The following is a 56,312-nucleotide window of genomic DNA, read 5'->3' as shown; positions in this document are numbered from 1 at the left end:
GTTTTTCGCCTTGCTGCATTCGCTGCAGGCAAATCGCCGCGGAACGACGGGAAATATCTTCCCGCGCCGCATTGCAGCGGCTTTCTTTGCCGCCGCGATGATTCTATATATCGGCCGCGCAAGGCGGGCGAAGGCGCCGTTTTGGCGGAGGAACACGAGTAAAAAGGCAAGATTGATGACAGCCACACGGACGGAAACCGATACATTTGGCCCTATTGAAGTTCAGGCCGATCGCTACTGGGGCGCGCAGGCGCAGCGCTCGCTCGGCAACTTCAAGATCGGCTGGGAGAAGCAGCCCGCCTCTGTCGTTCGCGCGCTCGGCATCGTCAAGCAGGCCGCTGCCCGTGCCAACATGGCGCTTGCCGGCCTCGACCCGAAGATCGGTGAAGCCATCATCGCCGCCGCACAGGAAGTCATCGACGGCAAGCTGACTGAGCATTTCCCGCTCGTCGTCTGGCAGACCGGCTCCGGCACCCAATCCAACATGAACGCCAATGAGGTGATTTCCAACCGCGCAATCGAGATGCTCGGCGGCGAAATGGGCAGCAAGAAGCCGGTTCATCCCAACGACCACGTCAATATGAGCCAGTCTTCGAACGATACCTATCCGACGGCGATGCACATCGCCTGCGTCGAGCAGATCGTTCACCACCTGCTGCCGAGCCTGAAGCACCTGCACAAGGCGCTGGAAGCCAAGGTCAAGCAGTTCGAAAAGATCATCAAGATCGGCCGCACCCACACGCAGGATGCAACGCCGCTGACGCTCGGCCAGGAATTCTCCGGTTACGCCGCGCAGGTCGCCTCCGCCATCGCCAACATCGAAACCACCCTGCCTGCGCTTTCCAAGCTCGCCCAGGGCGGCACGGCCGTCGGCACGGGCCTCAATGCCCCCATCGGTTTTGCCGAAAAGGTGGCCGAGGAAATTTCGAAGATCACCGGCCTTTCCTTCGTCACCGCGCCTAACAAGTTCGAAGCGCTCGCCTCGCATGATTCCATGGTCTTCTCGCATGGCGCGATCAACGCGGCAGCAGCGGCACTCTTCAAGATCGCCAACGACATCCGCTTCCTCGGCTCCGGCCCCCGCGCCGGTCTCGGCGAACTCTCGCTGCCGGAAAACGAGCCCGGCTCGTCCATCATGCCGGGTAAGGTGAACCCCACCCAGTCGGAAGCACTGACGCAGGTTTGCGCCCACATCTTCGGCAACAATGCAGCGCTCTCCTTCGCCGGTTCGCAGGGCCACTTCGAGCTCAACGTCTATAACCCGATGATGGCCTATAACTTCCTGCAGTCCGTCCAGCTTCTGGGCGACGCGGCCGTCTCCTTCACCGACAATTGCGTCGTCGGCATCGAGGCCCGCGAAGACAACATCAAGAAGGGCGTCGAAAACTCGCTCATGCTGGTGACGGCACTGAACGGCAAGCTCGGCTACGACATCTGCGCCAAGATCGCCAAGACCGCCCACAAGAACGGCACGACCCTGCGCGAGGAAGCCGTTGGTGGCGGATACCTCACCAACGAAGAATTCGACCAGTATGTGCGTCCGGAGAACATGATCGGGCCGAAGTAAGCCGGTCGGGATTTGTCACTGGAGTTAAAACGGGCCTTCGGGCCCGTTTTTGTTTGCTTGATTGACACGCCGCAGAGAGACAGCGACATCGCTGACCCGAACCGGAATATCTTGTTGCAACCATATTGTCCTGTTGGTTTTATATAGGCCTCATAAACTGCTCTACCGGGAGAATACCGGATCCAAGTGCCTGATGGAGGAAGACATCATGATCTGCCGCCGCAGCCTTCTTTTTGCCGGGGCATTCCTCGCCACATCAGTGAAAATCCCAAATCTGCTTGCTAAAGACAATCCGCGCCGTCTTGCTCTTTGGCCCGGCAGCCCGCCCGGTGGTGGCGGTCCAGACGGCCCTACGGATATCAGCAAAAAAGGCGCCGTCACCAACATCACCATACCAGGCCTTGAGATATTTGCCCCCGAAAGGCCTAATGGGTCCGCAATGATCATCGCTGGAGGCGGTGGATATAAACGCATCGAGGAGGGCAAGGAATCCAATCCCGCCGCCCGCTGGCTCGCGGCCAGAGGCATTCATACCTTTGTCCTCAGCTACCGCCTGCCGATTGAAGGTTGGGCTGCCGGGCCGCTCGCACCGCTTCAGGATGTGCAACGCGCGTTTCGTCTGGTGCGTGCACACGCCTCGGACTGGCAGATCGATCCGCACAGGGTCGGCGCGCTCGGTTTTTCAGCGGGCGGCCACCTCATGGGGCTTGCCGCCGCCCGCTCGGCTTTTACGTCTTATGATCGTATCGACGACATTGACGGGCAATCAGCCCGCCCGGATATCGCAGCGCTGATCTACCCAGTCATCACGCTTGCCGCTCCCTATGACGATACCTCGACCCGCAGATCGCTTGTCGGCAGACACCCGACAGATAAGGCCACACGCGAATGGTCGGTGGAAAGCCATGTGCGCAAGGATTGCCCGCCAATTTTCCTGGCACAGGCGGATGACGACCGGATCTCCAATCCAGCCAACAGCCGGCTCATGCGAGACGCCTGTGAAAGGGCTGGCGTGGATGTCGAATTTCATCCGATCGCGTCGGGCGGTCACGGCTTTGGCATGGGCAAGGCCGGCACCCCATCGGAAGAGTGGCCAAACTGGTACGAGGTGTGGTTGCGGAAGCATAATTTTCTCGCGTGAGGCCGTTAGCGAACGATAGCAACGTGCATCTTCGGACGGTCGCCCTTCTTCCGTCATCCTCGGGCTTGACCCGAGGATCCGTAACCGCCGAACGATGGATCCTCGGGTCAAGCCCGAGGATGACAGAGCAATACGCATCGGCGAATGCTCAACCGAAAGTGCGCATACCGCAAACAAAAAAGGGCCGCTTTCGCGGCCCTCTTCACAATCCTTCAAACCGTCAAACCAGCCGGCTCTGTTCCACCGCCGCTTCGATGAAGCTGGCGAAAAGCGGATGCGGGTCGAGCGGGCGGCTCTTCAATTCCGGATGGTACTGAACACCGATGAACCACGGATGATCAGGATATTCCACCGTTTCCGGCAGCACACCGTCCGGAGACATGCCGGAGAAGACGAGGCCGCATTCTTCCAGCCGGTCCTTGTAGTCCACGTTCACCTCGTAGCGGTGACGGTGGCGCTCGGAAATATCCGTGGAGCCATAAATCTCGGCGATCTTGGTATCCTTCTTCAGCGCCGCCTTGTAGGCGCCGAGGCGCATCGTGCCGCCGAGATCACCCTTGGAGGAGCGCTTCTCCAGCTCGTTGCCCTTCACCCACTCGGTCATGAGGCCGACAACCGGCTCCGACGTCGGACCGAATTCGGTCGAAGAGGCATTTTCGATGCCGGCCAGATGACGGGCCGCTTCCACGACCGCCATTTGCATGCCGAAGCAGATGCCGAAATAGGGCACGTTGCGCTCACGCGCAAACTGCGCCGCCATGATCTTGCCTTCCGAACCGCGCTCGCCAAAGCCGCCCGGCACCAGAATGCCGTTGACCTTTTCAAGGTATGGCGTTGGATCTTCCTTTTCGAAGACTTCAGACTCGATCCACTCGAGCTTGACCTTGACGCGGTTGGCAAAGCCGCCGTGATGCAGCGCCTCGATCAGCGACTTATACGCGTCCTTGAGGCCGGTATATTTGCCGACGATCGCAATCGTCACTTCGCCTTCCGGCGTGCGGATACGGTTGCAGACCTCTTCCCACTGCTCCAGACGCGGCTTAGGCGCCGGCTCGATGCCGAAAGCGGCCAGCACTTCCGAATCGAGGCCTTCCTTGTGGTAGGCAATCGGAACGTCATAGATATTCGCCACATCCAGCGCCTGGATGACGGCGGAGGGACGCACGTTGCAGAACAGCGAAAGCTTGCGTCGTTCGGCTTCCGGGATTTCCCGGTCGGCGCGCACCAAAAGGATGTCGGGGTGAATGCCGAGAGCCTGCAGTTCCTTGACGGAGTGCTGGGTCGGCTTGGTCTTCAGCTCGCCCGCTGCCGGAATATAGGGCATCAGCGTCAGGTGAAGATAGATCGCCGTGCCGCGCGGCAGGTCGTTGCCGAGCTGACGGATCGCTTCCATGAACGGCATCGCCTCGATGTCACCCACCGTGCCGCCGATCTCGCAGATGACGAAGTCGTAATCGTCATTGCCTTCGATCACGAAATCCTTGATCTCGTTGGTGACATGCGGAATGACCTGAACCGTTGCGCCGAGATAATCGCCGCGCCGTTCCTTGTCGATGATGTTCTTGTAAATGCGACCGGTGGTGATGTTGTCGGTCTTGGTGGCCGAACGCCCGGTAAAGCGCTCATAGTGGCCAAGGTCGAGGTCCGTCTCGGCACCGTCGTCAGTCACGAACACTTCGCCGTGCTGTGTCGGGCTCATGGTGCCGGGATCGACGTTCAGATAGGGGTCGAGTTTGCGAAGCCGCACCCGATAACCACGGGATTGCAGCAAAGCTCCGAGTGCAGCAGCTGCGATGCCCTTACCGAGAGAGGAGACCACGCCGCCTGTGATGAATACATATCGCGCCATGGGATTCACCGGATACCTTTTTACCTCTGATTCCGCCAGCCCAAATTTCATGCTGTTGCAAATTCGCTGTTGACGAATTCACAATTCAACTGGCCGGAATGCGAACAAAAGAAAACCGGCAGGCTTTTGGCCTGCCGGAGCGTTAAATCAGAACCGGGCTTATTGACCGGTCGGAACTGCGTTCGGATCGGCGGGCTGCGCCGGGGCCGGAGCGGCCGTGCCGGAAGCAGCCGGAGCCGGTGTGGTCTGTGCGGGAGCAGCAGCGCCGTTATTGGTCGGAACACCATTTTCAGCCGGAGCCGGCGTCGAAGGCGTCGTCGACGGGCCGAGCGTGTCGAGAATGCCGTTACCCTGGCCCTGCGTGGCCGGAATACGGTTCAGGATATCGGTCGGACGCGATTCGTAACGGGTCAGAAGACCAAGGCCGAGCGACGTTGCGAAGAACAGCGCCGCAAGGATCGCGGTGGTGCGCGTCAGGGCATTGGCCGTTCCGCGCGCGGACATGAAGCCCGAACCGCCGCCGATACCGAGGCCGCCGCCTTCGGAACGCTGGATCAGGACCACGCCGACAAGCGCCAGCACGATCATGAGGTGAATAACAATCAAAACGGTCTGCATGACAATCCATTCCATGCCCCGCGCGGAGCACCATAAAGAAGGTTTTGCGGCTCTTTACATGAGGCGAAGGCTTATTCCAAGCCCCTTTCCCGATACTCTTTCAGGAAAGCCTCATTCAGGCCGTCAGTCGCTCATATGCCGCATAGATGGACAGGAAGTCCGACGCTTTCAAGCTCGCGCCACCAATCAGCGCGCCATCGACGTTTTCAACGCCCATCAACTCCAGCGCATTGGCCGGCTTTACCGATCCGCCATAAAGGATGCGCATGGTCTTGCCGGCATCGCCGAAGCGCTTGACGAGCTCGTCGCGCATGAAGGCATGGGCCTCGCGCACATCTTGCGTCGTCGGGGTAAGACCGGTGCCAATCGCCCATACGGGTTCATAAGCGATAACGGTATTTTCCGCCGTTGCCTCATCCGGCAGCGAGCCGGCAAGCTGGCGTTTCAAAATATCGAGCGTCTGGCCCGCTTTGCGCTCATCGGCCGTTTCGCCAATGCAGACAATGGCGATGAGATCGGCCGCATGGGCGGCAGATGCCTTGGCGCGTACCAGATGGTCGGTCTCGGCATGGTCGGTGCGGCGCTCGGAGTGACCAACGATGACGTGGGTGCCGAAGCAGTCGGCAATCATCTCGGCGGAAATATCGCCAGTATGGGCACCGGAGGCGTTCTGGTGGCAATCCTGCGCGCCGATCATCAGCGGGCTGTCGTCACAGAGCGCGGTCGCGACATAAAGCAGCGTTGAAGGCGGGCAGATCAGCGCATCCACCTTCTCGGACAGCGCACCCTTGACACCCTCTGCCATGGCCTTGATCTGGTCGAGCGAGGCACGCGTGCCGTTCATCTTCCAGTTTCCGGCAACAAGCGGTCGAACATTCGGCGTCATGCGTATCCCATTTCCTTTGTCTCGGGGCGCAGCCCTGGCGGCGCCCCATCCCTCAGCCGCTGACGGCCCTTGATCACGACAGAAGCTCTGCCGCAATTTCCCGGATATTCCTTTAACCGCAGCGGGGAGCAATTGGTACAAAAAAGCGGCCCAAGGGTTAAAACGAGCGGCAAATCTGGCAAAATTTGTCGTGACCGAGCCCGCCGCGATCCCTTATCGGCTCAAAATCCAGTTCAGAACCGCCCGCCAGTCGGTCATCCGCACCGGCGTGCCGTGGCTGCCAGTCTCATAGCGCGTGAACCGCGCGGGCTCCCCAGCCTTCAACAACGTGCGGAAGATCGTCGCCTGCTGATCGGCCGAATAAACCTTGTCGGCGCTGCCGTGGGTAAACCAGACCGGCTTCTTCGCCTTCGCGAAAGCGCTTTTGGGAAAGTCGGGATCGACCGCGCCACCCAGGATCGCCATTCCCTTGAGATTGGCAACGGCTGCCTTGTCGCGGCTAATGCCATAGCAGATGAAACTGCCCATTGAGGCGCAGGTCAATATGACAGGCTTGCCGTCGGATTTTTTGGCCGCATCCGCAATCAGCGCCGCAATGTCGGCAACGCCGTTCTCATCGAAGGAACGAACACTCGGCACGTAATAGGTGCCGCCATTGGCGACGGCCAGATTCTTCAGCCGGTTGAAATTACCGCCGAACGTATAGTCGTTCATGCCAAGCCGCCGGTCACCGCCGCGTCCATGGATGAAGATGATGGTGAACGCCTGCCCGCTGGCCGGGCCGACGCGGCCGACGTCAAGCGCCCTGCCCGCGAACGTCACGGTCTCCAGCGCCTGCACCTTCTTCGGCGCCATATCCACATATTGCCGCTTCACCCGCCGCTCCGGCACCTCGTCGCGGCCGTTGATGTCGCGCATCTCCTTGTAGTCGATGACTTCGGATGCGCCGCCATCGCCCGTGGAAAGCACCGTCTGCGCGGAAAACAACTCGTCCTTGAAAGGCCGCAGCGGCCCGTCAGACGCAAAGGCCGTAACCGGCATTGCCGCCACAGTCAGGCTGAAAAGAGTACAAAACGTGAAATGAGCTGTGGACATGCCTTGGCTAACCGTTCATTCGTGGCTGCGAGACTTGCCATCGCAAGGCCGGCAGCGCAATCCTCCTGTTGCGAAACCCTGACACAATCGTGACATAGGATGCGCCGCGCTTGCCCAGGCGGACCCGGTTCAATCGGACGGGAACCACATTTGGCGGTATATTGACGCTGATGGCAAAATGATTCGCATGGCGAAATTCTGACACACGCTTTTGAACTTTGGACATGATGGACGACAGCAACGATCTCTTCTCCGGTCTTCCGGCGGCACGAAACAGCGACACGGACACGAACGAGGACGCGGCGAAGCCCGCGAAGGCCCCGGCGACCTCTGCTGCCAATGTGAACGTGCAGCAGAAACCCGCAGCCGTTGCAGCCGCTGCCCCCGTCGCTTCGTCTGCCCCTCCGCCGCCCGCGTCTGCAGCCGGTGACGACTACGGCGCATCATCGATCCGCGTGCTTGAGGGCCTCGAGCCGGTGCGCATGCGTCCGGGCATGTATATTGGCGGCACGGACGAGAAGGCGCTGCACCACCTCTTCGCCGAAGTCATCGACAACTCCATGGACGAGGCCGTCGCCGGTCACGCCAATTTCATCGAGGTTCATCTCGATGCCGAAGGCTTCCTGACGGTCACCGATAACGGCCGTGGCATTCCCGTGGAGAACCACCCGCAGGTTCCGGGCAAATCGACGCTCGAAGTCATCATGACCAAGCTGCATGCCGGCGGCAAGTTCGACGGCAAGGCCTACGAGACCTCTGGCGGCCTGCACGGCGTCGGCGTCTCCGTGGTCAATGCGCTCTCCGATCTTCTCGAAGTGGAAGTGGCGCGAAACCGCAAGCTTTACCGCCAGCGTTTTTCGCGTGGCCTGCCGATCGGTCCGCTGGAAGAGCTTGGCGACGTGCATAATCGCCGCGGTACCCGCGTGCGTTTCCATCCCGATCCGCAAATCTTCGGCGATCACGCGAAATTCGAACCGGCCCGCATCTTCCGCATGGCCCGCTCCAAAGCCTATCTCTTCGGCGGCGTCGAAATCCGCTGGAGCTGCGATCCCGGCATGGTGCCGGCCGATGGAGAAATCCCCGAAAAGGCGGTGTTCCATTTCCCGGGCGGCCTGAAGGATTATCTGGCCGCCACGCTCGGCAAGGAATTCACCGTCACGCGCGAGATTTTCTCGGGCCGCACCGAAAAGACCGGCGGCCACGGCGCGCTGGAATGGGCAGTCACCTGGTATGGCGGCGACACGCAGATACATTCCTATTGCAACACCATCCCAACCCCCGAAGGTGGCACACACGAAGCGGGCCTGCGCATCGCGCTCACCAAGGGTCTGAAGAACTATGCCGACCTGACGCAGAACAAGCGCGCCAAGGACATCACCACCGATGACGTGATGATTTCGGCGGCCGGCATGCTCTCCGTCTTCATCCGCGAGCCGGAATTCGTCGGCCAGACCAAGGACAAGCTCGCCACCGTCGAAGCCCAGCGCATCGTCGAAAACGCGCTGCGCGATCCATTTGACCATTATCTGACCGGCAACCCGGCTGAGGCGGCAAAGCTGCTCGACTGGGTCATCGAGCGCTCGGAAGAGCGCATGCGCCGCCGCAAGGAAAAGGAAGTCAACCGCAAGACCGCCGTGCGCAAGCTGCGCCTGCCCGGCAAGCTGGCGGATTGCTCCCAGAACACGGCCGAAGGCGCCGAACTTTTCATTGTCGAGGGTGACTCGGCTGGTGGCTCGGCCAAACAGGCGCGCAACCGCGCCAATCAGGCCATTCTGCCGCTGCGTGGTAAAATCCTCAATGTCGGCAGTGCCAGCCGCGAAAAGCTTTCCGCCAACCAGCAGATCGCCGATCTCATCCAGGCGCTCGGCTGTGGCACCCGCACCAAGTACCGCGAAGAAGATTTGCGTTATGAGCGCATCATCATCATGACCGATGCCGACGTCGACGGCGCCCATATCGCCTCGCTGCTCATCACCTTCTTCTATCAGGAAATGCCGGAACTCATTCGCGGCAACCACCTCTATCTGGCAGTGCCGCCGCTCTACGTCATCCGTCAGGGCGCGAAATCCGCCTATGCCCGCGACGACGCCCACCGCGCCGAGCTGATGGAAACCGTCTTCAAGGGCAAAAAGGTCGAAGTGGGCCGCTTTAAAGGCCTCGGTGAAATGATGGCCGCCCAGCTCAAGGAAACCACCATGGACCCCGAAAAGCGCACCCTGCTGCGCGTCGAGATCGATGACGTGGACTTCGAGGGCACGCGCGAGGCTGTCGACAATCTGATGGGCACCAAGGCCGATGCCCGTTTCCGCTTCATTCAGGAGCGGGCGGCTTTTGCAGATAATCTGGATATTTGATCATCCGGATAGACCTTTGAAAGGCAGCGCATTGGCGCTGCCTTTTGTGTTGATATGGAAACAACATCTTGCGGATAGTAGCCGGCACTACGCCGCGATATCCTCACGAACGCCCAGAACGCGGTCGATCAGACCCCATTCCAACGCTTGCTCCGCCGTCATGAAAAAATCCCTATCCATGGCCGCTTCGAATTTCTCATAACTCTGTTTGCAATGTTCGGCGTAAAGCCGCGTCATGCGGTGCTTGGTCTGCTGCATCTCCTCGGCGTGGATCAGCATGTCCGATGCCTGTCCCTGGAAACCGCCCAGCGGTTGATGAATGTGGATGCTGGCATTGGGAAGTGCTGTGCGCTCGCCCGGTTCGCCCGCCATTAGCAGGAACGATCCCATGGAACGGGCCGTGCCCATACAGAGTGTGTGAACCGGGGCGCGGATGTAATGCATCGTATCATACATCGCCAGACCGCTCGTCACGACGCCACCCGGAGAATTGATATAAAGATAGATCGGCTTCTTCGGGTTTTCCGCTTCGAGAAACAGCAATTGCGCGCAGACGAGCGCTGAAACTGCATCGTTGACCTCGCCATTGAGAAAGATGATCCTTTCCCGCAGCAGGCGCGAATAAATGTCGAAAGATCTTTCTCCCCTTGATGATTGTTCGACAACTATAGGGACGAGTTGCATCACTTCGCGCATCGGCGAACTCCTGTGTTTGAAAATGTCGGGAAACGAGTGGGATCAGGCGGCGAGCTTGATCGGCAGGCCGTTGTGGTTTGCGGCGGCCTTCATCGTCCGGCCGGTATTTGTGGGCAGTTCATGAATGATGCGAAGGCTGGTGCCGCCCTCGGCATTGGCCGCGATCCTGAAGGTTACGGTGCTTTCCAGAAATGGTGGAATGTCTTCACGCAGCCGGTAGCGCACTTCCTCGCCAGGTTTGATGTCGATCGCGTCAGGTTCCGCCAGAGCCTCGTTCGGCAGCCAGTTTTCACGGAACGCTGCAATGCTGATGGCGCGCCAGACTTTTTGCGGCGGCTCGTCAAGATCATATTCAAGTTCAATGCCGTTTTTCGGCGCTTCCGCTGCATCCCTGTTCATTGGTCCATATCCTTCAGCAGGAGTTTGAGAGCCTCAATGCGCTGTGGCCAGTAGGCGCGATATTTGCCGAGCCACGCAGCAATGCGTGTCAGCCCCTCCGGATCGACCTCGTAATTGACGAAACGGCCCTGCCGTCTTTCAACCACTAGCCCGGCGCCGCGAAGAACCGAAAGATGCTGCGACATGGCCGGCTGACTGATCTCGATCCCTTCGCGCAGGGCAGAGGCATTCATGGCACCATCCGCCAGCTTTTCGAAAATGGCACGGCGCGTGGGATCGGCCAGTGCCCGGAATATATCGTTCTCTGTCATAAAGACACATAAGCACGCACTTATGTATTTGGCAAGCCCGTTGTCGCGCCTGTACCGGTTTTTCATACTGCCGCCGAACCGAAATGAACGCTTTATTCCCTCGCGCGTTTCCATCCCGCCTGATACTCTCCAGGCCGGGAGCGATCAAAACAAGTGACTGCATTTACGGTCTTCATCATCATTCTTCTGCTGCTCGTCGGGCCGAGCCTGTTTGTCGTCATCGGTAAACAGCGGGAAAAATCCATTCCCAAACGCCCCTCCGCCGCCCTGCCCGTCACTGAGGACGAAACCGTGCTGGATCGGCACTGGCAGACCATAAAAAATGGCTGGAGCGAAAAGAATGCGCTGTGCCTGCTACATTCCAATCTCGATGCATTTGCGGTGCGCGTCGCGGCGGCGCGCGCGGCCGGGCGTAGCCTCGATCTCATGTATTACATGTGGAATGCGGACCTGACGGGACGGCTGATGATGCGCGAGGTCATCGCGGCGGCCGATCGCGGCGTGCGGGTACGGCTGCTGCTCGATGATCTCGGCGTCTCCATGTCAGACCGAATTTTCCACGCCATCGACAGCCATCCCAACATCGAACTTCGCCTGTTCAACCCCACCCGGGCGCGGGAGAACATGCTCCATCGCGGCATGGAACTTTTGCTGCGCTTTCGCAGTGTCAATCGCCGCATGCATAACAAGGCCTGGATTGCCGATGGCCGCGCGGTGATCGTTGGCGGTCGAAATATCGGCGACGCCTATTTCGATGCGGCCGAACGGGCGAATTTCCACGATTTCGATATTCTCGGCTTCGGTGACGTCGTGGCCGACGCAACGGAAATCTTCGATGATTACTGGAACAGCGCCGTTTCCGTCCCCGTTCGCTCGCTTCTGGCGCGCAGGCCGAGCAAACTCGCAAGATTACGGCGCGAGCTGGACGCCCTGCCAAAAAGCGAAGCCGCCAAACCTTATCTGGAGCGCGTTGAAAGCCAGTATGACCGAGATCATTTCCTGATGTCGGACCGCATGCACTGGGTGGATTCCGTGGATGTGCTTGCCGATCCTCCGGAAAAAGCGGCAGGCAAACGGCGGAAGGGCCACAACTTCCTGATGGAAAGCCTGCTGCCCCTGCTGCAGGCGGCAAGCGACAGCCTGCACGTCACATCCCCCTATTTCATTCCCGGCAAACAGGGCGTTGAGATTTTCCTTGATATTGCCGAACGGGGCGTATCGCTGGCCATCCTCACTAATTCCCTGGCGGCGACGGATGTGGCCGCCGTTCACGCCGGATATGCCCGTTATCGCAAGCCGCTTCTCTCGGGCGGCGTGCGCCTGCACGAGCTGCGTTCGCAGGTGGACCAGCCGAACTTCACCCTGCGCGGTTCCGGACAGGCGAGCCTGCACACCAAGGCATTCACGCGTGACGGCATGACAGGTTATATCGGCTCGCTGAATTTCGATCCGCGCTCGGCCTCCCTCAATACGGAGATGGGCGTGGTCTTCACATCGCCGCCGCTGGTCGCTTGCATGGACGAAATATTCGCCGAGGAAATCCGCCGCACGATGAGCTTTGAACTGGAGATCGACAGCAGCAACCGCATCGTCTGGACGACGGAGGAACAGGGCCGTACCAAGACCTACCGGCGCGAGCCAGACGCCGCTATCGGCCGCCGCCTCATCGCCGGCATCATGCGTTTCCTGCCGCTTGAATCTCAGCTTTGAAGACGAGCGTCCGGCTCACGCAGCCGGCCGCACCCCGGACTTCGCCAGCTGTATCTGCACCAGCGTATCGAGGTTCTGGTTGACGCGGCAATAGAACTCTTCATCAATGAAGGGCCGCAGCATGAAATCATTGCCGCCAGCCTTCAGGAAACGCGCCGACAGCAGCCGGTTGGTGGAGGAGGAAACACCGATGATGCGCAGTTCATGGGAGCCGCGCACGGTGCGGATGCGCCGCGTCAGCTCGAAACCGTCAATGTCGGGCATGTTATAGTCGGTGACGACGAGGCCGATATCGCGATTGGCCCTTAGAATATCGAGCGCCTTCGCACCGCTGTCTGCCAGGCTGACGCGGAAATTATAACGCTTGAGACGGCTCGAAAGCAGCGCCCGCGCCGTCGGGCTGTCGTCAACGATCAGCACATGATGGCGGTGGTTGGTGAGGAAGCGACAGACGGATTCCGTCAGCATATCCACGGCGAAGATATTGTCTTTCAGAATATAATCCACCACGTCCTTGGCGATCAGCGTTTCACGCGTCGCCTCGTGGAAGGTGCTGGTGAAAACGATGGTCGGGATCGATAGATCGATCAGATATTCCAGCGCTTCGCCCTTTTCCGCGCCCGGCAGGTTGATGTTGGAAATGGCGAGCGTCACCGGCTCGGAAGAATGTTCGTAGCAGGCCTGCAATTCCTCGAAGGAGCGGCATACTTCCACGGTAACGCCCAGCATCTCGTTGAGCCGCCTGCTCACCATCTGGGTAAACACGTTGCTGTCTTCCGCCAGTAAAATGCGGTTATTGGTAAAAGGCACGCCCGAATATTGCATGCCCGTGATGCCCAGGAAATTCATTCTGCCCCGATCCCCCATCGTATGTCAGCGGAAGATAGCAGGCTCATTTTTCAGAATGATTAATAGCACTTTTCCTGAAGCATCAGTTGAGCACATGCTTACTTAAACGGAAATACGGCCCGCGAGGGGCCGTATTCCGACTTTGGGAGGGGATTTTGGTCTTATGCGCGCAGAAGCGCGTTGTCGGTGTCGAACGGGCTTTCTTCCACCACCTCAGCGTCATAGGACGTGCCGAGAATGCGGATCTTCAGCTTGGTGCCGACTGCGGCATATTCCGGCTTGAGCATGGCGAGCGCGATCGACTTGCCGAGACGCCAGCCGAAACCGCCGCTCGTCGCGCGCCCTGCAAGTGCGCCGTTTTCATCGAAGATCGCTTCCGAACCGCGCGCATCGACATCCGTATTGCCCGACACGGTGAGCGTCGAGAAGACCGACTTCAGGCCCGCCTCCTTGTAGGCCACCAGTGCGTCGCGGCCGATGAAGCTCTTCTCCGGGCGCAGGAAACGGTCGAGACCCGATTCATAGGCATTGTATTCCACCGAAAGCTCGCGGCCCATATTGCGATAGGATTTTTCAAGCGACATGGAAACCATGGCGCGGATACCGAAAGGCTTGATGCCGAATTCGGCACCGGCTTCCATCAGCCGGTCGAAGATGTAGTTCTGCATCTCGATCGGGTGATGCAACTCCCAGCCAAGTTCACCCACGAAGTTGACGCGCAGCGCATGCGCCGTCGCAACGCCGACGGAAATCTGCTTGCCGGTGAGCCAGGGGAAGTCCTTGTTCTCAAGGCTGGTGCGGGTCAGCTTCTTCAGGAGATCACGCGATTTCGGACCGGCCAGAACCAGCACGCCGTATTTCTGGGTGATCGGCTGCAGCACGACCGAGCCATCGGTCGGCGCCAGGCGGAACAGCACGTCATGGTCATGCGCTTCGAGACCACCGGCCGAAACCATGTAGAAGCGGCCCGGCGCCCATTCATAGACCGTGAACTCCGCCTTCACGCCGCCATTCGGCGTCAGAAGATGGGTGAGCGCGATGCGGCCGCGCTTCTTCGGCACCGCATTGGCGAGAATGCTGTCGAGCCAGGCACGCGCGCCAGGGCCGGAAACCTCCATCTTCGCGAAGGCCGACATATCGAGCACGCCGACATTCTGATGCACGTTCTTCACTTCGTTGCCGACATGCTCGAAGTAGTTCGAGCGGCGGAACGACCACTTCTCAACGATACGGCCGTCATCCAGAGCCGGTGCATGGTTATGACTGGTGATGACATCGGCGCCAACGCCGAGGTCTTCCTCACGCAGCGCGTAACCTTCGGGCGCATACCAGTTGGCGCGCTCCCAGCCATACACGGAGCCGAACACGCCGCCGAGCTTCTTCAGACGGTCATAAACCGGCGTCGTCTTCAGCGGACGGGCGGCAGAGCGCTCTTCATCCGGGTAATGCATGGTGAAGACGTTGGCATAGGCTTCCTCGTTCTTGGCGATGAGGTAACCTTCCGTTGCGTAAGGGCCGAAGCGGCGCGGATCGACACCCATCAGGTCGAGCGTCGGCTCGCCATCGACGATCCATTCGGCCAGCTGCCAGCCTGCACCACCTGCGGCGGTGATGCCGAAGGAGTGGCCTTCGTTCAGCCAGAAATTCTTCAGGCCCGGCGCAGGACCGACAATCGGATTGCCATCAGGCGTATAGGCGATCGCGCCATTGTAGACCTTCTTGATGCCCACTTCGCCGAAGGCCGGAACCCGCACCATGGCGGTTTCGATATGCGGCATCAGGCGGTCGAGTTCTTCCTGGAACAGCTCATATTCGCTGTCATCGGATGGACCGTCGACATAACAGACCGGCGCGCCAACTTCATAAGGACCGAGGATCAGCCCGCCCGCCTCTTCACGCATGTACCAGGCCGAGTCGGATTCGCGCAGCACGCCCATTTCCGGCAAGCCCTGGCGGCGGCGTTCCTGAATGGCCGGATGCGGCTCGGTGACGATATATTGATGCTCGACCGGAATGACCGGAATGTTGATGCCGACCATCTCGCCGGTCTTGCGGGCAAAGGAGCCCGTGCAGGAGATGATGTGTTCGGCGATGATCTCGCCCTTGTCTGTCGTCACCTTCCAGTGACCGTCTTCAAGCTGCTCGATGGCGGTGACTGTCGTGTTGCGATAGATGGTCGCGCCGCGGTCACGCGCGCCCTTGGCCAGCGCCTGCGTCAGATCGGCGGGCTGAATATAACCGTCATCAGGATGCTGGATGGCGCCGAGCAGGCCGTCCGTCTCGCAGAGCGGCCAGATCTCCTTCACCTGCTCCGGCGTCAGCATGTTGACGCGCACGCCGATGGTCTCGGCAATGCCGGCATAATACATATATTCGTCCCAGCGATCCTTGGTGCGGGCGAGACGGATGTTGGAGACCTTGGAGAAACCGACATTCATGCCGGTCTCTTCCTGCAGTTCCTCGTAGAACTTCACGGAATATTTGTGGATCTGGCCAACCGAGTAGCTCATGTTGAACAGCGGCAGAAGCCCGGCCGCGTGCCAGGTGGAACCGGAGGTCAGCTCCTTGCGCTCGATGAGCACGCTGTCGCTCCAGCCCTTCTTGGCCAGATGATAAAGCGTCGAGACGCCGACGACGCCGCCACCGATCACCACCGCCCGTGCATGTGTCTTCATTTACAGAACCCCTGAAAAGCGCCGGCCTTGCCTTATTCCGCCAGCTTTGGATGGGAGGAATATGAAGCGCTTGCGGGTCGTTCAGCCGCCTGATTGCGACATGGCCATAGGGTGCTGCGACAGGGAAGAAATTGCGGAGCGTGCCGGACGAACGTTGCACAGCTTTGCCGCTCTTTTCTTCTCCCGCCGGAGAGAAGCTGGCCCGAAGGATCGGATGAGGGGCAACGTTGCCGGACTCCGCAGAGCGCGCCCCCTCAACCCGCTGCCGCGACTTTCTCGCTGGCGAGGAGAAGTGGAAAAGCGGCGAGCACCCTTGGCCGGAACTCAATGTCCGCGATCAACAGCGATCTACGCTTTCGCGCCGGGTTTCTCCTTCGGCTCTGTCGCCTTGTCGTTTTTCGGTGCCTCTTTCTCCGGCGCAGCTGCCCCCGTATGGGCCACCACCGCCTTGTCGCCCTCCTCCGAAAGCAGGGCTGCCAGCATCTGCGGATTGGCGTCGCCTTCCACGTGGATGTTGAGGTTGCGCTGCGGGAACGGGATGGCGATGCCCTCCTCGCGGAAGCGCTGGAGAATGGCGATCCTCAGGGAGTTCTTCACGGCAAGCCCATTCGAGAGGTCTGCGAGATGGAAGCGCAGTTCGAAATCCAGCGAAAAGTCGCCGAAACGGAGGAATTCCACATGCGGCTCGGGATTGCGCAATACCGGCGGCTGGGCGCGCACCAGCTCAAGCAGAATGTCCATGACCCGCTGCGGATCGGAATCATAGGCAACGGAGACCGGGATTTCAGCGCGCATGATGCGGTTGCGGTGCGTCCAGTTACCAACGGAGGAATTGATGAATTCGGAATTCGGCACGATGATAGATTGGCCGCGGAAGGTCTCGATTTCCGTGGCGCGCACCGAAAGCCGCTTGACCGTGCCTTCGGTCGTGCCGGTCACCACCCAGTCGCCCACCTTGAAGGGGCGCTCCACCAGCAGGATGAGGCCGGAGACGAAGTTCGACACGATATTCTGCAAGCCGAAACCGATACCGACCGAAAGGGCGGAAGCGACCAGCGCCAGACTGGAGAGGTTGAGGCCGGCGGAAGACACGCCGAAGATGGCCGCAACCGCAATGCCGAGATATCCGATGCCTGTTTTGACGGAGTTGCGCACGCCGGCATCCACCTGGCCGCGCGCCATGACGTTGCTGTCCAGCCACTTCTGGAACCAGCGGGTGATGATGTAACCGATGGCGAAGACGAGAATGCCGCCGAAAATGCCGATCAGCGAGATCGAGGCATTGCCGACGGTGATACCCGTCAGCAGGCGATAGGCCCAGCTTTCTATATCGCCGGGCTGGAAGCCCCAGGAAAACAGGATAAGCGGCACACCGAAGGTCAAGGCCACGGCATAGATGCCAAGCCCCGCCACAAGCCCGGCCTGATCAAGCGGCACGGGTCCAAGGCCATAACGGCGGGCAAGGTAACGGCCGACGAGCGATTCGGCGAAGGCGCCCTGCCGGGAAATGGCCTTGCCTGAGAGAATGCCGATATACATGGTGGCCAGCACCGCGCCTGTCGCAACGATCTGCGTGGCGAGGAAGCGCGCAAGACCGACATAACCCGTCAGGCACGCGCCGATGAGAACGAGGCCGCCGATGCGCAGCAGAATGACGAGCCAGCGCGGCAGGCGCTGGTTGCCAGTCTCATAATCCTGCCCCTCGCCGATCACCGGCCTCAGGAACGATACGGCGAGCAGAATGAGACCGATGATGATCGAGGCGACGAAACTCTTGGCAACGGTGACGATAAGCGGCGAATAAAGCGTCTCGCTGATGGTGCCGAACAGATAATCGAGACCATTCACCAGCGCCATCAAAAGCACGGCCGAGGACAGCTGATGTGCGCCGCGATTGGAAACCTTCAGCAGGCGCCATTCCGGCTGCGTCGGCGCAAAGATCGCATAGCTCAGCCGCGACACGAAATAAACGAAGCCCGTGACCGCCATGGCGCCGAACAGGATCGGCGCGATGTCGGACCGCAACACGTTAAAATTATCAAGGAAAAACGCCGACGTGAGCAAAAACAGGAACAGCGACAGCGACTGCACCATGGTGGACCAGAAGGCCACCGATAGCCGTCTCAAATAGGATGGTGCCCCCGTGAAGGCGCGCCGCTCCATACGACTGCCGAAAAGACGGTAGCCGCCAACCAGAAACAGCAATGCGGCCATGATCGACAGCGTCACCGCCCCGAACATCGGCAGCCGCTTGTAATTCCATACATAGGCTGCCCAGCTGCTGAACGCATTGTTGAGGTTGGTGAGCTCCGTCAGGAAGGCGGACGAGGCATCACCGAGCGTCTCGGCGGAGACTTCCGTTCGCTTGAACAGCGTTGCGGCAAACAGCGCCCGGCGGACGGCTGTTATATTGTTGGAAATTTGTGCGGCATTATTGGCCGTGGCCTCCACCTCGCCGGCCATGGCATTCACTTCGCCGCGTTCCGCCGTCAGCCGGTTACGCTCGTCCGTCACCATGTCGGCTTCCGGAGGCTGCCCTTCGCCGGGCGCGGCACCCAGTGCATCCAGCCGGGTTTTGATCTGGTCCAGCCGCGCTCGAAGCTTGGTGTTGGTTGCGGCAGCATCGGCGGCGATACCGTCCGCCCGCCCCTTGAGATCGACAAGCTGGGCGTCATCGCGTCCGCCTGCCTCCACCTGTCCCGAAATAAACGCCAGATCCGATTTCCATTTTTCCAGATCGGCTTTTGCCTGCTCGATGGTCGAGGGCTGGATGGCGCCCGGCGCCGTGGGCGTCGTCGCCTCCTGCGCCGAGACAGGCGCAACGCTCAAGACGCTGAAAAGCGCAAAAATCGCGACCAGAAAGGCGGCAAGTCCGCCGCTCCGCCGGCCACGGCCCGCCCGCTTGTGAAGCACTCGCCTGCCGCTCATCCATCCGCCAAACATCAACCGCACATCCACGCCTTTCATCTCTTGCACCGCATCAGGCTATTTAGCGCCTGCAGCGCGGAAAACCACCCGCATGAAGCGAGGTTTTCAGGAGTTTACCTTGCTTTTCCCCGCTCGAATCATCACCTTTGATCGTGCAGCAAACATGGGAGGAAATCATGGAATCTGCTGGCATTGGCTGGATTGCAGCCATCATCATCGGTGGCGTCGCGGGGTGGCTCGCCGAACAATTCATGAAAAGCAATATGGGTGTTTTCATGAACATCCTTCTCGGAATCGTCGGCGCCATCATCGCCAACGCCATCCTTTCGGTCTTCGGAATCGTTTTGACCGGCTGGCTGGGATATTTGATCGCCGGCTTCATCGGCGCTTGCATCCTCATCTTTATCGGGCGGGCGTTCAGGCGCGGATGACGAAAAGAAAAAATCCGTAAACCCCGGATTTCCAGGCTTTTCCAGCGCGGCCGAAATTTTTTCGTCACAAAAATCGAAGAAATTTCATTTACGCGCTGGACAAGCCCAAACTTCCCCTTTATACGCCCCCTCACACCGCCACACGGTGCCGGTCGGGTGATTAGCTCAGTTGGTAGAGCAGCTGACTCTTAATCAGCGGGTCGTAGGTTCGAGCCCTACATCACCCACCAAATTTCTCCATAGTGACAAGACGTTGCGATGCCGGATTGAAGCATCGCGTGAGCTTCGGAAGCCTCGTCTTAGGTCGGGCATTCCGCGCGATAGCAGTAAAATTGCTGCGGCAGTCACGACGCCAGCGCTCGAAGCGTCGCGTGTTTTCGCCTGGCCTCCTCTAAAGTTCCAGCGTTGGCACAGGCTCTTTTACACCGACAAAACGCGGCGCCAGCGGCCGGCCGGCGATACGGCTTCCAAACTGCTCGGTAAAGGGAACAGGTGCCGCCCGCCTTACCGCCTCGATGGCGGATTCGATGAAGGCCCTGCGTCTTGGACTATCCTCCTGCGGGCGCGCGGCAATCACCACCACCTTGTCCCTTATCCTTCCGTCCTTGTGCAAAATGAACTGCAGCGTCACCACCAGTCCCTCCGTGTCCTCCGGCGGCACCCAGCAGGCGAAGATGGCATCGAACATTTCGTTGAGATTGCCAACAGGTGTAGGGTCGTTGCAGGCGCGCGACTGAGCGGAAGCCTGCGTCAGGAAACCTGTCAGCACGATGGCGCAGGCCACAAGGCCCGAGAGCTTGCCGGTCGGGCAAGCCGGGAATGAAAGAATGAACAAATTTGCTATCCTTTCCTCGCGACACAGCCGCAGGATGGTGAGCCCGTGCCGCTTGTCAGTAAGTGATGTCTAAAATATCAATGAAATAAAAATCGGATATATCGCCTAACCTAGATACAAAATTATGAATCAAAAATACTCATTAACTTTCTAAAATCTATCAAAATAATATTTATATTGCACAATATATTACACAATATACCGCTCTTAATCAAGATATACATTAAAACAGCGCCCCAGAAAGGAAATTGACATAACCCCCGGGCGGTTTTTCAGTCATACTGCGTCGAGGCACCCAACGATCCCGGGATGCCTCTTCAAATTCTTGCGATGAAGCGGACGAAAGCGCGATTCTCGGCGTTGCGGTGACGTTACTTCCGCAAAGCTGTCTCAATCATCCCTATGATCGAGATTATGAGATTACTCATCACCATATTGCTGTTCGTCCTCGGCGCGGTCGGGAGCGGGGTATGTGCGTTTTTATTATCGGCAGCCCTTGCCGATTCCGGGCTCCTCGGCTCCTGTTTCGAGGGAAGCTGTGCTTTCGCGGCGCTTTTCATGGTGCTTCCGGTCACATGGTTCGTCCTTTTCGCGCTTTATGTCATGGCTCTGCTGATCTGGAGACGAAAACCCTTCCGCAACCGAAGCCTCTGAAAAAGCGCATCCCCGCCTCATCGCTACCGGGCATTCGTTGACAGCGACAGGCACTTGCCGTTAACTCCCGCCTGCTGGGGGATTCGCTGCCAGTGATATCGGGCCCTGTGGGGCATATCCGGTATCACCGGCCTCTGAATGTGCATGTTCCAATTTGCGTTCGCGTTTGAAGGACATGACGGAAAACAGGGAGACCAAACGATGCGGGCCGCAATCAATTCCCCGTCGCTTTCGATCGACACCATGGACTATCAGGCCGAGTGCCAGTTCGCACTGGAACCCTCCATTCAGGGGCTCATTGAAAAAGCCGAACATGCCGGCTGGAACCGCCAGCAGGCCGCACTCGCCATCGTGGCGCTCGCCAGCGAACATCTCACCGATATGTTATCGACGCTCGCAGCGCCGGACCAACGCCCCCACTCCTGAATGCACCCTGCCGCCGGGGCGGATCAGCGCCCGGGCAATCTTGATATCCATCCCCACACACCGATCCCCAGGCTGGCGTAGGCTAAACGCCTTCACCGCAGGCGCATGATGCGCCTTGCGGAGCCGTGCCGGGCCCCACGCCCGCTGCCACGTGATACGCCCCTGTTTACCCAGCAATGTCGGAATGGCGCTGACAGCCTGCCTTAGTGTTGACACAAGCGGCCAATAATGAGAACATATAGTGAACATTATGGAGGTCAGCGATGAACACAGCAGACGCAACCATAGAAAATGCCCTCACCGTCGTGGCCCGTTCCCGTGACATGCGCGAGCGCGCGCTGGAACGCCGGCGCGAATTGCAGCGGCGCACCGAGGTCATCATCACCCGGCCGCTTTACGTGCTCAAGAAGAGCGAAGGACCGCGGCAATTGTCGCTGAAGCTCGACAGCTGAGGCTGTCTGCCTTTCTGGTGACGTTCAAACGCTGCAAAACGGCGGCGGCGCGACGCAGCCAGGTAATGAAAAATCCCGTGCGGATCACATCGAGCACGGGATTTTCAGAATGAAGAGATCATGGTCCTGTCTTATTGCATGCGTTGCATTGCGGCTTCGGGCTCGCCGGTGGTGGCAACCGCCGCGGCGGGAAGGCGATCGGTCTTTTTCAGGATGACGACGGGCTTGTCAGCCGGTTCCGTCGGCGGAACGATGCTTGCGGTTTTGAATTCGCGGTCGACGGCAGGGACGGAAGCGTTGATCTTTTCATGACCCGCGCATTCCGCAAGCGCTGCACTGGCGGAAAAACCAAAGACAGCGGCGATAATGAGAACTGATTTCATGTCATTCTCCCTTCGCTTTTATGGCAATCTCCAGTCTAGGTGGAGACGAACCGGATTGAAAATCACACTTTAGAGACACCTTATAAACTTAACGTCGGTAGTCGTCGTTTCGATATGCGAATGGCGCGCCAGAACTGGCCATGCTTTGTTATTTCTTCCGCAGATCCAGCGGATTTCCGCAAAGCGGTCTGCGAAATATCATCGCCACGTAACTTCCCTTGAGGGAAATCAGGCTTGGCGTGTAAGTCGAAACCTTAGCCTGGTTGGCGGCCTTGATCGTTCTTCCTTCGAGGGAATTCTGCTGCATTGCACGACTCCTTCCGTAAGCGATAACGAAAATGCACTGTTCTTGTTCCGATCACGGTTTCGTTGTTGCAGTCGAAAGAATGAACGCGTCGCCGCCTGTTTTTTCTTCCGCGGCGGCGAGACGAAGCAGGCGGAACACTCCCCAAGTCCCCCATGCTTGAAAAATCCGCCCGAAAGCTATATATGACCAGGCGCGAGGACGACCTCGGCCACATCGGCGACAGCATGCGGGACGGCCCGGTCACAAACCGGAGAATAGAATGCGCTCCCTGCAAGATCGTATCCGCCACGCCCTCAGTTTCGAGATCATCGGGCTTCTGCTGGTCATTCCACTCGGCGCATTGCTGTTTGGCATGCCCATGGAGGATATCGGCGTCGTGGGCCTCGTCAGCGCCACGCTCGCGACCATCTGGAATTACGTCTATAATCTCGGTTTCGACCACGCCATGCAGCGCCTGAAGGGCACGACGCTCAAGACACCCGCCATTCGGGTCGGGCACGCGGTGCTGTTCGAACTCGGCCTGCTGATCGTCCTGATGCCCTTCATCGCCTGGTATCTTAATATCAGCCTTGCCCACGCGCTGGTGATGGATATCTCCTTCGCGCTTTTTTACGTGGTCTATGCTTTTGTCTTCAACTGGAGCTACGACCGCGTCTTCCCCCTGCCGGAATGGAAGTCGCAGCAGGACGCCGCCTGAAACGATCGGGAAAATACCGATAGCGTCCGTGCCGGCACCGCGCCTGCACGGACCAACCGTCAGAGAGACTTCAGCGTCCAGGCCACAATCTCGCGCGTCGCGGCGGCAAAGGCTTGGTCGAGTGCTTTCACGAAATTGGCGTTGCCTGAGCCGCCGACGCGGGCGCTGGAACGGAACACCTCCTGCGCCTTCACCGTGCCGTTTCGGTCGTTGAGGAGCTTCACCGAGATTTCGATATTGGCGAGGTTCTTCGCCGTATCGATCTCGAAGGCACGGATATCGCTCACGACCTGATAATCGATCGCCAGCCCCTGCCCCGGCCGGCCGACGCCGCCGAGTTTGCCGGTATCCTCGAACGCTTCCACGAGCTTGGATTGCACCATACGCGGCAGGCGGTCGCTCCATTGCGAGTTACCGAGATATTGCACTTCCGAGCCCGAAAGCCGCACCACGATGTTTTCGCTGTCCAGCGCCTTCAGGGCGGTCGGATCGGCAATCAGCAGCTGACGGCTTTTCAGCGACGGCCCCTGCGTCACCGCCGCCGGCGAGACGGAGAGATCGAACGTATCGTTCTTCGGCGCGCCCGCGCAGCCCGCCATCATTGCAGCAAGCAGCGGAGCCAGAACGAGGGCGCGGCGTTGGCCGTTCATCGATAGTCTCATTGGCCCATACCCCTCTTAGCGCCTTGTTCTGCCGTCATATTGTTTCACGGTTTCGCCGCCGAAAATCAACCGTTGCGGATCGCGGTCGATATTGGTGATGGCATTGTTGAGATTGTCCACCGTCTGTCGCGTGCTGCCGATCAATGCCTGGAAATCTTTCAGGCCCGAGCTTGAGAAGCGGGTCAGATTGTCGGCGATCGGCCCGATGCGGGCATTGAGATTGTCGGCCACCGCCTTGAAGGAGGTGAGCGTCTCACGCGCCTTGGCAAACAGCGAATTGGCGTCGTCAGTGCCGAGCATGCCGTCCACCTTGGCGAGAATCCCATCAACGCGGCTGGAGGCCAGGTTCAGCTTGCGGCCCATCTCGGTGAAATCGGAAACCGCCTGATCGATATCGGCGCGCCGTGCGCCCACATCATCGGCGATCCGCTTGAAGTTCGCGACAGCATCGCGCGCATCGGCGGTCGCAGAGGAAACGTCGTCAACCACGGTGCCCACCTTGGCGGGATCGACGGAGGCGAGAAGCTCATCCGCGCGCTTGACGACCGTCTGCACTTCCGTGCTTGCCGCCTCGAAATTGCGCGCCGTGCTCTGCACCGTTTCCATGATGCCCTGAATATCGCTCGAAGCCGACGCGACATCCTTCGTCACCTTGTCGACATTGGACAGGATGGAATCGATCTTGCCGGCATCCACTGCCTTTACCAGATCTTCGATGGCGCTCAGCGTGCCGTCGAGGCGCACCGAGACCGACTGTACGGTGGTGGAAAGCGAGCTGAGGCTGGCAATGAAATTCTTGATGCCATCGGAGTTTGCCGCCAGCGCATCGGAGAACTTTTCGGCATTGCGAACCGTCTGCGTCAGCGGGCCGCGCGCATCCTGCACGAAGCCCTGCAATTCGCCGATGGCGCCATCGGCGCGCTTCAGTATCTTGTCGGCGGTGGCAAGCAGGTTGGTGACGCTGGAAAGATCGGCCGTCAGCTCGGCCGGAACACCGCTTTCGACGGCTTTCTGCAGAATGCGCTCGCCATCCTTGTTGCCGCCGGAAAGCTCGATATACGCCGCTCCGGTCAGGCCCTGAATTTCAAGCACGGCGCGTGTGGAAGGGAAAACCGGCGCATCCGCCTGTACCTCTGTAAAGGCGATGGAATAGGCCGGGTCGTCGCGGTCGATTGCAAGCCCGCGCACCGTGCCGACGGGAATACCGTTGAAGCGCACCGGAGAGCCTACCGAAAGGCCATTGGCGGAGCCCGGAATACGCACCACAAGCTGTGCTGTCGGGCCACCGCGGCCGAATTCCGCCATCCAGTAAACGAAGCCGAATGCAGCGGCGATCACGATCAGCGTGAAAATTCCGACTATGGTGTAGTTCGCCTTGGTTTCCATGCTTCTCGTTACTCCACCGGATGTTCCTGCCTGTCGTCCGGAAGAACGACAGAGCGCGCCCGTTTACCGCGGAAATAGGACTGCACCCACGGGTCGTCGCAGGCAAACATGTCCTGCAGCGTCCCTTCCACCAGCACCTTCTTCTGGCCGAGAACCGCAATGCGGTCACAGACGGAGAACAGGCTGTCGAGATCGTGCGTCACCATATAAACGGTCAGGCCGAGCGAATCGCGCAGCCGCGCGATCAGCATATCAAATTCCGCCGCCCCGATGGGATCGAGGCCGGACGTCGGCTCATCGAGGAAGACGAGGTCGGGATCGAGCGACAGCGCCCGGGCAAGCGCTGCGCGCTTGATCATGCCGCCTGACAGTTCGGACGGGTATTTGTCGCCCGCATCGGGCTTCAGCCCCACCATCTCGATCTTGAGATAGGCAAGCTCGTCCATCAGTTTCTTCGGCAGATCGAGATATTCGCGCATCGGCAGCTGGATGTTCTCCTTCACCGTCAGGCCGGAAAACAGCGCGCCCTGCTGGAACAGCACCCCAAGCCGCTGGTCGAGCCTCATGCGCTCGTCCTCGCCCGCCTTGTCATAATCAGAGCCGAGAATGCTGATCGTGCCCGCCTGCCGTGGCAAAAGCCGCAGGACCGTGCGCATCAACACGGATTTTCCGGCCCCGGAGGGACCGATGAAACCCAGGATTTCGCCGCGATAGACATCGAGATTGAGATCTTCCAGCACGTTCCGGCCGTTAAAGCCGACTGTCACGCCCTCGACGGAAAGCACCACCTCGCGGCCGTCTTTTCCGGTTTTTGTCTGCTGCTGCGGTTTCTGGTCCAGTGTTTCCAACGCGCCCTCCCTAGAAATCGATGGCTGCGTAGAAGATGGCAAAAAGACCATCCACCAGAATGACGACGAAGATCGACTTCACCACCGAGGAGGTGACGTGCTGGCCGAGCGATTCCGCCGAGCCGCCCACTTTCATGCCCTCCACCGCCGCGACGATGCCGATGATGAGCGCCATGAACGGCGCCTTGATCATGCCCGCCGCGATGGTCGATTCCTCCACCGCGCCATGCAGACGGGAGAGGAACACCTCAAAAGTGATGCCGGAATAAAGCAGCGCCACGATGGCAGCACCAAAAAGCGCGGCAAAATTGGCGAGAATGGTCAGAAGCGGCAGCGCAATGGTGAGCGCCACCAGCCGCGGGAACACCAGCACGCCCACGGGATTGAGGCCAATCACCTTCAGCGCGTCGATTTCCTCGCGCATCTTCATGGAGCCGATTTCGGCGGTGATGGCGCTGCCGGAGCGGCCGGCGATCATGATCGCAGTCAGCAGCACACCGATTTCACGCAGCTGGAGAATGCCGACCAGATCGACGACGAAGACCTCAGCCCCGAAATATCTGAGCTGGAACGCGCCTTGCTGGGCGATGATGGCACCGATCAGGAACGACATCAGCATGATGATCGGCACGGCGCGCACGCCCATATGGTCAATCTGGTTGACGATTGCCGCCGGCGAGACGCCGCGCCCGCGTCCGAGCTTCATCTGCGCACCGCGCACTGCCGAACCCAGAATATACATGCCCGCCAGGAAATCCGCGCCATTCTGGACCACGGCCTTGCCGATCGGAGAAAAGATGCGCTCCACCAGTCCCTCACGCGCGACCGGCTCCGCCTCCATCTCCGCCTTGTCGGGCAGCTGCCCGATCACCTGCTCGATACGGTCGTTGCCGCTGAGCGTGACGGTCGCACCATTCGCCTCGAGGTCCTTGCGCAGGCGCTGGATGATCCAGGCGCCGGTCGTATCGATGGACTCGACGGAGGAAAGCTCGATCTCCACCGGGCCGGCGGGTCTGCTTTTTTCGATCTTATCGAGATCAGGTAAAACGGCGGAGAGATTACTGTTGCGCCAGGAGCCGCTCATGACATAGCGCAGGCCGCCGCCGGAGACGGTGCCGTCTTCGGTGATTGCGGCCGGGGTCGCCTGTTGCCGTGTGTCCTGTTCTTGCATAATGCTCCGAGCGAATGCAGCCGTCACGAGATTCTTAAAGGTTTCATAACGTTTCGGCCTCCGGCAAGCCACAGTGGCAGCCGACAATTCGTGATAAATTTGGCGTCATGTGTCATTTGACGCCCAATCGGAAGTGAAAAAACATGCCCCGTTACCTTCAAGCCACAACAGAACGTTTCGCCGTTGCTGGCAGCTTCACCATTTCACGCGGCACCCGGACGCATGCGGATGTCGTAACGTGCACCATCCGCGATGGTTCCTTCACCGGCAGAGGTGAATGTGTGCCCTATCCGCGATATGGCGAAAGCATCGAAGGCGTCATTGCCGATATCGAGGCGATGGCGGAGCGGATCGCCGCAGGCGTCACGCGGCAGGAGTTGCAGCAGGCGATGAAACCGGGTGCGGCCCGTAATGCGGTGGATTGCGCGCTTTGGGATATCGAGGCGAAGATGAGCGGCCAGAGCGTCGCCGAGCAGGTCCTCGGACAGGAGGCAGAGCCGCTCGTCACAGCCTATACGATTTCGCTTGCAGACCCGGAGACCATGGCCGCAAAGACCGCAGAGAACGCCGGACGTCCGCTTCTGAAGATCAAGACCGGCACAGCCGACGATGAAGCCCGCCTGCGGGCCGTCCGCGCAGCCGCACCCGAGGCGCGCATCATCATCGATGCCAACGAAGGCTGGAACGACGACAATATCGAATATTATCTGAGGCTTGCGGCAGAGCTGAAGATATCGCTGATCGAACAGCCCCTGCCCGCCGGCAAGGACGCCATTCTCTCCCGTATCGACCATCCGGTGCTGATCTGCGCCGATGAAAGCGTGCATTCCACCAAGGACCTCACCGGCCTGCGCGACCGCTACGACGCGATCAACATCAAGCTCGACAAGACCGGCGGCCTGACGGAGGCGCTTGTCATGAAGGCGGAGGCCGAAAGGCTCGGTTTCACCATCATGGTCGGCTGCATGCTCGGCACCTCGCTGGGCATGGCGCCCGCCGTGCTTGCCGCGCAGGGCACGGCCTTTGCCGATCTCGACGGCCCGCTGCTTTTGGCCGAGGATCGGGAGCCTGGGCTGGTTTATGAAGGGTCGCTTGTTTATCCGGCGCGGCCGGAATTGTGGGGGTAGAGCTCTCGCCAAGGGTCCGGACTGGGTTGGTGCCTAGAGGCTGCATTCGCACCCTCTCTCCGGTGCGTCACCGGAAGGTTACTGAGAAGCCTCTAAAGCCTCACCTCCGTCATGCCGGACCTGATCCGGCATCCAGCCACGGCGCGTCTGCGCCGTGAGAAATAAGTCTTACGCGATCAAAGACTTGATCGCACTGGATCCCGGCTCAGGGCCGGGATGACGGTATGCGGATGCTACAATTTCAACCAACACTCGTTTACAGGTGAGCCTACCATCAGCGCCCGTCAAACGCTCCAATCACGCCGCGTGCTTGCCAATCAGCCCCGGAATATTCACCGGCTCCATTTCGTCCGACGTCTGCTCGGCAACCACTTCGCTCGTCTGCATCCAGGTGATCAGCTCGAAGCTGCCATCGGCGTTCTCGGCAATCGCCGTGCAGCTTTCCACCCAGTCGCCGGTGTTGATGTAACGTATGCCGTCCATGTCTTCCATGACGGCGTGGTGAATATGGCCACAGATCACGCCGTCGACATTGTTGCGCCGGGCTTCATCCGCCACCACACGCTGGAATTCACCGATGAAGTTGACGGCGTGTTTCACCTGCAGCTTGGCCCAGGCCGAAAACGACCAGTAAGGCAGGCCGATGCGGCGGCGTACGGCGGCGATGGCGATATTGATGGCGATTGCTGCGTCATAGGCCCAGTCGCCGAGATAGGCGAGCAGGCGGGCGTTGCGCACCACCACGTCGAACTCGTCGCCATGGATGATGAGATATTTCCTGCCGTCGGCCGCCTCATGGATCATGCGCTCGGCCACTTCGATGCCGCCGAAATGCATGCCGGGGAACTCCCGCAGGAATTCATCGTGATTGCCGGGAATATACACGATGCGGGTTCCCTTGCGGGCCTTGCGCAGCAGCTTCTGCACCACGTCGTTGCAACCCTGCGGCCAGTACCAGCTGCGGCGCAGGCGCCAGCCGTCGACGATGTCACCGACGAGGATGATCGTTTCGGCCTCGTGATGTCTGAGGAAGTCCAGCAGATAGTCAGTCTTGGCCGCCTTGGAACCAAGATGAACATCCGAAATGAAAAGCGTTCTGAACTGTCTGGTTTCGATTTGACCGGCCACGGATTTCATCCCCCTGTTCGGTTGCGTCCCTGCGGCTTTCTTCCCTCTCAGAACCAGACTCGTGTTTCAGCAACATGACAGCGGCCGTTTTTTGCAGGGAATATGACGAAACGCTTCACGAAAACGCGAATAAGCCGTGGCCGCATTTGCATAAGACGCCCGTAAATAACGGCTGTACCACGGGGAAGTTTGTTGTATTCAGGGGTCCGAAATAAAACCAGATACGACGGTGGAAGACATGACCTCTCACGATAAGAACAACACGCCCGCCAACACGGCAAAGGCCGACATCGAAGAACAGGCGCTCTTTTTCCACCGCTATCCGCGCCCCGGCAAGCTGGAGATCCAGGCCACCAAGCCGCTCGGCAACCAGCGCGATCTGGCGCTCGCCTATTCGCCGGGTGTCGCCGCACCCTGCCTCGCCATCCATGAAAATCCGGAAATGGCGGCGGATTACACCGCGCGCGCCAATCTCGTCGCCGTCATCTCCAACGGCACGGCCGTGCTTGGCCTCGGCAATATCGGCCCGCTTGCCTCCAAGCCCGTGATGGAAGGCAAGGCCGTCCTTTTCAAGAAATTCGCCGGTATCGACGTGTTCGATATCGAGATCGACGCGCCCGGCATTAACGACATGGTTTCCACCATCGCGGCGCTGGAACCCACCTTCGGCGGCATCAACCTTGAAGACATCAAGGCGCCGGAGTGTTTCGAGGTGGAGCGCCAGCTGCGCGAGAAGATGAACATCCCCGTCTTCCACGACGACCAGCACGGCACCGCGATCATCGTCGCCGCCGCTGTCACCAACGCTCTGGAACTGGCCGGAAAGTCCCTGTCCAGCGTCAAGATCGTTGCCTCGGGCGCCGGTGCGGCAGCCCTTGCCTGCCTCAATCTCCTCGTTGCGATGGGCGCGAAGAAAGAAAACATCTGGGTCCACGACATCGAGGGCCTCGTTTATGACGGCCGCAATACGCTGATGGACGAGTGGAAGGAAGTTTACGCCCAGAAGACCGACAAGCGCGTGCTGGCCGAAACGATCGACGGCGCCGATGTCTTCCTCGGCCTGTCGGCGGCAGGCGTTCTGAAGCCGGAACTGCTGGAGCGCATGGCGGAGAACCCGCTGATCCTCGCGCTTGCCAACCCCAAGCCAGAAATCATGCCGGAAGAGGCGCGTGCCGCCCGCCCGGACGCGATGATCTGCACCGGCCGTTCGGATTTCCCGAACCAGGTCAACAACGTGCTCTGCTTCCCCTATATCTTCCGCGGCGCGCTCGATTGCGGCGCGACGACGATCAACGAGGAAATGAAGATGGCCGCCGTGCAGGCCATCGCGGAACTCGCGCGTGAGGAAGTTTCCGAAGTGGCCGCCAAGGCTTACAGCGGCGAAACGCCGATCTTCGGCCCGACCTACCTCATCCCCTCGCCCTTCGATCCGCGCCTTATCCTGCGCATTGCCCCGGCCGTTGCCCGTGCTGCCGCCGCAAGCGGCGTCGCCGCCCGGCCGATCACCGATTTCGAAGCCTATCTCGACCAGCTGAACCGCTTCGTCTGGCGCTCGGGTTTCATCATGAAGCCTGTCTTCAACGCCGCAAAGGCCGCCGAAAAGAAGCGCATCATCTTTGCCGAAGGCGAAGACGAGCGCGTGCTGCGCGCCGCCCAGGTGCTGTTGGAAGAAGGCACCGGCATCCCGATCCTCATCGGCCGCCCGCAGATCATCGAAACGCGCCTGAAGCGCTTCGGCCTGCGCATCCGCCCGCATACGGATTTCGCCGTGGTGAACCCGGAAGACGATCCGCGCTACCGCGACTATGTGGATGATTATTTCGCCCTGGTCGGCCGCGCCGGCATCAACCCGGAAGCGGCACGTACCATCGTGCGCACCAACACGACTGTCATCGGTGCGCTGTCGGTCAAGCGTGGCGAAGCCGATGCGCTGATCTGCGGCCTCGAAGGCCGTTACGACCGCCATCTGCGCGACGTGAACCAGATCATCGGCAAGCAGGACGGCGTCCGCTCCTTCGCCGGCCTCAGCCTGCTCATCACCCAGCAGGGTGCGCTGTTCCTCACCGATACCTTCGTCAACAACGACCCGACATCGGAAGAAGTGGCCGAAATGGCCATTCTCGCCGCGAAGGAAATCCGCCGCTTCGGCATCACGCCGAAAATCGCGCTCGCCAGCCATTCCAATTTCGGCTCGCGCGATTCCGAAAGCGCCCGCAAGATGCGCCGCGCGCTGAAGATCGTGCAGGAGGCTGCACCCGAACTGGAAGTGGACGGCGAAATGCAGGGTGGCTCGGCCCTGTCGGAAGCGCTGCGCAAACGCGCCATGCCCAACAGCGTGCTGACCGGCGAAGCAAACCTGCTGGTCTTCCCGAACCTCGATGCGGCCAACATCACGCTGGGCGTCACCCGCACCTTGACGGAAGGCCTGCATGTCGGCCCGATCCTGCTCGGCACGGCCCTGCCCGCCCATATCCTGTCGCCCAGCGTCACCTCGCGCGGCGTCGTCAACATGGCGGCCTTCGCCGTGGTGCAGGCGTCGCATCCTTCGGTCTAACACCCCGCTAAATTGATCCAGAAAGCCGCGCGCATTGACGTGCGGCTTTTTAGTTGCGAGTATAGAAAATAATACAGATTTTTAGATTTAATATTTTATTTTATTATTTATGAGCGAAAGATATGCTTGATCACGTTGAGATATATGTTTCAGATATCGAAAAATCGTTTCAGTTCTGGTCAAGCATTCTGCAAAAGATTGGCTACGATGTAGCCTCCCGTTGGGAAAGCGGCTTTACTATCGCAAATGACAAGGATGCCTACCTGACCTTCGTACAGGTGGAGAAAAAGCATCGTGAACGCGATTATCATCGTTGCGGCGTTGGGCTCAATCATCTCGCGTTTCAGGTCGCGTCTCGCGGCGTGGTGGACGAACTCAAGATGCATTGCGCCCAAAACCATGTTTCGGTTCTCTATGACGACCGATACCCCTATGCGAACGGCGATAAAAATTATTACGCGCTGTTCGTTGAAGACCCTGACAGGATCAAGGTCGAATTCGTGTCCGCCGAATAGGTGGAAAAGCGACACGCGGTCGGCGTTAACGCAGTTTTGAACATGCTGTTGCCGCAATGCGGCAACAGCTTATGTTATCTTCCTGAAACACGGATTTCCTGAAGCATAACACCCCTGCCACCGCCGGGGACATCAAACGGATCGCACAATTGACCCGGCGCAGCCGCATCATCGGCCTTCTGCTTCCCCTTGTTTTCATTGCTCCTGCCGCCGCTCTTGCGGATCAGGTGTGCGATACGCTTTATCAACAGTTGCGAGAACCACCCCGTGTCATCGGCAACACGGGCGAGGTGCGGCGTTATGCCAATGCGCTTGCCCACCAGAACATCGTCATCCGCAAGATCAGGAACGACATGCGCAGCTATGGCTGCTCGTCCGGCAGCGTCATCGTTTATGGCAATCCCAATGCCGGGCTCTGCGCCGAGATCGGCGATGCGCTGGTGGATGCCGAGGCCGAACGCGACGCGATCATCCGCGATCGCGACGACGCCATGGCGGCGGCGAGGAGCGACGACGGCGATACCAGGCGCGAGCGCATTCTTGCCGCCCTCGATGCCAATGGCTGCACCCCCGCTGAGGAGATGAACCGTCAAGCATCGCCTGCACCCGATGTGACGCGTTATCCCGATGCCTTCAGGCAGAATGGCGGTGAGCCGGGACAGGCGGGCCTTTCCCCTTACCCCAACGCCGCGGAGGGCGGGCTTCGCACACTCTGCGTGCGCACCTGCGACGGCTCATTCTTCCCGATCGCCTCCAACGCCTCGCCGCTCGATTTCCGCGCCCAGGCCGAACAGTGCCAGAAAATGTGCCCGGGAACCGAGACGGAGCTCTATTTCCACTCCATGAAGGATCAGGAAACAGCAGACATGGTGTCCGCTGAAACCGGCAAACCCTACAAGGACCTGCCGACCGCCTTCGCCTATCGCAATGCCTCAACGAAAGCGCCCGGCTGCGCCTGCAACATGGCCGCCTATCACGAGGAGATGCAAAAGCAGGAACAGGCGTCGCGGCCGGAAGCCGAAAAGCCCTATTCCAGCATCACCACCATTCCATCGCCCCAAGGTGACAAGGCTCCGAAGCCCGCCGAGCAGCAGGCCGCAAAGCCGCCGGAACAACCTGTTCCTGAGCGCGACTATGACCCGAACGACACAAAAGTGCGTGTCATCGGGCCCAAATTCCTGCCGGACCAGACCGGCAAGATCGACCTGAAGAACCCGGCGCTGAAGGGTATCCAGCCACAGCAGTGAAGTCTCTTCTGCACGCGGAATGGTGCGAGCGCGTGCCCCTTGTTTCCTCTCCCCGGCGGGGAGAAGTCCGCGGCAGCGGGATGAGGGGGCAAGCTCTCCGAAAATCTCCGCCGTTACCCCCTCGTCCGACCTTCGGGCCACCTTTTCCCCGGCGAGGAGAAGAAATGCGCGGCAACGTCCCGCCCTGTTCGCAGGCCTCCGGGTCTACACCCCACCCCAGCGGTTACGAAACACAAGCTCCTCCAGCGGCACGCGCTGCCGCCAGCCCTTCACCGCCAGTTCCGGTTCGGTATAAAGCGTATCGACACGACCGAGGCACAGCCAGGCGACAATCTCGATATGATCGGGGATATCCAGAATGGCCCTGATATCGCTGTCATGGAAAATGCTGACCCAGCCGACGCCGACGCCTTCGGCGCGCGCCGCGAGCCAGAGGTTCTGGATGGCGCAGACGGTGGAATAGACATCCGTGCGTGCATTATGGGTGCGGCCCAGCACCACCTTGCCACCACGGGTCGGATCGCAGGTGACGCAGATGCTGAGCGGCGCCTTGCGGATGCCTTCGAGCTTCAGACTGCGATAAAGCGCCTGCTTTTCACCCGTAAACATCGCCGCCGCCTCTTCATTGGCACGGCTGAAGGCCACCCATGCCGCCTGGCGCACGGCGCCATCGGTGACGAGGGTGAAGTTCCACGGCTGCATGAAACCGACAGAGGGAGCGGCATGCGCCGCTTTAAGGAGGCGCTCGACGAGATCATCCGGTAGCGGGTCCGGCAGGAACTGATCGCGCACATCACGCCGCGTCTCGATGGCGCGGTAGATCGCCTCGCGCTCCTCCCCGGAAAACGGGCGGGCGGGTGAAAGCGCGTGATCGAACGGGTTAGCGTCCAGTGGCGTGGTGACGGGCGGTTCGGTCGGCATCGTTTATCCCTAACAATGCGGGCGGGCCGGTGCCGAAACCATGGGAGGTTTGCAGCGACGACGCGCTTTCCAGCAACCTGCCGCCGTCCGCGCGGTTCGGTCCATCCTGCCAGGCCGGTCTTCTGACTAAGCTTCATCCGCCCCGTTTCGCCTTCCCGAATTGCTCCAGTGGCATGAGAAAAAGAGCATCCGCCTCACAGCGTTGGGCACGTTCCGGTTTTTCACCGGATTCCCGATTCTCCCGCCGAAGGGCGGGCACCTGACGGGTGAAGCTATGGGCAAAAAAGCTTGCGAACACAAGTGCCGTGCAGGTGGTGCGGCAATGTGGCCTGCCGCACCTTACCTTCATCACTCCACCGGGAAATATCTGACATAAGCGAACTCGTCGCCATCAGGTGACCAGTTGGGAGAGTTCATCGTGCCCTGCCCGCCAAACAGCTCGAAAAGCGTTTCGACATTGCCGCCATCCATATCCATCAGCCGCACCCGCACGTCGAGATCGCGGGGATGATCGAACACGTCGCCGTCATAGGAAATGAAGACAACCTTGTCCCCCCTTGGTGACGGGTGCGGAAACCAGTCGCCATAGGAGCTGTCGGTGATGCGCTCCACGGCTGAGCCATCCACCCGCACCCGCCAGATTTGCATCCGTCCGGTGCGGCTGGAATTGAAATAGATCCACGCGCCGTCAGGCGAATAATCCGGCCCGTCATTGCGGCCCTCACCATGGGTAAGGCGTGTCTCAACGCCGCTGTCTATGTCCATGGAATAGATATCGAAAATCTGATCGCGAATGCCGCAATAGGCGAAGCTTTTCCCATCCGGTGACCAGCCGTGCCAGTAGGAAGGAAGGTTCCTTGTCATTAGCCGCGGCGCGCCGCCCGCCGCGGACAGGAGATAGATGGCGCTCTTGCCGAATTCCACCTTGTCGGAAATGGCATAAAGCGAACCGTCAGGCGAAATGCCGTGGTCGTTGTTGCAGAGCGTGGCAAAGCCGGTATCGACCTTCTCCGGCGACGCGTCACCGGAAAGGGACAGGCGATAAAGCAGCCCATCGCTGTTCAACAGCAGATATTGTCCATCCGGCGACCAGTTCGGCGCTTCGAAAAGATCGGGCGTCTGCCACACCACCCGCATCTGCCGGGTGCGGATGTTGAAAATTTCGATGGAGCTGCGCATTCTGCCTCCCGGGCGGGTCCGTGTTCTCATTCATAGCGCTTGGTGACGCAGACATTCCGTTTGCATCCACCATCGCCTCGATTATGATCCTAGGGCGGCAGGCACCGTCCTGCAAATTCAAACCGGAAAAAACGCCAGCGCCCCGGCACCGTCCGTGGCCCTCCCCGTTTGTCCCAGATCCGAGGTTCCGCGATGAATACCATCGCCGATCACGGCATCCGCTTCGGGCGGATCGCCGCAATGCTTCCTGTCAAGAATATCGAAAAGGCCCATGATTTTTATGTCGGCTTGCTCGGCTTCGAAAAGACCTTCGCAAACGGCAACCCTGTGGGCTTCATGATCCTCAAACAGGGCAATGCCGAGCTGCACCTGACATTGCAGCCCAGCCACAAGGCAGCGCCCTTCAATGTGGCGCATATGATGGTGAGCGATGTGGACGCGCTGCATGCGCTCTGCAAGAGCCAGGGCTTGCGCATCATCAAGGGCCTGCAGGACAAGGATTACGGTCTAAGGGCCTTTGTGTTTGAAGACCCTGACGGCAATCGTATCGATGTGGGGCAGGTTATTTGAGGTGAGCGGCGCGGAGTTTTCCGCGCCAATCAAGACGCTCCGTTGTGGATCGATCGCATGCCACTTGTTTCTTCTCCCCGAGGGGGCGCGGCAGCGGGATGAGGGGGCTAGCAAGCTTCGTCATATACGGAGGGGTTGCCCCCTCATCCGACCCTTTGGGCCACCTTCTCCCCGGCAGGGAGAAGAAATATGCCGCACCGTCTCACAATGCGCTTGCCCAATTCATCAAGCAGGGACGGCGTTAAACGTGCCTTCCCCAAAACGCCCTACCGATCCCGGAACCGGTTGGTGATCGGATAACGCCGGTCCCGCCCAAAGTTCTTCTTGGTGATCTTCACACCCGGCGCCGATTGCCGGCGCTTGTATTCGGCGAGATAGAGCAGATGTTCGACCCGGTGCACGGTCGCCACATCATGGCCGCGCGCCAGAATTTCCTCGACCGACATTTCCTTCTCGACAAGGCACTCGAGAATATCGTCCAGCACCGGGTACGGCGGCAGCGAATCCTGGTCGGTCTGGTTGGGGCGCAATTCGGCCGATGGAGCCTTGGCGATAATGTTGGCGGGGATCACTTCGCCGGAAGGGCCGAGCGCGCCCGGCGGCACATGGGCGTTGCGCCAGCTGGAAATGGCATAGACCTGCATCTTGTAGAGGTCCTTGATGGGGTTGAAACCGCCATTCATGTCGCCATAAAGCGTGGCGTAACCCACCGACATCTCCGACTTGTTGCCCGTCGTCACCACCATTGAGCCGAACTTGTTGGAAACGGCCATCAGGATGGTGCCGCGCGTGCGGCTCTGCAGGTTTTCTTCGGTAATGCCCTCTTCCGTGCCCTCGAAAAGTTCTGACAGCGCAGACAGGAAACCTTCCACCGGCTCCACGATCGGCACGATATCGTAACGGCAGCCGAGCGCCTTGGCGCAATCGGCGGCGTCCTTCAGCGATTCTTCCGAGGTATAGCGGTAAGGCAGCATGATGCAGCGTACCCGCTCCTCACCCAGCGCATCGACGGCAAGGGCGGCGCAGATCGCCGAATCGATCCCGCCGGAAAGGCCGAGAACCACGCTCTTGAAACCGTTCTTGTTGACGTAATCGCGAAAGCCCAGCATGCAGGCGCGGTAATCCGCCTCCTCACCCTCGGGAATCTTGGAAAATGGCCCGCTTTCGCAGCGCCAGCCATCCGCTGTGCGTTTCCAGTCGGTGACGGCAAGCGTGGCTTCGAACTGGCTCATCTGAAAGGCGAGCGTCTTGTCGGCATTGAAGCCAAAGCTCGCACCATCGAACACCAGCTCGTCCTGCCCGCCCAGCTGGTTGGCGAAAACCAGCGGCAGGCCGCTTTCGATCACCTGCCGGAGTGCCACCTGATGGCGCACGTCCAGCTTGCCGCGGTAATAGGGCGACCCGTTCGGCACCAGCAGGATTTCCGCGCCGCTTTCGGCAAGCGTCTCGCAGACGCCCATGTCGTTCCAGATTTCCTCGCAGATCGGAATGCCGATCCTCACGCCGCGGAAATTATAGGGCCCGGAAATCGACCCTTCGGAGAAAACACGCTTTTCGTCAAATTCGCCGTAATTCGGCAGGTCGATCTTGTCGCGCAGCGCAATGATCTTGCCGCCATCGAGAAGCGCCACGGAATTGTGCCGACCCGTCTCGCCCTGTCGCGGAAAACCGATAACGATACCCGGCCCGCCATCGGCGGTTTCCTCCGCCAGTTCTTCCACCGCTTTCAGACATGCTTTCAAAAAAGCAGGTTTCAGTACCAGATCCTCTGGCGGATAGCCGGAAATGAAGAGTTCGGTGAGAAGCAGAAGATCGGCGCCCTGCGTTGCCGCATCGGCCCTTGCCTCACGCGCCTTGGCGAGATTGCCCGCCACGTCGCCAACGGTGGGATTGAACTGCCCGACGGCAATCCGGAGATGGTTCTCTATATCGTGTCTGTCGCTCATAACCCTTCAATACCGCGCCCGTGATCGCTCCGCAACGCAGCAATTCCCACTTGCATTCATTCGTGCGCTTCTCGACACAGCCGCCCTCACGCGAAGGTTATCGCGCTTATATGCACATCCCATAAAGTTCATGTCGCGTTCATCGCGCTTATGTGACAGTTACATGACACTTTTGCGACACCCGATTCACCTCCCCGGATCGGTGCTGGCGCCTGAAATACCGGAGTATGGGTTTGAGAGATTCGGCGCCAAAAACAACGGCTTCCGAAAAGGCTGGTTTTGTCTTTTCGCCTGCATGGACAAGGAGCCTTTCGAAGTTTTCAGGCACGGCCTACACGCTTGCCAACCTGACGGTCGCGTCCGTCGTGCTCGTCGTGGCGCTGGAATGGGTCGTCCGCGGCTCGCTTCAGGATGTCGGCACTTTCATCACCTCCTCCGCGCGTCCGGGCATGACAACCATTGCCGCCGTGCTCGCCCTTCTCGTCGCGCTGGATTCGATCCTCGGCCGGCGTTATCTTTCGCTGATAGCGGTCGCGCCGCTCTGCGCACTGGTGGGGCTGATCTCAGCGCAGAAACAGACCTATCTTTCCGATCCGCTTTATCCCTCAGACCTGTTGTTCGGGCGGCAGATTCTCGAACTTTTACCAACCATGCTGAAGGCGCAGCCTTTTACGGCGATGCTGGTGGGTGTCGGCCTCAGCGCCGCAATTGCCTCCCTCGCGGCTCTCTGGCTGCTGGCGCACCGTCATTCGCCGGTATTGCGCTGGCGTGAGCGCGCCGCCGGCCTTGCGCTGGCGCTGCCGCTTCTCGCCAGCCTCGCCTCGCTGATGGACTATTCGCATTATTCCTGGGTGCGCGATCGCCTCAACATCATCCCCATGATGTGGGATCAGCAGGAAAACTACCGCCACAACGGCTTCCTGATGGCCTTCGCCTTCAATATTCCCATGGCCAATGTCTCGGCGCCGGAGGGTTACGGCGAAAACAGCATCGCCGATCTCACCTCGGAACCGGCATCTTTCGCCGCCAACAAGGGTGATTACCCTGACGTCATCATGCTGATGAGCGAATCCCTGTGGGATCCGACCCGGCTTGAAAACGTGAATCTCTCGGCCGATCCCATGCCGACCATCCGCGCCAAACAGTCCGGCAACGTGTTTTCGCCCGAGTTCGGCGGCATGACGGCAAATGTGGAATTCGAGGCATTGACCGGCTTCTCGAACGCCTTCCTGCCCTATGGCAGCATTCCCTACCAGCAATATATCCGCCGCCCGGTGCCCTCGCTCGCCAGCTTCTTCCGCGGCGAAGGTTATTCCGCCATCGCAGTTCATCCGTTCCAGGAATGGTTCTGGAACCGCAAGCAGGTCTATAAAAATTTCGGCTTCGAGGAATTCCGCTCCGAAGAGACGCTGCCGGCCATGGAAAAACGCGGCAATTTTGCCTCCGACGACGCGCTGATGGAAGAGATCATGGCGACGGCGGACCGGACGCAGAACCCGCTTTTCCTCTTTGCCGTCACCCTGCAGGGACATGGCCCCTATGAGACAAACCGTTACGCCGAAAACACCATCGGCATTGAGGGCGAACTCTCGGCTTCGGCCTCGCAGGCGCTCGCCACCTATTCTCAAGGGGTGGTGGAAGCGGACGAAGCGCTGCTGAAGCTGATGCGCTGGGCAAAGAAGCGCGATCGTGAGACCATCATCGTCCTCTTCGGCGATCATCTGCCGCCGCTCGGCCAGACCTTCGTGGAAAGCGGCTATATGCCGGGCATGGTGGCAAGCCGCCGCGCACCGCTTGAGGTGATGAAGAAGGAGCACGAGACGCCGCTCGTCGTGTGGTCTTCGAAGAAGGGCGTGCGTAAGAATATCGGCACCATCAGCCCGGCGCTCTTGCCCTATCACGTGCTGAAGACCGCAGGCTTTTCCGATCCATTCTATACCGGCACGCTGGGCGAAGTTCAGCAGGCCTTTTCCGTGATCGACCGGCACATGCTGGTGACGGCCGGCGGCGATGCCCTGCCCGACTGGTCGATCGCGCCGAACGCGGTCCCTGACGTGGTGCGCAATTATCGCCTGCTGCAATTCGACATGATGTTCGGCAAGCAATATGGAAAAGAGCGCTTTTTCCCCGGCTTCAATTGGCTGCACGAGGGCGCGCCGTCGGTGTAATGAATTTCGGCGAGGGACGCCTGAACGCATGGTGGCGGAAAACGTTTGAATTCCGCCATCATGCGGGTTTATCTCGGGAAAGCTCCGCACCGCCAATCAGAACCGGAGACACGCCCGTGTCAGATATCTCCGACTATATCGTCTCTCATTTCAAGCGCTCCTCTCGTGAAATCGGCGAGGTGGAACGGCGCATTCTCGAGCTGGCGCACCAGAAAAAGCTGGTTTCGAGCGATATTAATGCGGAATTTTCCGCCGGCGCCAGTTTCGGCGACAGGCTGGCAGACAAGATTGCCAGGGTCGGCGGTTCCTGGAGTTTCATCCTCGGCTTCTGCTTTTTCCTGATTTTCTGGGCTATCATCAACACCATCGTACTGACAACCCGCGCTTTCGATCCCTACCCCTTCATCTTCCTCAACCTGCTTCTTTCCATGCTGGCGGCCATTCAGGCGCCGATCATCATGATGTCGCAGAATCGTCAGGCCGCCCGCGACCGCTTCGAGGCCGCCAAGGATTATGAGGTGAATCTGAAGGCAGAACTGGAAGTGCTTTCACTGCATGAAAAGATCGATGTGAAAGTGCTGGCCGAACTGGCTGCGCTGCGGCAGGACCTTGCAGCACTTCACCGCCACGTCACCCGCAAGGAAGACTGACACCGGAAAAATTCTCCCCCCGCTTTTCCCCGCTCCGCGACAGGCTGTTATATTGGTCGCAGTCCTGCCGGGTGGACGCCAGACGTGGCGGAAACCAAAGGACGGTCCTGGTGGTGGAACGCTGGCAACGTTCGTGGAAAGGACCATGTCGCAGGGTGCAGTGCACGGTCCTTGCGAGATACGGCATGGTGAAAGACCCGGCTGCGCAACGCATCCGACCCACACCAAACCCATCCGAGTCGCAGCCGGGCAATCGCCCGACCTCTCTAGCGATCACCCGTTCGGCAGTGCCGTGCGGGATGAAGCTGTTGGGTGAAACGGGAAAGTGGACCGATGAGCGTGGGACTTCACCCCCCTCTGCCCTGCCGGGCATCTCCCCCTCAAGGGGGGAGATCGATATGCGGCTGGGTTTCGGCCATCTCAATGTCGAGGATGAAGTGGCGAAAGGCCCTCTGGTCGATCTCCCCCCTTGAGGGGGAGATGCCCGGCAGGGCAGAGGGGGGTAACGCCCCACGCACTTCGCCCCGTTGTGAATCAACCTCCGGAAAATCCCCACCCAGTTACGAATCCGTCAGATTCTTGCGCTACAGATTGACGCAGGCGTTTGTTGCATTGCACTCTAGCGGGCAAGGCAAACGGGGGAATCACTCCCCATCGTCAAAATGGCATCACGACCATTTCGCGGCGACGCCATGCCGGATGCGACATCCGGTATCGAAATGCATTCTATTCCGGGGTTTTTCATGCACCAGTTCGATCTGATTGTTGTCGGCAGCGGTCCGGCGGGAAGACGGGCCGCCATTCAGGCCGCCAAGCTCGAAAAGAAGGTTCTGGTCATCGAGAAAGGCAGCCGCGTCGGCGGCGTTTCGGTGCATACCGGCACCATCCCTTCAAAGACCCTGCGCGAAACGGCGCTCAATCTCACCGGCTGGCGCGAGCGCGGTTTTTACGGTCGCTCCTATCGCGTCAAGCAGGAGATCGACGCCGAGGACCTTCGCCGCCGCCTGCTCATCACCCTGGATCACGAAGTGGAAGTGCTGGAACACCAGTTCGCCCGCAACCGCGTGCAGCACATTCGCGGCACGGCAAGCTTCGTTGACGCCAACACCGTGAAGGTGGTGAAGAACGACGGTGAGATCATGAATGTCACCGGCACTTCCATTCTGTTGACCATCGGCACCCGCCCCTACCGGCCGCCGCATATTCCCTTCGATGGCGAAGCGGTGCTCGATTCGGACGAGATTCTCGAAATCAAGGAACTGCCGCGCTCCATGATCGTGGTTGGCGCGGGCGTCATCGGCATCGAATATGCCACCATCTTCAGCGCGCTCGACACGCAGGTGACGGTGGTGGAACCGCGCGAAACCATGCTCGAATTCATCGACAAGGAAATCGTCGAGGATTTCGCCTATCAGCTGCGCGACCGCAACATGAAGCTGATCTTCGGGCAGAAGGCGGAAAAGGTGGAGCGCGACGAGAGCGGCAAGTGCCTCGTCTCGCTCGGCAATGGCCGCGTTCTGAAGGCCGAGACCGTCCTCTTCGCCGCCGGCCGTGTCGGCGCCACCGATACGCTCAACCTATCGGCCTGCGGGCTGGAAGCCGACAGCCGCGGCCGCCTGAAAGTCGATCCTGAAACCTTCCAGACGTCCGTGCCGAACATCTATGCAGCCGGCGATATCATCGGTTTCCCGAGCCTTGCCTCCACGTCCATGGAACAGGGCCGCATCGCCGCCCGCCATGCCGTTGGGGCACCGGCCGGCGAACCGCCGCAGTTCTTCCCTTATGGCATCTATGCCGTGCCGGAGATCTCCACCTGCGGCCTGACGGAAGAGGAAGTCATCGAACGCAACATTCCCTATGAATGCGGTATCGCCCATTTTCGCGAGACCTCCCGCGGCCACATCATGGGTCTCGACAGCGGCCTCCTGAAGATGATCTTCTCGCTGAAAACCCGCCGCCTGCTCGGCGTCCATATCGTCGGCGAAGGCGCCACCGAACTGGTGCATATCGGCCAGGCGGTTCTGAACCTGAAAGGTACGGTGGAATATTTCGTCGAGAATACGTTCAACTACCCGACACTGGCGGAAGCCTACAAGATTGCCGGGCTTGATGCGTGGAACCGCATGGGTGAGATCAAGAAGGATTGAGGTTGCACGGGGGCGGCTTTTGAGATGGCGGAGTTGCCGTAATCGGCCTTCTGAGAAAGCACAGCATCCCCATCCGTCATCCCGGCCTTGAGCCGGGGTCCAGCGCGATCAAGTCTTTGATAGCGAAATACTCTTTCACAGCGCCGACTCGCCGTCACTGGATACCGGGTCAAGCCCGGCATGACGGAGGAAAGGTTTTCGCCCCTAAAGAGACTTTCTCACCTGCGAACTAACCGTATACAGCCAGCCCGCCCCCTCACCACCGAATACTGTACCGCGCACTTACCCCCGGCCGGAAATGATCCGCATAACCCTGATCCAGCGTCCCGCGCACCGTCAGGTGATCGCCCAGCTTCTGTTCCACCGCGACACCGCTGCTGAACTCGTTGAAACTGTTGCGGCTCGCCCCCGTCAGCACGAAGGCCGTGCCGGTTTCCGAGCGGGACAGGCGCAGCGATTGTGAGACATCAAGCCCGTTCCATTGCTGCGCCGTGCCGTCATACCGCACGGTGAAATTGCGGTTCGCCTCGATATCCAGCTCCGGCGTAACGATACGCTTCTGCTGCGAGGTCATGGAAACGCTGCTCGACCCTGTCAGGGCGTTGAACATGACGCCGACATCCCGCGCAAGCGAGACGCCCGGCAGCTGTTCGGCCAGCAACGTGACATTACCCCACAGCCGCACCGGCGTATCCACCACCTGCCCCGTCTTTGAGGCATTCATGCCCATTTCCAGCCCGGCCCGGATCGGGGTATCGACCGGCAGTTTCGCGCCGATGCGCGCCGTATAGGACCGATCGGAATTCTTGACCGGCTTCCAGATCAGCCCCGCCTCATCGGCATGGGCGGCCGCGGCTGCGGTGAAGAACAATAATACAAGGGCAGAACCCGTTCGGAGCGACATACTTGTCCCCTGGCAAATTAAGGGCGCACCGGGAGACCCCGGCAAGCACGGTAAAAGCTAAGGCCAATGGTTTGGCTGCGATGAAGCCACATTCAAGCGGCGCAATGCCCGAACGGCCGCTTGATACGACCAGGCAAATCATGCTGCGCAGGGTGCCAGATGAACGGGAGATGAACAAGAGCATATGCAGCAAAAAATCATGCTGCACTGCATTGTGATCAGAACAAGGATGCGAGACGCCCGGTCGCTACTCTTTTTCAATCGGTGACGCGCAACGCGCGAGGATATCATCCACGACAGCATTCAGAGAGGGGGATGAATCGATGACTGTGGCATGAACGGGAATGTCTTCTTTCGTCGCATGAAGCTGCAGGACAAATTCCCGCTCCTCCGGCTTTCCGCCAAACTCGTCCCGGGGCCTCTCGATCAATCGTCTTTGCAGGGTCTCGCTATCGAGATCGAGAACGAAGACCGCATCGAACACATCGATAAAACGCTGAAAATTTCTTGAGCCACCGCAGAAGAATGTGAGCGTGTGGCCGTGATCGGCGGCAATCTGCCGAACCTTTTCGATATCCCATATATGATGCCTGTGACGGAAACGCATATCCGCCGCATCGCGCTCCAGAGCTGGATCAAGGGCCGCGCCCGTTTCAGGGTCGCCCCTATATGCAAGTTCCCGATCGCCATGGATCACATGATGGCCGCGTCGCTGAAGTTCTGTTGCAACCGACGTCTTGCCGACACCGGAGACACCCTCAATCAGGTAGTTTCTGACACCCATAGCGCTTCCATCTGGCTCTCCCTCGCTTTGGCCGGTGACACATGGCGGCCATTGATTTGAAACATAACAATCAGGAATGACATAACCATGTCGGAAGACTGGGAATCGGGTGACTGTCACACCCCAACAAGAAAGACGACCAAACAAAAAGGCCGCAGCTTTCGCCACGGCCCTTCCATTCAAATCAGCTTGCACTGAAGAAGATTATTCGGCGTCGCCTTCAGCGGCCTTCTTCTTGGCCGGAGCCTTCTTCTTCGGAGCGGCTTCTTCGCCTTCAGAGGCGTCGTCAGCCTTGGCGGCAGCCTTTTTCTTGGCAGGCGCCTTCTTCTTGGTTTCCGTGGCTTCTTCGCCGTCGTCAGCCAGCAGCTCTTCCTTGGAAACGGTCTTGTCCGTTACCGAGATTTCGGTGAGCAGCTTGTCGATGACCTTTTCTTCGAAGATCGGAGCGCGCAGCGAAGCGGAAGCGCCGGGGGTGTTGCGGAAGAAATCGAGGATTTCCTTCTGCTGGCCCGGGAACTGCTGCAGCTGCTGGAACAGCGCGCGCTGCATTTCCTCTTCGGTCACTTCGACGCCGGCCTTTTCGCCGATTTCGGAGAGAACGAGGCCAAGACGGACGCGGCGTTCAGCCAGCTTGCGATATTCTTCGCGGGCTTCTTCTTCGGTCGTGTCTTCGTCAGCGAAGGTCTTGCCGGACTGAGCGAGATCGGTGTTGATCTGGCGCCAGATGTTGTCGAACTCGGCGTCAACCAGGCCAGCCGGCGTGTCGAACTTGTACATCTCGTCCAGCTGGTCGAGGATCTGGCGCTTGACCTTCTGACGGGTGATGTTGCCGTACTGGCTTTCGATCTGACCCTTGACGATTTCCTTCAGCTTTTCAGCCGATTCGAGGCCAAGCTTTTCGGCCAGTTCGTCGTTGATTTCAACCGGAGCGGCGGCAGCAACTTCCTTGACGGTGATGTCGAAGTTGGCTTCCTTGCCGGCAAGGTTCGCCGCCGGGTAATCGGCCGGGAACGTCACGGTGATGGTCTTTTCGTCGCCGGCCTTGACGCCAACCAGCTGGTCTTCGAAGCCGGGGATGAAGCGGCCCGAACCGAGAACCAGTTCAGCGTCTTCAGCAGCGCCGCCGTCGAAGGCAACGCCGTCGACCTTGCCGAGGTAGTTCATGGTGACGCGGTCGCCTTCAGCGGCCTTGCCCTTCTTGGTCTCGTAGGTGCGGGCGCTTTCGGCGATCTTGAGGATCTGCTCGTTGATTTCGTCTTCGGAGACTTCCACAACTTCGCGGGTAACCTTGATGCCGTCATTGGCCTTCAGTTCGATGGCCGGAATGATTTCGTAGGCAACGGTGAATTCGAAGTCGGATTCGGCCGACAGGATCTTTTCAGCTTCCTGCTCGTCTTCGGTCATGGAGATCGCAGGCTGCGTTGCAGACTTCTCGCCACGGCTGGAGAGGATTTCGGACGGCTTTTCACGAACCAGCTCGTTGACGAGGTCGGCCATGATGGACTTGCCGTACATCTTCTTCAGGTGGCCAACCGGCACCTTGCCGGGACGGAAACCGTTGATGCGAACCTTGTCCTTGGCGTCGACCAGGCGCTCGTCCAGGCGGGCCTTCATGTCGGCAGCCGGAATAACGACCTTGAGTTCGCGCTTCAGCCCTTCAGCGAGCGTTTCGATAACCTGCATTTTCCTAACCTTCACATCATGGCGGCGGTGCTCAGACAGCCGTTGGTTTACTTTCGAGCACTGCGCCGGAAACATCGTTCCCCGGCCGTGGCTTCCCTTATTTCTTACACAAGCGCCTGCCGGACACCGTTACGCCTGCACCGGAGAATAAAGACCAAAGGGGAGAAATGAACCCCGAAGCTCCCCGCATCCTGTAAGGATGCACTCTGGCGCAAGCGTGGCACAGCCATGCCTTGCTTGTGGTGCGGGTAGAGAGACTCGAACTCCCACGCCGAAGCGTTGGTACCTAAAACCAATGCGTCTACCAATTCCGCCATACCCGCACGTTGGGCGGCGGTATGTCACAATGTTCAGAAAGGGTCAAGCACGCCGTTCCGCTGCCTTTCGTTTCGCCCGGACTTTTCTTGCCGGCCGGGCTGGGCAGAAGGAGGCCCGACCCGCTTTCGCGACCGGCCAACGGATTTTCGGAACCCGAAAGACCGGCAAGCCTTCCGGATACAGGGACGAAAGCGGCGTAGCGCGCCATCGTCCTCCCCGATTACCGACCCCCCATCATATGGCCGCTTCACGCTAACACGCGGCTGCACTGACATTATATATAATATGGCATGGCGGGCACATGATGGCGCCGGTACCGCCGCACGCAGCCGCCGCATGACGCACCGCCGCAAGGCTGCAGGCGGATAACTCCATCAAAAGCACACAAATTGGTCACAAATTATGCATGAATCGCCGCAATCGGGGCATTTTACCGGATTGCATTGCGTTTAATGCATAGGTGGCATCTTGCTTTGTCTGTTTTTGTTTTGATTAAACCGATTATATTCGTGGTCATACAGACATCGAGTTCAGCCCCGGACCAAAGCCTCCCAAGGCTGGCCGCGGCGACTGAACAGCACGAAGAGGAAGATGAAAATGAACATTGCACGCTCGCTCACCAACTGGCGCAAGTATCGTCAGACCGTAACCGAACTCGGCCGCATGACCGACCGCGAACTGAATGACCTCGGCATTGGCCGTCAGGACATCCGCCGCGTCGCCAAGACCGCCGTCGGCTTCTAATTGGACGCCCCGCCGCTCTGCGGCGGATGCGAAACGACCTACCCAAAAAGGCCTGAGGCTTCCGCCTCTGGCCTTTTTTCGTTTTGGGTGGCGCCCCAACTCGAAGCAATTCGTCTGTACCGCCTGCTGGGGCCGACGGATAAATGCATTGATGCCGAGTGTTGGCGTACGGCAGGATGATGTCCGGGCTTGCTCCGATTGCCCTCTCACGCCGCAGAGCCCCTTCGAAAGCCGTCTAAGGCCGCCATATCCTTCAAAGCCGCCTCAAAGGCAGGCATTTCCGCTCATATTTTGCCCATATGATACCCAAAGCCGCAAATTTAGACGACATACTGCACAAATGCATGGCAGTAGCCTAAATTCTGCACTGCACAACATGGCTTCATGTCTATATATAAACCTCAACAGCCGAGAGCACAGAGAAACCGCTGAGCCGGCAGACGAAATCAACAGAGATAGATTGAGGAAACGACCATGAACCCTATCCGCATCGCAAAGAACTGGATCTCCTACCGCCGCACGATCAACGAACTCGGCAGCCTCTCCAACCAGGCTCTGAGCGACATCGGCCTGACCCGTTACGACATCCGTAACGTAGCAGCCCGTTCGTTCCGCTAAGGCGTAAACGATCGTCCCGCTGCCCGACCTCCAGGGCGCGACGATTGAGCGACAGGTTAAGAAAGCGGCGCCTCTGGCGCCGTTTTTGATTCTGGAGTTTCCGCTGCAAGCAGCTATTTTTCGAAGATGCACTCCTGGCTTCCGCCACCATTCGGTTTTACAGGGCCGGCCGGCATTTCGGATACGGGCGCTACGCCAAATACATCGGGTTCGAGATCGCCGCTTGTTTCTTCTCCCCGCCGGGGAGAAGGTGGCCCGAAGGGTGGGATGAGGGGGCTAGCTCCCCTGATATCTCCAACCTCGCCCCCTCATCCCGCTGCCCGCTTCAAATGCGCGCCTGCTCCTCGATCCCGGCGGGAGCTTCGTAGCCCACCAGCCTCCATCCGCCAAAACCATTTGGCTGCCCCCGCCATGCATGCTAGTGCATCGGCAAACAATGCCGCGTCCTTTTAGGACCCGCGCGGAACACTCACTCGAATGACGGCCGCCGGACGGGAGCCTTGGCCCCGCGGCCGCCCATGGACACCGAAATGCAAGACAAGACTATTTCTCCCATTCACGTCGTCGGCGGCGGGCTGGCCGGCTCGGAAGCCGCATGGCAGATTGCGGAGAGCGGCGTTCCCGTCATCCTGCACGAAATGCGCGGTGTGCGCGGCACCGATGCGCATAAGGGCGATACGCTGGCGGAACTGGTCTGTTCCAACTCCTTCCGCTCCGACGATGCGACGGCCAATGCGGTTGGTGTCATCCATGCGGAAATGCGGCTTGCCGGCTCGCTGATCATGGCCTGCGCCGATAAACACCAGGTGCCGGCCGGCGGCGCGCTTGCCGTTGACCGCGACGGATTTTCCGAGGCCGTGACGAAAACGCTGGAGGGTCACCCGCTGGTGACGATCCTCCGCGAAGAGGTGAACGGCCTTCCGCCGAAGGAATGGGGCAACACGATCATCGCGACCGGGCCTCTCACCTCGCCGGATCTCGCCGCCGCCATCCAGGCCGAGACGGGTGAGGATGCGCTCGCCTTTTTCGACGCCATCGCCCCGATCGTCCACCGCGACAGCATCAACATGGATATCTGCTGGTACCAGTCGCGTTACGACAAGGTCGGCCCCGGCGGCACGGGCAAGGACTACATCAACTGCCCCCTGGATGAGCAGCAATATAACGCCTTCATCGACGCGCTGATCGCCGGCGACACGGTCGGTTTCAAGGAATGGGAAGGCACGCCCTATTTCGACGGCTGCCTGCCGATCGAAATCATGGCCGAGCGCGGACGCGAAACGCTGCGCCATGGCCCGATGAAGCCGATGGGCCTCACCAATGCCCACAACCCCACCGTCAAGGCCTATGCCGTCGTCCAGCTGCGCCAGGACAATGCGCTCGGCACGCTCTACAACATGGTCGGTTTCCAGACGAAGCTGAAATACGGCGTTCAGGCGGATGTGTTCCGCATGATACCCGGCCTCGAAAATGCGGAATTCGCGCGCCTCGGCGGCCTGCACCGCAACACCTATATCGATTCCCCCACCCTGCTTGACCCCTCGCTGAAGCTGAAATCCCGGCCGGACCTGCGTTTCGCCGGCCAGATCACCGGTTGTGAGGGTTATGTGGAAAGCGCCTCCGTCGGCCTCCTCGCCGGCCGCTTCGCCGCCGCCGAGCAAAAGGGCGAAACCCCGAGCCTGCCGCCGGCCACCACCGCGCTCGGTTCGCTGCTCAACCACATCACCGGCGGCCACCTGTCTTCCGATGATGAACCGGGCAAACGCTCCTTCCAGCCGATGAACATCAATTTCGGCCTCTTCCCCGAACTGGAGCCGGGCTCGATCGTCAAGCCAGAAGGCGTCAAGCGTTTTCGCGGCAAGGACAAGACGATCATGAAACGTCAGCTGATCGCGGCGCGGGCGTTGAAGGATTGTGCGGCGTGGCTCGCGACGCCCAAAGGCGGCGCGGCGACTGACTGACGCCGAGACATGGCAACCTGGCATGACCGCCGTCGTTACATCACGTTCCATTTGCCAAAATCGGATTTGCCGGTCTGATAGGGATAATGCCTTGAGAAGAAGGGATTGACTGCGGCAACGTGCTCGAAGGTGATCGTCGTTCCAAAGAGGATTGAGAACAGCGGCTGGTAGCTGTAGCGGCCGGAGACAACGATGATCGCTTCCTTGGGGCCAAATCCACCGTCAGTCACTGCCTTTTGCCATCGCACGTCCTCGGCCGATCCAAAGAAATTATATGGCCTGAATTGTTCTTTAGGCGTGCCGCCGGTCAGCTCAACGCTTCGCAAAGTCAGATTGAGCTTATCCGTTGCGAGGATGCCGTTGCCCGCGATGATCGCGAATTGGGACACACCGGTTCTGACCCGTGTCTCGAACTCCGGAAATCGTGCCGACCATCTGGCCGCATTATCGATCACGGTGACAAAACGATCATAACTGATCCAGCCTCGCCCGACCTCGACAATGACTGCCAGAAAAAGAATGAGGACCGGCGCCAGAAGTCCCATTTCGACGGCAGCGGCGCCGGATCGGCAGGAGAAGAGCCGGAAGATACGGTGTGAACCCATGCCGATCATTCCGTCACCCGTACGGCCGTGACGGCCAGCGACACATTCTGCAGCTGACGGACGCCTCCGGACTTGGGCACAAGCAGATGTGTCGTCGGCATGACGAAATTCCAGTTGTAGCCGATCGCAAGTATATATTGGCCGGCAGAACTGTTCGGCGCCTGAAAGCGGTTGACGATGGGGAAGGAGATCGGCGTCGCGACGATGTCGTCATCGGCTATAGGAGCAAGCGTTATCTTCAGGGTTTCCGTGTCCGTAGCCCCGATAAACTTGGCCGCGATCGCACGCCGAAGCGCGTCCGCAGTCACCTGCTCCCGCTGCATCGCCGCTTTACGAAGATATTCTATGCCTGCAGTCGTGGCCGTCGACAGGTTGAGATGATAAAGGAACAACAGACCGATTTCCAATATCCCGAAGATCAGAATGAGGAAGAACGGCATCAATATCGCGACCTCAATCGCTGCTGCCGCCTGCCTGTCATCGGCAAAACGCCGATAATGCCCGAGCCACCGGTTATTGAAACGAGAGGACGTTGGACGTTTTTTCGGCCGTCGAGCTTCGACGCGGTTACCGGCGCTCATCGCCGTACCTTCCGATATATCTCAGTTCGAACCCGGTGATGATGCCGCCGACGCTGTCACTGAAACCCGATGCGGCGATGGTGAGCTTGTATACGGAGTAGGTGTCGACCGTGAATTTCTTCTGGTAATAGCGCCACTTGATGGCCTGATCGACGGGATTTTCCATGCCCGGTCCCTGCCGCATGTTGAAGACCGGTTTTACAGTGCCCAATTGTGGCCGAAGCTGCTGCAGGGTGACATCGATGCCGTTCGTCTGCTCAGCGGTAATCAGCTTGCCGGGATTGGAAGGGTCCTTGAAATGACTCTTACGGCCGTTGTACCACACGGATATCTCATAGTAGCCGGGATGAAGCTCCACTTTTTTGAAGATGGAGCTGTTGGCGTTCATGGGCTTTTTCCCTCCCTGCCTCACCGCGCCCCAGTCGCTGTCCAGTTCGATCACGTAGCGCGTCGGCAAGGACGCATTATTGCCCATGGAGTCGTCGACCATATCTCTGCGCGTGTTGGCCGCCTTGTCTGTGTCTTTGATATCGCAGGCCTTGTCGTTGAGGGTTTCCTTGTCTTTCTCAACTTTCTGCGCAAATCCGTCCGGATAGCCATCCCAGTCGTGATTCTTGCGGCAGCAGGGGCTGCTCCAGTCCTGCAATTCGATACCGGGGTCTGTCCCGCCGTCCCAGCGGATCTCGGTATAGCGATAGACCCCCCAGCAACCGCCGGGGGTCCTTGCGGTGACCCCGTTTTTTAGAACGCGCTCTTTATCGAGTGAAGTTTTCTCAAAATCATTATTGACCAGCACTTCGCCATCATAGGGATAAGGCGGGATGCCCTGGCAAGTGTAGTTCAAACGATACTTGAATTCGTCGAGGCTGAGCATCTTGGCAAACAGCAGATTATAGCCGAACTCCGCCTTCATATCCGTGCGCAGCCAGTCAATGACAACATCGCGGGTGATCACCTTTTGTTTTGTGGACTGGATCATCGAATCGAAGGTTGTAAGCACGGCTTCCCGGCGGTCCTCATCTTCAGGCGTATCGGTCCGCGTGGGCTTGGTCGATCGTTCGCAGGCCAGCGCCATGACGCGCTTTGACTGGTTGTAATAGACCAGCGCCCGGCCGCCTTCGAAAAGCACCCCTAACAGAAGGACGAAGAGGGGCAGCAACAGTGCGGTCATAATGGCGAAAGCGCCCTTGCGGTCCTTGAGCAGCGAGAAAAACGCTCCCCTTTCCCGTGCTGGTTTTTTTATCGGCCTGCTCGTCATCAAAACACCGTCTCATGTCGCTGATCACCATGGGAAAGGCGCGCTGTGAAAAGCGACTGGCCTGGCTTTCTGCGACGCTAAATATATCCGGCTAACGCCGGTTGATTGAAAATAGCTCTTTGGCCGCCTGCGGCGCTGCTTTTCGGGCAACGTCGCCTGACCACTGAAAATACAGGGGTCAATTAACACGCAAACCGTAAATCAAAGCTCAATCGGAACTGAAAAATATGACGCAAATTCATATGCTTAGTTTATTCATTAATAAATTAGCTATCTTCGATAGAAGCGTATGAGCGTGTGACGCCGGTACAGGATTTGCATCCACGGTGACATGCGTAAACACAAACTTGGGCTTGCCCCTTGTCCCTCCAGCCAAGCTCGGGCAAAACAGCCCCATCCAATCACAAGACAATGCCAGGAGATAAGATATGGACGTCCGCGCCGCCGTTGCCATTCAGGCAGGAAAACCGCTCGAGGTCATGACCGTTCAGCTCGAAGGTCCCCGGGCCGGCGAAGTGCTGATCGAGGTCAAGGCGACCGGCATCTGCCACACCGATGACTTCACCCTTTCCGGCGCCGATCCGGAAGGCCTGTTTCCGGCCATTCTCGGCCATGAAGGCGCCGGCATCGTCGTGGATGTCGGACCGGGCGTTACCTCCGTCAAGAAGGGCGATCATGTCATTCCGCTCTACACGCCGGAATGCCGCGAGTGTTATTCGTGCACCTCGCGCAAGACCAATCTCTGCACCTCCATCCGCGCCACGCAGGGCCAGGGCGTGATGCCGGACGGCACCTCGCGATTCTCGATCGGCAAGGACAAGATCCATCACTACATGGGCTGCTCGACCTTCTCGAACTACACGGTTCTGCCGGAAATCGCCGTCGCCAAGATCAACCCGGACGCCCCCTTCGACAAGGTCTGCTACATCGGCTGCGGCGTGACGACAGGCATTGGCGCTGTCATCAACACCGCCAAGGTGGAGATCGGCTCCACGGCCATCGTCTTCGGCCTCGGCGGCATCGGCCTCAACGTGCTGCAGGGCCTGCGCCTTGCCGGTGCGGACATGATCATCGGCGTTGACATCAACCCCGACCGCAAGGCCTGGGGCGAAAAATTCGGCATGACGCATTTCGTCAACCCGAAGGAAGTCGGCGACGATATCGTCCCCTATCTTGTCAACATGACCAAGCGCAACGGCGACCTGATCGGCGGCGCGGATTACACCTTCGACTGCACCGGCAATACCAGGGTCATGCGCCAGGCGCTGGAAGCCTCCCATCGCGGCTGGGGCAAGTCGGTCATCATTGGCGTTGCGGGTGCTGGCCAGGAAATCTCCACGCGTCCGTTCCAGCTCGTCACCGGCCGCAACTGGATGGGCACCGCATTCGGCGGCGCGCGCGGCCGCACGGATGTGCCGAAGATCGTCGACTGGTACATGGAAGGCAAGATCCAGATCGACCCGATGATCACCCACACCATGCCGCTCGAAGACATCAACAAGGGCTTCGACCTGATGCACAGGGGCGAAAGCATCCGCGGCGTCGTCGTGTACTGATTGGCCGGCAACGTCAGCAGGCGCGCAGCACGCGCGCCTGCCCATTCATGCAAATGTGATCGCTCCTTCGGACTTGCAGCCAGCGCGATTAACGGGACGGTAAATCTATCGTTGTAATCCCATAACGCGCGGTGGGGTTGAAAAATCTCTTCCTCAGGCCGAGTGACGCCAGACAGCGGAGAGCGCCCCTGAAAATCGTATCGATCGATAACGGAAACCGCGCCGCCGCCATCAGTCTTCTGACGAAAGGTTTCCCTGAAAAGAGCGAGGCCTTCTGGTCCCGCGGGCTTGCGCTGATTGCCGAACATCACGAACGCCGGCAACTCGGTCCGGTCGGGCAATTGCTGATGAAAGGTGACGCCGCCGCCGGTGTATTGCTGACAATCAAAAGCCGCCTGCCGGATACCGGCACTGTCGTCGTCAATCTGTCCAGCTGGTATGTCGAGCCGGCTTGCAGATGGTTCGCGCCGCGCATGCTGCAAATGGCGTCGTCTTCAGAGGATGAGGTCTTCACCGACCTCACCCCCTCGGCCGAAGCCTGCAGGCTGAATGAGAGGCTGGGCTTTCACACGGTGACGGATTGCACGCTTTTTTATCCCCTGCCGTTGAAGGCGTTGCGCCCCTCGATCGCCCGCCTCATAACGCTCGCCTCCGCTCAACCCGGTACGCTGACCAGCGAGACGCGTGAGATGCTTGAAGATCACGCGCGCCTCGGCTGCATCGTCGCCATCATGCAGGCGGATGGCCGTCATTACCCGCTGGTCTTTCTGAAAACGGCGACCAAAAGGGCGCCCTCCGCGCGCCTCATCTATTGCGAGGACCGCGCAGTCGTACAAAGACACATTGCCGCGATCGCTCGCCATCTCCTTCGCCACGGCAGATTTGCCATGACGATGGCTGCACTCGAGGGTGAACGAAACGCGGGCGGCTTCGCTGCACATAAATCTGCGCCGATACAAGTAAAAGGCGCATGGAACCCACAATTTATTAACGAAACATACTCAGAGTTGGTGTTATTGCCACCCTAGGTATTTTAGTGGTGCTAGGGTTGTCCTGACCGAAACCTGGCCTTTACAGATAAACGGGGTTCCGGGGCGGGAGCCATGGAAAATATACGGGGAGATCGGGGAATGAACATGCTTGCAGCAAAAACGAGCGAAATAGAGATTGCTGATACCATTCACTCCTATCTTTCGGACCGTTTCCCTGCCTATGCACCTTTTTCGGCCGACACGCCGCTTCTCGAGGGAGGCGTCATCGATTCGCTCGGCTTTCTGGAGCTGATGATCTTTCTTGGTGAAGGCTTCGGCATCATTCTCGACGACGAACATTTCACCCCCGACAACCTTGGCACGCCCGCCGATCTCGTCGCCTTCGTCCTCAGGGAACGGAGGAGATGACACCTCCTTACCTGCTGCACCACCTGCTGGGCGCGCGCGCGGCAAGCGACGGGCAGGCGATCGTTTATAAAGACACATCCCTGAGCTACCGGCAATTTGCCGAAGCGGCGGAACGATGCGCGGCTGCCTTGCAGCAGGCCGGGGCGCAACGCGGCGACCGGGTCGTCATTTTTCTGCCGCGAGGCACGGAAGAATGCTGGGCGATCTTCGGCGTCAGCATGGCCGGATGCGTCTTCGTGCCGGTCAATGCGCTGCTGAAGGCGCAGCAGATACGCCATATCATCGTGGATTGCGGCGCCGAACTTGTCATCAGCAATGCGACCATGCGCGACGAGCTGAGCGCGGCGCTGGAAGGTCTGGCTGGTGTCCGCGTGCTACTGGCGAACGATATCGCCGAAGGCAGCAAGACGTCAGTCAA

53 protein-coding genes, 2 tRNA genes and 1 riboswitch (2 of these 56 cut by a window edge) are annotated in these 56,312 nt (G+C 59.5%); of the genes, 26 read left to right on the top strand and 29 right to left on the bottom strand.

Going from position 1 to position 56,312, the window contains the following annotated elements; translation table 11 throughout:
* Positions 1 to 186 carry the 5' portion of a hypothetical protein gene (locus WA845_RS18615; protein WP_144115311.1) on the bottom strand. 156 nt of this gene lie to the left of the window's left edge, so only the first 186 of its 342 coding nucleotides appear in the window; its start codon is at positions 184 to 186; its stop codon lies off the left edge, out of view.
* Between WA845_RS18615 and fumC the strand changes: the two genes are divergently transcribed.
* Positions 176 to 1,567 (top strand): class II fumarate hydratase, encoded by a 1,392-nt coding sequence (gene fumC, locus WA845_RS18610; RefSeq protein WP_112554654.1) that lies wholly within the window; start codon positions 176 to 178, stop codon positions 1,565 to 1,567. The two genes, WA845_RS18615 and fumC, sit on opposite strands and share 11 nt — an antisense overlap.
* 208 nt (positions 1,568 to 1,775) lie before the next feature.
* A complete protein-coding gene (locus tag WA845_RS18605; protein WP_112554656.1) occupies positions 1,776 to 2,708 on the top strand; it encodes an alpha/beta hydrolase in 933 nt (310 codons plus the stop codon).
* 220 nt (positions 2,709 to 2,928) lie between these two features.
* Here the strand turns inward: WA845_RS18605 and WA845_RS18600 are convergent, their stop codons facing one another.
* The 4 genes from WA845_RS18600 to WA845_RS18585 all read right to left on the bottom strand — a co-directional run bounded on the left by WA845_RS18600 (position 2,929) and on the right by WA845_RS18585 (position 7,156).
* Complete coding sequence (locus WA845_RS18600) at positions 2,929 to 4,557, bottom strand: CTP synthase (protein ID WP_006697393.1); 1,629 nt, start codon at positions 4,555 to 4,557, stop codon at positions 2,929 to 2,931.
* A gap of 159 nt (positions 4,558 to 4,716) precedes the next feature.
* Positions 4,717 to 5,175 (bottom strand): preprotein translocase subunit SecG, encoded by a 459-nt coding sequence (gene secG / locus WA845_RS18595; protein ID WP_004442000.1) that lies wholly within the window; start codon positions 5,173 to 5,175, stop codon positions 4,717 to 4,719.
* Between the two features lie 115 nt (positions 5,176 to 5,290).
* Positions 5,291 to 6,061 carry a triose-phosphate isomerase gene (tpiA, locus tag WA845_RS18590; protein WP_112554441.1) on the bottom strand — a complete coding sequence of 257 codons (771 nt, stop codon included), beginning with the start codon at positions 6,059 to 6,061 and terminating at the stop codon, positions 5,291 to 5,293.
* A 213-nt stretch (positions 6,062 to 6,274) separates the two neighbouring features.
* Positions 6,275 to 7,156 (bottom strand): dienelactone hydrolase family protein, encoded by an 882-nt coding sequence (locus WA845_RS18585; protein WP_112554443.1) that lies wholly within the window; start codon positions 7,154 to 7,156, stop codon positions 6,275 to 6,277.
* Positions 7,157 to 7,380: 224 nt separating this feature from the next.
* Between WA845_RS18585 and parE the strand changes: the two genes are divergently transcribed.
* Positions 7,381 to 9,510 carry a DNA topoisomerase IV subunit B gene (gene parE, locus WA845_RS18580; protein ID WP_112554447.1) on the top strand — a complete coding sequence of 710 codons (2,130 nt, stop codon included), beginning with the start codon at positions 7,381 to 7,383 and terminating at the stop codon, positions 9,508 to 9,510.
* An 87-nt stretch (positions 9,511 to 9,597) separates the two neighbouring features.
* On the opposite strand, the gene WA845_RS18575 is transcribed toward parE, so the two are convergent.
* The 3 genes from WA845_RS18575 to WA845_RS18565 are packed head-to-tail and all read right to left on the bottom strand — an operon-like array spanning position 9,598 to position 10,916.
* Complete coding sequence (locus WA845_RS18575; RefSeq protein ID WP_112554449.1) at positions 9,598 to 10,206, bottom strand: ATP-dependent Clp protease proteolytic subunit; 609 nt, start codon at positions 10,204 to 10,206, stop codon at positions 9,598 to 9,600.
* 42 nt (positions 10,207 to 10,248) lie between these two features.
* Complete coding sequence (locus tag WA845_RS18570; RefSeq protein WP_112554451.1) at positions 10,249 to 10,605, bottom strand: SRPBCC family protein; 357 nt, start codon at positions 10,603 to 10,605, stop codon at positions 10,249 to 10,251.
* Positions 10,602 to 10,916 carry an ArsR/SmtB family transcription factor gene (locus tag WA845_RS18565; RefSeq protein ID WP_006697387.1) on the bottom strand — a complete coding sequence of 105 codons (315 nt, stop codon included), beginning with the start codon at positions 10,914 to 10,916 and terminating at the stop codon, positions 10,602 to 10,604. Before WA845_RS18565 ends, WA845_RS18570 begins: the two co-directional genes overlap by 4 nt.
* Before the next feature lie 153 nt (positions 10,917 to 11,069).
* On the opposite strand from WA845_RS18565, the gene WA845_RS18560 reads away from it, so the two are divergent.
* Positions 11,070 to 12,626, top strand: a complete 1,557-nt coding sequence (locus WA845_RS18560) for a phospholipase D family protein (RefSeq protein ID WP_035210920.1) — start codon at positions 11,070 to 11,072, stop codon at positions 12,624 to 12,626.
* A 15-nt stretch (positions 12,627 to 12,641) separates the two neighbouring features.
* Here the strand turns inward: WA845_RS18560 and WA845_RS18555 are convergent, their stop codons facing one another.
* From WA845_RS18555 to WA845_RS18545, 3 genes are all read right to left on the bottom strand, one after another.
* Complete coding sequence (locus WA845_RS18555) at positions 12,642 to 13,475, bottom strand: response regulator (protein ID WP_112554453.1); 834 nt, start codon at positions 13,473 to 13,475, stop codon at positions 12,642 to 12,644.
* Between the two features lie 161 nt (positions 13,476 to 13,636).
* Positions 13,637 to 16,150, bottom strand: a complete 2,514-nt coding sequence (locus WA845_RS18550) for a GcvT family protein (RefSeq protein WP_060942363.1) — start codon at positions 16,148 to 16,150, stop codon at positions 13,637 to 13,639.
* Positions 16,151 to 16,498: 348 nt separating this feature from the next.
* Entirely contained in the window at positions 16,499 to 19,117 is a 2,619-nt protein-coding gene (locus tag WA845_RS18545) for a mechanosensitive ion channel family protein (protein WP_034498936.1), read from the bottom strand.
* A 137-nt stretch (positions 19,118 to 19,254) separates the two neighbouring features.
* Between WA845_RS18545 and WA845_RS18540 the strand changes: the two genes are divergently transcribed.
* Positions 19,255 to 19,509, top strand: a complete 255-nt coding sequence (locus WA845_RS18540) for a GlsB/YeaQ/YmgE family stress response membrane protein (protein ID WP_004442014.1) — start codon at positions 19,255 to 19,257, stop codon at positions 19,507 to 19,509.
* Positions 19,510 to 19,663: 154 nt separating this feature from the next.
* Positions 19,664 to 19,739, top strand: a tRNA-Lys gene (locus WA845_RS18535).
* Positions 19,740 to 19,900: 161 nt separating this feature from the next.
* Here the strand turns inward: WA845_RS18535 and WA845_RS18530 are convergent.
* Positions 19,901 to 20,344 (bottom strand): energy transducer TonB, encoded by a 444-nt coding sequence (locus WA845_RS18530; protein ID WP_022556229.1) that lies wholly within the window; start codon positions 20,342 to 20,344, stop codon positions 19,901 to 19,903.
* 402 nt (positions 20,345 to 20,746) lie between these two features.
* Between WA845_RS18530 and WA845_RS18525 the strand changes: the two genes are divergently transcribed.
* The 3 genes from WA845_RS18525 (at position 20,747) to WA845_RS18515 (ending at position 21,876) form a co-directional block, all read left to right on the top strand.
* Positions 20,747 to 20,998, top strand: a complete 252-nt coding sequence (locus tag WA845_RS18525) for a hypothetical protein (RefSeq protein ID WP_004442017.1) — start codon at positions 20,747 to 20,749, stop codon at positions 20,996 to 20,998.
* Positions 20,999 to 21,199: 201 nt separating this feature from the next.
* The gene (locus WA845_RS18520; RefSeq protein WP_004442019.1) at positions 21,200 to 21,424 is read left to right on the top strand and encodes a hypothetical protein; all 225 of its coding nucleotides are present in this window, start codon (positions 21,200 to 21,202) and stop codon (positions 21,422 to 21,424) included.
* Positions 21,425 to 21,687: 263 nt separating this feature from the next.
* A complete protein-coding gene (locus tag WA845_RS18515; RefSeq protein WP_004442020.1) occupies positions 21,688 to 21,876 on the top strand; it encodes a hypothetical protein in 189 nt (62 codons plus the stop codon).
* A 131-nt stretch (positions 21,877 to 22,007) separates the two neighbouring features.
* Here the strand turns inward: WA845_RS18515 and WA845_RS18510 are convergent, their stop codons facing one another.
* Entirely contained in the window at positions 22,008 to 22,259 is a 252-nt protein-coding gene (locus WA845_RS18510) for a hypothetical protein (RefSeq protein ID WP_004442021.1), read from the bottom strand.
* 148 nt (positions 22,260 to 22,407) lie between these two features.
* The gene (locus tag WA845_RS18505) at positions 22,408 to 22,566 is read right to left on the bottom strand and encodes a hypothetical protein (RefSeq protein WP_004442022.1); all 159 of its coding nucleotides are present in this window, start codon (positions 22,564 to 22,566) and stop codon (positions 22,408 to 22,410) included.
* A gap of 259 nt (positions 22,567 to 22,825) precedes the next feature.
* On the opposite strand from WA845_RS18505, the gene WA845_RS18500 reads away from it, so the two are divergent.
* Positions 22,826 to 23,263, top strand: a complete 438-nt coding sequence (locus tag WA845_RS18500) for a PACE efflux transporter (RefSeq protein ID WP_004442023.1) — start codon at positions 22,826 to 22,828, stop codon at positions 23,261 to 23,263.
* 59 nt (positions 23,264 to 23,322) lie between these two features.
* Here WA845_RS18500 and WA845_RS18495 read toward each other — a convergent pair whose 3' ends face one another.
* The 4 genes from WA845_RS18495 to WA845_RS18480 are packed head-to-tail and all read right to left on the bottom strand — an operon-like array spanning position 23,323 to position 27,330.
* Positions 23,323 to 23,925: an ABC-type transport auxiliary lipoprotein family protein gene (locus tag WA845_RS18495; RefSeq protein ID WP_107341221.1), complete on the bottom strand. Its 603-nt coding sequence runs from the start codon at positions 23,923 to 23,925 to the stop codon at positions 23,323 to 23,325.
* Between the two features lie 15 nt (positions 23,926 to 23,940).
* On the bottom strand, positions 23,941 to 25,311 hold the full coding sequence (locus WA845_RS18490; protein ID WP_004442026.1) for an MlaD family protein: 1,371 nt from the start codon (positions 25,309 to 25,311) through the stop codon (positions 23,941 to 23,943).
* An 8-nt stretch (positions 25,312 to 25,319) separates the two neighbouring features.
* Positions 25,320 to 26,159, bottom strand: a complete 840-nt coding sequence (locus tag WA845_RS18485; RefSeq protein WP_004442028.1) for an ABC transporter ATP-binding protein — start codon at positions 26,157 to 26,159, stop codon at positions 25,320 to 25,322.
* Positions 26,160 to 26,169: 10 nt separating this feature from the next.
* On the bottom strand, positions 26,170 to 27,330 hold the full coding sequence (locus WA845_RS18480; RefSeq protein WP_004442030.1) for an ABC transporter permease: 1,161 nt from the start codon (positions 27,328 to 27,330) through the stop codon (positions 26,170 to 26,172).
* Between the two features lie 143 nt (positions 27,331 to 27,473).
* Here WA845_RS18480 and dgcA point away from each other — a divergent pair, with 143 nt between their 5' ends.
* Positions 27,474 to 28,457 (top strand): N-acetyl-D-Glu racemase DgcA, encoded by a 984-nt coding sequence (gene dgcA, locus WA845_RS18475; RefSeq protein WP_112554455.1) that lies wholly within the window; start codon positions 27,474 to 27,476, stop codon positions 28,455 to 28,457.
* Positions 28,458 to 28,754: 297 nt separating this feature from the next.
* Here dgcA and WA845_RS18470 read toward each other — a convergent pair whose 3' ends face one another.
* On the bottom strand, positions 28,755 to 29,594 hold the full coding sequence (locus WA845_RS18470) for a UDP-2,3-diacylglucosamine diphosphatase (protein ID WP_006697377.1): 840 nt from the start codon (positions 29,592 to 29,594) through the stop codon (positions 28,755 to 28,757).
* Between the two features lie 229 nt (positions 29,595 to 29,823).
* On the opposite strand from WA845_RS18470, the gene WA845_RS18465 reads away from it, so the two are divergent.
* From WA845_RS18465 to WA845_RS18455, 3 genes are all read left to right on the top strand, one after another.
* Complete coding sequence (locus tag WA845_RS18465; RefSeq protein ID WP_004442036.1) at positions 29,824 to 32,139, top strand: NADP-dependent malic enzyme; 2,316 nt, start codon at positions 29,824 to 29,826, stop codon at positions 32,137 to 32,139.
* A 122-nt stretch (positions 32,140 to 32,261) separates the two neighbouring features.
* The gene (locus WA845_RS18460) at positions 32,262 to 32,654 is read left to right on the top strand and encodes a VOC family protein (RefSeq protein WP_004442037.1); all 393 of its coding nucleotides are present in this window, start codon (positions 32,262 to 32,264) and stop codon (positions 32,652 to 32,654) included.
* 149 nt (positions 32,655 to 32,803) lie between these two features.
* On the top strand, positions 32,804 to 33,901 hold the full coding sequence (locus tag WA845_RS18455; RefSeq protein ID WP_162719171.1) for a DUF2865 domain-containing protein: 1,098 nt from the start codon (positions 32,804 to 32,806) through the stop codon (positions 33,899 to 33,901).
* Between the two features lie 204 nt (positions 33,902 to 34,105).
* On the opposite strand, the gene bluB is transcribed toward WA845_RS18455, so the two are convergent.
* Entirely contained in the window at positions 34,106 to 34,822 is a 717-nt protein-coding gene (bluB, locus tag WA845_RS18450; RefSeq protein WP_022556236.1) for a 5,6-dimethylbenzimidazole synthase, read from the bottom strand.
* 95 nt (positions 34,823 to 34,917) lie between these two features.
* A riboswitch (cobalamin riboswitch) is annotated at positions 34,918 to 35,100 on the bottom strand.
* A gap of 70 nt (positions 35,101 to 35,170) precedes the next feature.
* Positions 35,171 to 36,001: a TolB family protein gene (locus tag WA845_RS18445; RefSeq protein WP_112554457.1), complete on the bottom strand. Its 831-nt coding sequence runs from the start codon at positions 35,999 to 36,001 to the stop codon at positions 35,171 to 35,173.
* A 192-nt stretch (positions 36,002 to 36,193) separates the two neighbouring features.
* Here WA845_RS18445 and WA845_RS18440 point away from each other — a divergent pair, with 192 nt between their 5' ends.
* Positions 36,194 to 36,571 (top strand): glyoxalase superfamily protein, encoded by a 378-nt coding sequence (locus tag WA845_RS18440; protein ID WP_112554459.1) that lies wholly within the window; start codon positions 36,194 to 36,196, stop codon positions 36,569 to 36,571.
* 266 nt (positions 36,572 to 36,837) lie between these two features.
* On the opposite strand, the gene WA845_RS18435 is transcribed toward WA845_RS18440, so the two are convergent.
* The gene (locus WA845_RS18435; protein WP_112554461.1) at positions 36,838 to 38,517 is read right to left on the bottom strand and encodes an NAD+ synthase; all 1,680 of its coding nucleotides are present in this window, start codon (positions 38,515 to 38,517) and stop codon (positions 36,838 to 36,840) included.
* Positions 38,518 to 38,744: 227 nt separating this feature from the next.
* Here WA845_RS18435 and WA845_RS18430 point away from each other — a divergent pair, with 227 nt between their 5' ends.
* From WA845_RS18430 to sthA, 4 genes are all read left to right on the top strand, one after another.
* A complete protein-coding gene (locus WA845_RS18430; protein ID WP_162719172.1) occupies positions 38,745 to 40,685 on the top strand; it encodes a sulfatase-like hydrolase/transferase in 1,941 nt (646 codons plus the stop codon).
* 116 nt (positions 40,686 to 40,801) lie between these two features.
* Entirely contained in the window at positions 40,802 to 41,335 is a 534-nt protein-coding gene (locus WA845_RS18425; protein ID WP_035210951.1) for a DUF1003 domain-containing protein, read from the top strand.
* Positions 41,336 to 41,643: 308 nt separating this feature from the next.
* Complete coding sequence (locus tag WA845_RS18420; RefSeq protein WP_156779244.1) at positions 41,644 to 41,808, top strand: hypothetical protein; 165 nt, start codon at positions 41,644 to 41,646, stop codon at positions 41,806 to 41,808.
* 270 nt (positions 41,809 to 42,078) lie between these two features.
* Positions 42,079 to 43,482: a Si-specific NAD(P)(+) transhydrogenase gene (sthA, locus tag WA845_RS18415; RefSeq protein ID WP_112554660.1), complete on the top strand. Its 1,404-nt coding sequence runs from the start codon at positions 42,079 to 42,081 to the stop codon at positions 43,480 to 43,482.
* A 256-nt stretch (positions 43,483 to 43,738) separates the two neighbouring features.
* Here sthA and WA845_RS18410 read toward each other — a convergent pair whose 3' ends face one another.
* The 4 genes from WA845_RS18410 to WA845_RS18395 all read right to left on the bottom strand — a co-directional run bounded on the left by WA845_RS18410 (position 43,739) and on the right by WA845_RS18395 (position 47,176).
* The gene (locus WA845_RS18410; protein WP_004442052.1) at positions 43,739 to 44,386 is read right to left on the bottom strand and encodes a hypothetical protein; all 648 of its coding nucleotides are present in this window, start codon (positions 44,384 to 44,386) and stop codon (positions 43,739 to 43,741) included.
* Positions 44,387 to 44,633: 247 nt separating this feature from the next.
* Entirely contained in the window at positions 44,634 to 45,170 is a 537-nt protein-coding gene (locus WA845_RS18405) for an AAA family ATPase (RefSeq protein ID WP_022556244.1), read from the bottom strand.
* Between the two features lie 204 nt (positions 45,171 to 45,374).
* Positions 45,375 to 46,853: a trigger factor gene (gene tig / locus WA845_RS18400; protein WP_112554463.1), complete on the bottom strand. Its 1,479-nt coding sequence runs from the start codon at positions 46,851 to 46,853 to the stop codon at positions 45,375 to 45,377.
* Positions 46,854 to 47,093: 240 nt separating this feature from the next.
* Positions 47,094 to 47,176: transfer RNA gene (locus tag WA845_RS18395), tRNA-Leu, on the bottom strand.
* Between the two features lie 592 nt (positions 47,177 to 47,768).
* Here WA845_RS18395 and WA845_RS18390 point away from each other — a divergent pair.
* The 3 genes from WA845_RS18390 to trmFO all read left to right on the top strand — a co-directional run bounded on the left by WA845_RS18390 (position 47,769) and on the right by trmFO (position 50,494).
* The gene (locus WA845_RS18390; RefSeq protein WP_004442060.1) at positions 47,769 to 47,915 is read left to right on the top strand and encodes a DUF1127 domain-containing protein; all 147 of its coding nucleotides are present in this window, start codon (positions 47,769 to 47,771) and stop codon (positions 47,913 to 47,915) included.
* 474 nt (positions 47,916 to 48,389) lie between these two features.
* Positions 48,390 to 48,533 carry a DUF1127 domain-containing protein gene (locus tag WA845_RS25305; RefSeq protein WP_003495735.1) on the top strand — a complete coding sequence of 48 codons (144 nt, stop codon included), beginning with the start codon at positions 48,390 to 48,392 and terminating at the stop codon, positions 48,531 to 48,533.
* A 518-nt stretch (positions 48,534 to 49,051) separates the two neighbouring features.
* The gene (gene trmFO, locus WA845_RS18380; RefSeq protein WP_048902688.1) at positions 49,052 to 50,494 is read left to right on the top strand and encodes a methylenetetrahydrofolate--tRNA-(uracil(54)-C(5))-methyltransferase (FADH(2)-oxidizing) TrmFO; all 1,443 of its coding nucleotides are present in this window, start codon (positions 49,052 to 49,054) and stop codon (positions 50,492 to 50,494) included.
* A gap of 35 nt (positions 50,495 to 50,529) precedes the next feature.
* On the opposite strand, the gene WA845_RS18375 is transcribed toward trmFO, so the two are convergent.
* Genes WA845_RS18375 through WA845_RS18365 form a run of 3 tightly spaced genes read right to left on the bottom strand, consistent with a single transcriptional unit; the run spans position 50,530 to position 52,938 of the window.
* The gene (locus WA845_RS18375; protein ID WP_004442066.1) at positions 50,530 to 51,099 is read right to left on the bottom strand and encodes a TadE family protein; all 570 of its coding nucleotides are present in this window, start codon (positions 51,097 to 51,099) and stop codon (positions 50,530 to 50,532) included.
* Between the two features lie 5 nt (positions 51,100 to 51,104).
* Positions 51,105 to 51,680: a TadE/TadG family type IV pilus assembly protein gene (locus WA845_RS18370; RefSeq protein ID WP_112554467.1), complete on the bottom strand. Its 576-nt coding sequence runs from the start codon at positions 51,678 to 51,680 to the stop codon at positions 51,105 to 51,107.
* On the bottom strand, positions 51,667 to 52,938 hold the full coding sequence (locus WA845_RS18365) for a pilus assembly protein (RefSeq protein ID WP_112554469.1): 1,272 nt from the start codon (positions 52,936 to 52,938) through the stop codon (positions 51,667 to 51,669). The genes WA845_RS18370 and WA845_RS18365 overlap by 14 nt, the downstream gene beginning before the upstream one ends.
* A gap of 428 nt (positions 52,939 to 53,366) precedes the next feature.
* Here WA845_RS18365 and WA845_RS18360 point away from each other — a divergent pair, with 428 nt between their 5' ends.
* From WA845_RS18360 to WA845_RS18345, 4 genes are all read left to right on the top strand, one after another.
* Positions 53,367 to 54,494: an S-(hydroxymethyl)glutathione dehydrogenase/class III alcohol dehydrogenase gene (locus tag WA845_RS18360; protein WP_022556250.1), complete on the top strand. Its 1,128-nt coding sequence runs from the start codon at positions 53,367 to 53,369 to the stop codon at positions 54,492 to 54,494.
* A 137-nt stretch (positions 54,495 to 54,631) separates the two neighbouring features.
* Entirely contained in the window at positions 54,632 to 55,522 is an 891-nt protein-coding gene (locus WA845_RS18355) for a hypothetical protein (RefSeq protein WP_112554471.1), read from the top strand.
* A gap of 108 nt (positions 55,523 to 55,630) precedes the next feature.
* Positions 55,631 to 55,894, top strand: a complete 264-nt coding sequence (locus tag WA845_RS18350) for an acyl carrier protein (RefSeq protein ID WP_034499138.1) — start codon at positions 55,631 to 55,633, stop codon at positions 55,892 to 55,894.
* A protein-coding gene (locus WA845_RS18345) for an AMP-binding protein (RefSeq protein ID WP_112554473.1) crosses the window boundary here: on the top strand, positions 55,891 to 56,312 show its start. The gene runs 1,111 nt beyond the window's last position; only the first 422 of its 1,533 coding nucleotides appear in the window; it begins with the start codon at positions 55,891 to 55,893; its stop codon lies off the right edge, out of view. Before WA845_RS18350 ends, WA845_RS18345 begins: the two co-directional genes overlap by 4 nt.

Origin of the sequence: Agrobacterium sp. CMT1 (assembly GCF_037203725.1) — a bacterium.
Taxonomy (GTDB): domain Bacteria; phylum Pseudomonadota; class Alphaproteobacteria; order Rhizobiales; family Rhizobiaceae; genus Agrobacterium; species Agrobacterium pusense.
This window is presented reverse-complemented; position numbering and strand designations above follow the sequence as displayed.

Excerpts from the sequence above, each read along its gene's own strand:
- fumC (WP_112554654.1), top strand. The coding sequence starts at position 176 with ATGACAGCCACACGGACGGAAACCGATACATTTGGCCCTATTGAAGTT.
- WA845_RS18605 (WP_112554656.1), top strand. The coding sequence starts at position 1,776 with ATGATCTGCCGCCGCAGCCTTCTTTTTGCCGGGGCATTCCTCGCCACA.
- WA845_RS18600 (WP_006697393.1), bottom strand. The coding sequence starts at position 4,557 with ATGGCGCGATATGTATTCATCACAGGCGGCGTGGTCTCCTCTCTCGGT.
- secG (WP_004442000.1), bottom strand. The coding sequence starts at position 5,175 with ATGCAGACCGTTTTGATTGTTATTCACCTCATGATCGTGCTGGCGCTT.
- tpiA (WP_112554441.1), bottom strand. The coding sequence starts at position 6,061 with ATGACGCCGAATGTTCGACCGCTTGTTGCCGGAAACTGGAAGATGAAC.
- WA845_RS18585 (WP_112554443.1), bottom strand. The coding sequence starts at position 7,156 with ATGTCCACAGCTCATTTCACGTTTTGTACTCTTTTCAGCCTGACTGTG.
- parE (WP_112554447.1), top strand. The coding sequence starts at position 7,381 with ATGATGGACGACAGCAACGATCTCTTCTCCGGTCTTCCGGCGGCACGA.
- WA845_RS18575 (WP_112554449.1), bottom strand. The coding sequence starts at position 10,206 with ATGCGCGAAGTGATGCAACTCGTCCCTATAGTTGTCGAACAATCATCA.
- WA845_RS18570 (WP_112554451.1), bottom strand. The coding sequence starts at position 10,605 with ATGAACAGGGATGCAGCGGAAGCGCCGAAAAACGGCATTGAACTTGAA.
- WA845_RS18565 (WP_006697387.1), bottom strand. The coding sequence starts at position 10,916 with ATGACAGAGAACGATATATTCCGGGCACTGGCCGATCCCACGCGCCGT.
- WA845_RS18555 (WP_112554453.1), bottom strand. The coding sequence starts at position 13,475 with ATGAATTTCCTGGGCATCACGGGCATGCAATATTCGGGCGTGCCTTTT.
- WA845_RS18550 (WP_060942363.1), bottom strand. The coding sequence starts at position 16,150 with ATGAAGACACATGCACGGGCGGTGGTGATCGGTGGCGGCGTCGTCGGC.
- WA845_RS18545 (WP_034498936.1), bottom strand. The coding sequence starts at position 19,117 with ATGAAAGGCGTGGATGTGCGGTTGATGTTTGGCGGATGGATGAGCGGC.
- WA845_RS18540 (WP_004442014.1), top strand. The coding sequence starts at position 19,255 with ATGGAATCTGCTGGCATTGGCTGGATTGCAGCCATCATCATCGGTGGC.
- WA845_RS18525 (WP_004442017.1), top strand. The coding sequence starts at position 20,747 with ATGATCGAGATTATGAGATTACTCATCACCATATTGCTGTTCGTCCTC.
- WA845_RS18520 (WP_004442019.1), top strand. The coding sequence starts at position 21,200 with ATGCGGGCCGCAATCAATTCCCCGTCGCTTTCGATCGACACCATGGAC.
- WA845_RS18515 (WP_004442020.1), top strand. The coding sequence starts at position 21,688 with ATGAACACAGCAGACGCAACCATAGAAAATGCCCTCACCGTCGTGGCC.
- WA845_RS18510 (WP_004442021.1), bottom strand. The coding sequence starts at position 22,259 with ATGAAATCAGTTCTCATTATCGCCGCTGTCTTTGGTTTTTCCGCCAGT.
- WA845_RS18505 (WP_004442022.1), bottom strand. The coding sequence starts at position 22,566 with ATGCAGCAGAATTCCCTCGAAGGAAGAACGATCAAGGCCGCCAACCAG.
- WA845_RS18500 (WP_004442023.1), top strand. The coding sequence starts at position 22,826 with ATGCGCTCCCTGCAAGATCGTATCCGCCACGCCCTCAGTTTCGAGATC.
- WA845_RS18495 (WP_107341221.1), bottom strand. The coding sequence starts at position 23,925 with ATGAGACTATCGATGAACGGCCAACGCCGCGCCCTCGTTCTGGCTCCG.
- WA845_RS18490 (WP_004442026.1), bottom strand. The coding sequence starts at position 25,311 with ATGGAAACCAAGGCGAACTACACCATAGTCGGAATTTTCACGCTGATC.
- WA845_RS18480 (WP_004442030.1), bottom strand. The coding sequence starts at position 27,330 with ATGCAAGAACAGGACACACGGCAACAGGCGACCCCGGCCGCAATCACC.
- dgcA (WP_112554455.1), top strand. The coding sequence starts at position 27,474 with ATGCCCCGTTACCTTCAAGCCACAACAGAACGTTTCGCCGTTGCTGGC.
- WA845_RS18470 (WP_006697377.1), bottom strand. The coding sequence starts at position 29,594 with ATGAAATCCGTGGCCGGTCAAATCGAAACCAGACAGTTCAGAACGCTT.
- WA845_RS18465 (WP_004442036.1), top strand. The coding sequence starts at position 29,824 with ATGACCTCTCACGATAAGAACAACACGCCCGCCAACACGGCAAAGGCC.
- WA845_RS18460 (WP_004442037.1), top strand. The coding sequence starts at position 32,262 with ATGCTTGATCACGTTGAGATATATGTTTCAGATATCGAAAAATCGTTT.
- bluB (WP_022556236.1), bottom strand. The coding sequence starts at position 34,822 with ATGCCGACCGAACCGCCCGTCACCACGCCACTGGACGCTAACCCGTTC.
- WA845_RS18445 (WP_112554457.1), bottom strand. The coding sequence starts at position 36,001 with ATGCGCAGCTCCATCGAAATTTTCAACATCCGCACCCGGCAGATGCGG.
- WA845_RS18440 (WP_112554459.1), top strand. The coding sequence starts at position 36,194 with ATGAATACCATCGCCGATCACGGCATCCGCTTCGGGCGGATCGCCGCA.
- WA845_RS18435 (WP_112554461.1), bottom strand. The coding sequence starts at position 38,517 with ATGAGCGACAGACACGATATAGAGAACCATCTCCGGATTGCCGTCGGG.
- WA845_RS18430 (WP_162719172.1), top strand. The coding sequence starts at position 38,745 with ATGGGTTTGAGAGATTCGGCGCCAAAAACAACGGCTTCCGAAAAGGCT.
- sthA (WP_112554660.1), top strand. The coding sequence starts at position 42,079 with ATGCACCAGTTCGATCTGATTGTTGTCGGCAGCGGTCCGGCGGGAAGA.
- WA845_RS18410 (WP_004442052.1), bottom strand. The coding sequence starts at position 44,386 with ATGTCGCTCCGAACGGGTTCTGCCCTTGTATTATTGTTCTTCACCGCA.
- WA845_RS18405 (WP_022556244.1), bottom strand. The coding sequence starts at position 45,170 with ATGGGTGTCAGAAACTACCTGATTGAGGGTGTCTCCGGTGTCGGCAAG.
- tig (WP_112554463.1), bottom strand. The coding sequence starts at position 46,853 with ATGCAGGTTATCGAAACGCTCGCTGAAGGGCTGAAGCGCGAACTCAAG.
- WA845_RS18390 (WP_004442060.1), top strand. The coding sequence starts at position 47,769 with ATGAACATTGCACGCTCGCTCACCAACTGGCGCAAGTATCGTCAGACC.
- WA845_RS25305 (WP_003495735.1), top strand. The coding sequence starts at position 48,390 with ATGAACCCTATCCGCATCGCAAAGAACTGGATCTCCTACCGCCGCACG.
- trmFO (WP_048902688.1), top strand. The coding sequence starts at position 49,052 with ATGGACACCGAAATGCAAGACAAGACTATTTCTCCCATTCACGTCGTC.
- WA845_RS18375 (WP_004442066.1), bottom strand. The coding sequence starts at position 51,099 with ATGGGTTCACACCGTATCTTCCGGCTCTTCTCCTGCCGATCCGGCGCC.
- WA845_RS18370 (WP_112554467.1), bottom strand. The coding sequence starts at position 51,680 with ATGAGCGCCGGTAACCGCGTCGAAGCTCGACGGCCGAAAAAACGTCCA.
- WA845_RS18365 (WP_112554469.1), bottom strand. The coding sequence starts at position 52,938 with ATGACGAGCAGGCCGATAAAAAAACCAGCACGGGAAAGGGGAGCGTTT.
- WA845_RS18360 (WP_022556250.1), top strand. The coding sequence starts at position 53,367 with ATGGACGTCCGCGCCGCCGTTGCCATTCAGGCAGGAAAACCGCTCGAG.
- WA845_RS18350 (WP_034499138.1), top strand. The coding sequence starts at position 55,631 with ATGCTTGCAGCAAAAACGAGCGAAATAGAGATTGCTGATACCATTCAC.